Raw genomic sequence first — 55,720 nt, forward strand, 5'->3', positions numbered from 1 at the left:
AGTTTGGCCGCTTCCTTCTCCGTCGTCCCCGGCACGACGCCGTCCTCGATGTCGGCCTTCCTCGCCAGGTATGCAGGACCGCCTCGGAGATGCCGAGGTCCTTGGCGATCTGCGCCGGCGGGGCCCCGTGCTTCCGGGCGACCGCGACGACGTCGCGCCGGAACTCGGCAGGGTAGGGCTTGGGCACAGGAACATCCTTCCTGCAAGGAATGAATCCTCACCAGTCAGGAGTCAACCGAACCGGGGGCAGTCCCGTAAGGATGAGGATTACATGTTCGGGTATTCCTGGGAGGAACTCGAAGCCGCGCCTTAATGTGGCAGGTGGCTGCTGGACGCAGCTGCCGTAGTGTCGGAGCAGAGGCCAAACACTGCCACAGTCAGCCCGCGCTCATCGGCGCCCTGTTTGCGATCGCGCCAATGCTGCGCGAAGCCGTCTGTGCCGACCAGCGGAATGGTGCCGGTAGATGAACCCGCTACGTTCGGGAACATCAGATCTTCGACCGCAGCGTCCACGAGTTGCGCTGTCAGCACGCGATACGTCGTGTACTTCCCCGGACGATAGGGACATACCGGGCGTCGGCGAGGCGATGGCATGCTCACGGCTGAGCTTTACGGTAGCTGCATCTGGAGCCGCCATGAGAGGGCGCAGCCCGGCGAAGACGCCGAGGATCCGGTCCGCATTGACCGGGGTTCTTAGCTAACTGTTGTGCCGCTCCAGAAGTGCAGTGACATCAGCGCGATTGGCCATGACATGATCAAGTTCCGCGCCCCACTCAATGTCTGTATCGCCCACCAGCCAGTAGCCCTCCACGGAACGACGAACAGCAGGCCTGTCCTGGTGCGGGCCAGCAGCCCCGTTTCGATGTCAATGACATATTTCGGGAACAGGATATGAACGCCCTTCGACGGACGTACTTTTATCGGTGTGTTGGGCGTCCCGGGGCCAAGGTGGCCTGTCCATGGTCCGATGGCGGTAGCGACGTCGCGCGCTCGGATGGAGCACTGCTGGCTGGTTTCGGTGTCGGTCGCCCGGACTCCCGCCACCTGCCCGCCTGAGAGGATGACCTTGCCAAATCTTACCCTGTCGCGTGCATCGACCGGCGCAGAGCTCTTGCGGTCGGGTCGGGTCGACGGGTTTCTCAGCGCGGCGACGTCTTCGTGGATTTGGGAGAGCTGGACTGCGAATGCGTCGAGATAGCGCAGATCGTCACCAAGAAGGTCATCGCGCGTTCTGATCCGTATGCCGCCGCCTGCGCGCCCCGCCGTCGGGCGTATGCGGAGCCGTTCCGGCACGGAAGCAGGCACGGTCGGGCCGATCGCGGGAAGCGCGCGGTCACTGACCATCCAATTCAGCCGCAGCAGCGCACTGTCCCGTACGCCGCCCGCTGGAAAGGTTGCGCTGGTATGCCCGGCGCTGATTGTCCCTATCGGTGTCCACGCCTCATTGAGTGGGTTATTGGTGTAGTGGACCTCCACGGAGAACGGGACCGGATAGGCCAGCTCGACCCCTAACTCATTTCCGGACAGCGCCGCGCTTAGGAGCTGGGGCAGAGTGGATTCTGCGCTCTCTGACTCCCGTGACCCGATTCGTACCGCTGGAACATCTGTGATGTTCTCCAGACGTACGCATTGACCGGGGTCGAGCTGAGGATCGGGCCACAACGGTTCGTCAATGGTTGTGAGGATCCCGAGTTCGACGTTGCCGCCGCGCCCTACCGTGTTGAGCATGGCGGCGGCCGACAGATTTGCGCTCCCGGTCAGGGCCTGGCGGTGTGGTCCGCGACGCCATTCGACCAATTTCGCGTGGCGGTATCGCCGCGAGTTGTCGGCCACTATGGTCAGGCCCTTCTGGCCGCTGAGAACCGTTGCCAGCGCGTGGGGTTCGACCACGGTTAGTCCGGGCTGGACCACGAGGGTGAACTTTGGGGTTGGGAAGTGTTCCACCAACGCACGAACCGCGCTTGCGTGGTCGTCGATGAACGGTGCGCACAGGGTTAGCTCGTCGACTGGCCCCGCGGGCAGCTGCGATAGGACAGATTGGTCTAGGTTGGTGATCAGCTGTACTCCGTCGTCAACCGGGAAGAAGTGTCCGAGCGTGGCGCGGAGCCGGGCTGCGACCCGGTTCAGCGCGTCAGCATGGTCAGAGGCGAGACGCACGGTACGGGGCAATAGTTCGAGCCATCCGGCTAGTGCGAACAGGGCCTGTGGCGCGTGCCCGTCTTCGGCGCGGAGGACACTCCACAATTCGGAGTTGTGCTGCCACCCTCCCATCGTGAGATTGCCCGACCCGACCAGGGCCAAAACCCGGTCCTTTCCAACCAGGAGGGCTAGTTTCGGGTGGAAGGCGCCACGATGCGCCGCGAGGCCAACGAGGTATTCGGTGCCGGCACCCTTCATGGTGAGCGGGTCGGGGTGCCATATTCCGGCATCCGCGATGACCGTCACCCGTGCCCCCATGGACCGGCACAGGCCCAGGATGCCGCGCTCGAGGAACGCCACGTCAGCGTTGAATGTCAGAAACAGCGCTTCTTCGACATCCCAGTCCCCGCTTGCCTCCAATGTACGGAATAGCGTCTGCACGTTCAGGGGGGTAGCCGCCGTGCTCAAAGGTCGTGGCCGTTCTGCGCGAGCGTCCATCGGTCGGTTGCGTTCGCTGAGTCAGCACGCACACGCTTCACCATGCCGAGGCCGCACATGACCTGGGTGAGTTGATCCCAGCGCAGTGACACCGGTCCCCCTCCTTCATTGGTTTCCCGGAAGGCGTAGCCGTCCCGCACGCTCAGTCTCGTCGGAACCCGCCATCGTCCGTTCGTGAAGGTTGATTTACTCAGGGCGACGCGTTGAGACCGGGCCAGGAGCACGTCCGTGAGCTCGACGGCGACATCACGTACCGAATGATCGTTCCGCCGGTCGATGAAGTCCTTCATCCATGTGGGGGTCAGTTCGAAGTTTCGCCGTTCACGTTCGTTGCTTTCGAAGTACGGGCCCACGTGCTCGGAGAGCCGGCCGACACGGTCGGCTCCGATGATGATCCAGGCGAGGTTTTTCGCTCCAGTTCCCAACGAGTCCAGTGCCGGATCGTACTCGGCGTCGACCAGCCCGTCTCCAACCGTCCCTGGCGGAAGGTCTTGTCGAAAGCTTGAGAGCTTCTGGTCCGGCAGTTGGTCCGACAGTGCATTCTGCAACCGAACGAGTGGCACGGCTCCAGTCATTTGGTCATTGACGAGCCAGCGCCAGAGGTCCCGCCATGCCCAGGTGTACCAGCGTCTCAGGACCACTCCCCGCCATGCAGGGACAATCTCCAACCTGCGCAATTGATCGTCGGTGTCGGTTTGTTGGTCCGCGATGAGCTTTCGACTCAGCTCAATGGATAAGTTGCCCGGCTCATACATCTCTATGAGACGGCACAGCATGAGGGCCGTCTGTGACCGCCGGCTACGGGGGGGCAGCCTCACCCATAAGCTGGTTGGGAAACATGAGCGACCGCAACCAGCCGCGTTCCCGTGCATCCCGGCCGCACAGGCAAAGGCTCGAGTAGTCCTCGAGCACGTCGCAAGGGATGGAGTCCTTGAGGGCGAGGTCGAGAAGACCCTCGAACGCGGATTCCAAGCGTCGTGCGTCAGCGTTTGGCCCCGGATGCAACAGTTCGCCGCCTGGCGTGACCAGCCCGAGCAGCCGTTCGCTTGCCAGGTAGGGTCCGAGGAATCCCCGCTTCGCCTGAGCATAAGAGCGGGCGGCGGCAAGCTTGGCGACATTCAGTTCGCCATCGCTCATCGAGGCCGAAATAATGTCCTGGCCGTGGGCCTGTGCCATGCCGCGGTGCTCGTCGGGGAAACGGCGGGCGTGGAGGATTGAAACCGCGGCAAATACGACTTCGCAGCGTCGCAAGGTGTCCACCGGAGCCAGGTCGTCGCGTGCGGACAGCACGGTTGCCACGTATGCGTGCAACGAGTAGTAACGCGCATGCGGGGTCACCGTCGTCACCCCGGGCAGCAGTTCCTCCACACGGCGCATCGGATAGCCCTCGACAGCAAGAGGGAACCTTCCGGTATCCCGACTGTTGTCACGTGCCGACCACTGTGGAGCGTCACTACTCATTTCGCCTCCCCGGTTTGAAGCTGGTTCTGCCCGAGACCTAATACCCACACGGCATTACCCTCGGGATGTACCGCGGTCCTGATTGCGGCCCGCAAATCGGTGATGTTAGCTCAGGTGTGTCGACAAAATCCCAGATAGCCCCCCACCGAAAATGAGTCCGGCAGCCAATCCCCCACAGACCGAGACCCAAGTCATGCCAACCCTAGAGAAGGTCAAGGGTTGAGCCCAGGGCGACATATTGCACCCAAGGGAGGTCGCCCGGCCTTGATGAGATCGGCAGGTTTCCTGCACGAGCTCTCTACGCGCCGTACATGGCGAGGGTCGCTGCCATGTCAGCGACGTATCGAGCCGCGTCGGGAACTTCCTTGAAAGTCCAGGAATAGTGAGCCGACCAAGCCGAATTAGTGTGGTTGAAGCAGAAGGCGAAGCCGTTTTTCGGTGGAAAGTAGAAGCTGACGTACGGGTCGCCGTCGGTCTTCTTCTGCCCCGGCCGCATGACATACAGCTTGGGACCCTTGAACAGGCGCCCGCTTATAGTGGCGACATGCCGTCAAGTTTCCGAGGCAGCACCCATCCTGTCTCTTTCTGTTGAAAGGACGCGGATCGGCGGTGCGCGAGTAGCCCCGTGGCTCCAAGGTCTTCGTAGTAGCCAATCGGGATGGGAGCAATTCCCAGTCGGCCCATGCGGTCCTTGAAGTCGGCCATAAGGGCGGCTGATCGGTAGGCCGCTTCCATAGTGGCCTGCTCCGCTTCGTGATGGCGCTGCAGCGCCTGATCGAGTTCATTCACGCCAGTCATCTCCGAACAGTACTCGTCGCTATACAGTTAGTCCGCCCCATCAATGAACGAGGTGACTCTGGCTGGTGCCTGTCGTTCATTTCAGACTGTTGCAGGCTTTTTGCCGGGGTACTTCCATACCCAAGAGGCACCGTTGGATTCGTACGCCACTTCTCCCTTGGGCGTTGTTACGTCCAAGATGATGATTCCGGAAGCCTTTTCACCTTTGCCGATGTAGTCCGGCAATTCCTTGGCCTCGTGAGCGAAGCAATTGATGGTCACCTCGGTGTTGATCTTGTTCATCCGGGTCCCGTTGGACGCGTAGCCCTTCCAGTTGTCAGGGGTGAAGCTGATGAATCCTGGCTGTCCGTCGACAGTGAGCGGGCCAACGAAATCAGCGGACGTCTTGACTTCCAATGCGACGGCGATCGTCATCCCGTTGGGCTTGGGCGCCTGGTCTCCGCAGTCGATTGGCTTAATGGAGGTGACCTTAAAAATCAGGTCATCGGTCTTGCCGTCCTCTGAGGACCAGCCGCCTGTCTCCCCAATCTTCTTGATGATCTGGCCGCGCTCGTTCAGCGCCGGCCCTGGCGGTGTCGGGGTTTCGGCAGGTGCCGCCGGTTCCACGTCCAACGTGGGTGCGGCTGACGGCTGCGGTGAGCATCCCGTGACCAAGAGTGCGGTTGCGGCCAGGGCGGCTAGGGCTGTTCTCTTCAATTTTTCCTCAAAGGACTGAGCTGGTGTGAATGGCTCCACTCATCATATGGCCCGGTGCCAGCGTGGCTGGGCAGTGTTCGGTCGTGTCTGAAACAGACGAGAAAACGGGCTTCTTTCCAACGCGCCTTCGGCATACTTCACCGCCTCGCCTCCTATAATCCTGATGGCGCAGGGAACGTCCTGCCGGATCTAGTTGGGGGAAACATGAATGACACTGCCAACGGTTGGCTGCTCATTATCGTTTTTGGAGGAATCTTCGTAGCCTGGCTCTTTTCACAGAGTGCCAAGGCCAAAAAGAACAGGGAAAAGTTCGCTGCGCAGACGTCCAAACTCAAGGACTTCACGGCCAGCGTGAAGCGCCAGGCGGGCACGCACTGGGTGGCCATCGATGAGAAACGCGGCAAGCTGCTCATTTCCCCGGTCGGCTCGGACTCTCACCGCATGTTCGATGCGGCCAAAATTATCTCCGTCGAGGTACATGAGAACGGCCAGTCGGTGTTGAAATCAGGCCGCGGCAAACAGGCGGCCAAGGCGGCTGTAAGCTTCATGACCGCGTCTCCGTTGCCGCTGATTACGGGCGGGCCGAAGGCCAAGCCCTACACGGTTGAAGAGGTCAAGCGCGTGGAGCTTCGGATTGTGGTCGACGGGTCCGTTCCGACGCATGATATTCGTCTGCTGGAGGTTCCTGCCGCGCGCGACAGCAGCCTCTACAAGGCCGCGGACGAAAACGCACGATTCCTGCATGCCAAGATCACGGCGCTGATCAAGCGGGCGGAGGAAGACAAACGCCAGGAACTCCATGGCGTGATCAGTGATGCGGGCCGACCAGGAGCCGACGAGAACGCCATGCCTGAAACACGCCCAACCAGTGTTGCGGACGAACTGGCGAAACTCGCGTCACTCAGGGACTCGGGAATTCTCACCGAGGATGAATTTGCCGCCCAGAAAGCGCGTCTGCTTCACAGCTAGGCGCACGGTGCCGGCACCACCGCAAGCTAGGCCGGCGTGCCCCTGTCGGGGCGGGCTATTCCCTGCGGCGATGTGGGCGTCGCTGCTACACAACCCATGTTGCTCGGGCACCGAAGAGGTTAGTCAGGGCATAAGAATAGGAGAAACACGTGTCACGGACAGCTGCAACGAGTGAAAATGCCGCTGCGCGGATCCGGGCAGCATTGCAGTTGCTCCGGGAGCACCGGGACGGCATCGGCAATGTCGACGGCCGCAGCGGGATCTTTGCCCGGGTCCGTGAACTCGTGCCCTTCAACGATCATGAGTCGGTCGTGCTGGCCGGAAATACGCCGCGCGGCGACAAGAATTTTTCCTTCGACAGCAGCGGCCTCGTAACGGCAGGCTGGATTACTAAGAACAACGGGACCTGGCGGATCACCGATGCCGGTGTCGCCGCCCTCGAAGAGTTTTCCGATCCCGGGGAACTTAGAAGAGCCCTCCGCCGCGTACTGGACGCCGAACGCAGGAATCGGAAGGCAAACCGTGCCGAGGCGCTCCGCAGCACCCTGGTATCGCGCAGCCCGGATGAAGACCTGATCCGCGAGGCGGCGCAACTGTTCACCGAACGCGGCCTGCGTGACGGAGAATCCGTCTTCTCCCCCGGACGTACGGTCTGGACCAGGGAATGCTTCGAGGAACTGAAGACGGCTTTCATCGATGCACCCGACGAATCGGACAGGCAGTTCCGGGACAAGCTGCCGGTCCAGATGCAGCAGGTCTCCGACGACGCCCGACTGCTCATGGCCGAAATGATCGCCTGGCAATTCCTGCCCATCCACAAGACCTCGATCGGAAAGCGCGCCAAGGAAGCCCGGGTTGAGATCGCACTGAACGCCATGGACCACCCGGTTCAGGTGCCCGAACCCATCGCCCAGGCCTTCGCCACCGGAGTGGCCAAACCCGGCAGGACGATGGTCAACGACCAGTACTGGGCGGTGGTCTTCCTGCTGAACCTTCTTGGATCGTGGCTCGAGCGGACGCCGGAGGATCAGGAGGAACTGCTGGATGATCCGTGGGCCTGGAAGGAATTCGTGCTGTCCGTGCCCGGAAATTCCATCCCGACCCAGCGCAACGCGGCCATGTATCTGGTTCATCCGGACTCGTTCATCAACTTTTTCTCCGTCCAGAAAAAACAGCAGATCCGTGACGCCTTCATCGGGGAGATCCCCCAATCCCATGGAGATGTGGACCGGGACCTTTTTGACATCTCCCTGGCACTGCAGCAGAAAGCCGGCACCCACGTAGACTTCTACGAAGACCCCTACAAGTCACAGTGGGACATATCAGGTGGTCCATTGGCCGCTACTTCCCCCGGCCCTGTCCCCGGCCCGGAGGAAGATGAAGAACCTGCTGATCCACAACGCGTCCGGGCGCCCTTCCCCGGAGTCTCCCACAGCCTGGCACAGAAAGTCTTTATGGACACTGTCTGGCTGCAGAAGCAGCTGGACCTGCTGGAGAGGCGCAGGCAGGTCATCTTCTACGGTCCTCCCGGCACCGGGAAGACCTTTTTGGCGATGGCCATGGCAGACCATGTCACAGGCGGTGAAAAGTACACCCAGCTCGTCCAGTTCCATCCCAGCTACAGCTACGAGGACTTTTTCGAAGGCTACCGGCCGATCACGGACCAGAACGGGCACCTGAGCTACCACCTGAAGGACGGCCCGCTGCGCCGCATGGTCAACGAGGCACTGGCCAACCCGGAATACAACTACGTCCTGGTCATCGATGAAATCAACCGCGGCAACCTGGCCAAAATCTTCGGCGAGCTCTACTTCCTGCTGGAATACCGCCACCGCAAGATCAGCCTCCAATACAGCGAGGAGCCGTTCGAGCTGCCGGAGAACCTGTTCATCATTGGCACCATGAACACCTCCGACCGATCCATTGCCCTCATGGATGCGGCCATGCGCCGCCGCTTCGCATTTGTGGAACTTCACCCCGACTCCGAGCCCGTCTCCCGGGTCCTGCCTGGCTGGCTGGCCGCGAACGACAGCGGTCCTGAACCGGCGGCACTGCTCCAGCAGCTCAACAAACTCATCGATGATCCGGACTTCCGGATCGGTCCTTCATACCTCATGCCCAAAGACGGCAGGCTGGATGAGCAGACCCTGCAGCAGGTCTGGGAGCATGAGATCCTGCCGCTGCTGGAAGAACACCACTACGGCCAAGGGGTCCAGGTGGCCACGCGCTACGGTCTGCCCGCCCTGCGCTCCGTCCTCGCCCGTCAGGCGATACCGGATCTGCCCCGGCGAGAAACCGGGGAGCCGGACCTGCAGAACGCCTAACCGTGCAGCACATCGTTCTGCAGGAGAGCCAACCGGCTGAACTCCTCACCCTGCCCTACGACGTCGCCGTGACCCTGGCGGATCTGGATGTCGCCACCTTCAAACCGCAACCGGGCGGACTGTGGCGGATCGAAGCCGTGCGCAAGGTCGGCGTCGTACGAGTGGCAGACACCCAGGTGGAGATCCAGCCGAAGGTGCCCGTGGGTCGGCTGTTCTTCATGATGGGCTACGCCCTCCGTCGGGGTTTCTGGCTGGATCACGATATTCAGGTTGACGAAGACCGCTCCCTACTGCCGGCCGTCGCCCATGCGTTCCTCACCCAGAGCGCACGGGCAATCAGCCGCGGACTGCTCCGGGGCTACCGTACAATCGACGAGTCCGCTCCTGTTGTCCGGGGACGCCCGGACATCACCGCGCAGATCACCCGGCGGGGCGGCCTCCCCCTGCCCGCGGAAATCATCGTCGACGAATACACCGCCAACATTCCCGAGAACAGGATTCTGCTCTCTGCCGCCCGGACACTCCTGTCCATGCCGTCCCTAGACAACGGTGACAGAAGCAGCCTCCGGCAGATGCTCACCCGGTTCGACGACGTAGACGCCGTGCCGGCGGGCGCGCCCCTGCCACATGTCAGCTTCACCAGACTCAACGCCCATTACCTCAATGCCCTCGAGCTGGCCTCTCTGATCCTCCGCTACGCCTCCGTCGAACACCTCTCCGGCACGGTGACCGCCACCGCTTACCTGTTCGACATGTGGCAGATTTTCGAGGACTTCCTCTCCACCGCCCTCAAGACCTCCTTGGAACGCATCGGCGGAACCGGCGAACTGCAACGGAGCGGAGAATTCCTGGACCACGGCAACCGCATCGCCCTCCGTCCGGACATCGTCTGGACCGAGAACAACAGCGTGCGCGCGGTAATGGATGCCAAATACAAGTCCGTGAAGTACAGCCGTGTCCCCAACTCTGACGTGTACCAGATGCTGGCCTACTGCACCCGGTATGGCCTATCCGACGGACACCTGATCTACGCCAGCGGCGAAGAAGAACCATGCGTCCATCAGATCCGCACTACGGACATACGTATCCACTGCCACGCCATTGACCTCTCACTGCGCCCGAAAGAACTCATGGCAGCGATCGATGCGCTGTCCGCCCGGATCAAAAATATTTCATGCGCCTTTGACAGCGAGACCATGCACATTCGCCGGATCTGAGGGGAAGTCATCCGGTCGTCGTATCCGTTCACGTTTGCGAACCCTTCACACAAGGACTCCCATGCCCATCGACACGCCAAAACTCAAAATCACCGATGAGCTGAAAATCGCAGCTCGCCAGGCCGGTGTTGAAATAGCCCGCAGTCACCATGCCAGTCCCGTCGCCCCGGTGGGATCGCCCACTAGGAAACAACTGCTGCACACCGAATGTGCGCGCTGGGCGCAATCACACAAAGACCAGATACCTGTTCCCCAGGCATCACCAGGCTGTCTCGTTCTAATTGTCGGGTGCGTGCTTCTTGGAGTGGCTGGACAGCTGGGCGGGAGCGGTGCCTGGGTCGGCGTCATAGGCTTCGCCATTGGTCTTGTGGGCGCCAACATGACCTACAACCAGATAGTCGGCGTCAAAAGCCCCAACTACGTTGCCGAACAGGTTCGGATCACAGTGGCCGAGGTGGCCGGGATTGCGTTAGACAGTGCGCTTTCCCATGACCGCCAATGGCAGGCAGCAAGGCAGATTAGCCGCAGCGCCTCTCCTCTAATCGGGGCCAGCGAATCTACACCAGACAGTCGAACGCCAATCTCCCCTTCCAAACATGAAGTACCGGATAGCAGGGACGCACGAAGCCGCCTGGATGGATGGCTGGAAGCCGCTGGAATTGACCCCACGAATGCCGAAGCAACAACCCTGGATTCTTCCATGCCTCGTCCTGCACCGCTGAACGGTGCCAAACACTATCTTGTCTACATCAATGACCAAGCACGGCGCATGGATCTGAACAGATACTTCAAACTGGCAGCGCTGTGCACCTTGTCCGCCCGTCAAGGCGTCATCTTTTCGTCCTCAGGATTCACTGACAATGTTAAAGACCAGGCCGATCGGGACAGCATGATGCTTTTTGGCGTCACCGGATTTGATCCGAGCCTGGAACCGCTTTCCATGGCCGCGACAGAAGTCATGAAATAACGTCCGGACCGCCAGGCACATGGGCCTGCATTTCTCATCTGCCGTCGTACAGCCGCAGTATCCGGCATAGCACGCGGCACGTTCTTGCGGATCTCAAGTCCGCGAAGGCCACGAGGACATATCTCTGCCGTTAGAGTGAACCGGTGCCCATCTACAACCAGCAGCCCCGCCCCCGTGTCCTCTTCGAAGCCGTACCCGAGGAGATTTTCGAAGAGCTAGCAGCGCTTGTTCCTACTGCCCACTCCGTCAAGGAGGGCGAGGAGGTACATGACACCGAATACGATCTCGTTGTCACCCGGTCGACGTCGGCATATACGCGCGACGCCAGTGTTCATGTGTTGTCCTTTGGCGCAGACGTCCTCGACCCGGTCCTCCTCGAGGACTTCCGACCAGTCCTTCCCCCACAGTACGTCTTTCGGAACCAGCGGACTCTGGCCATGGAGGCGTCGATACCCTCGGACGTCGACGGCGAGCTGAGGAAGTTGCTTGAGCGCACGGTCGTGGCAACCATCCCGGTCGGAGAAAAGTACGCGTGGACGATTCCCGATGACGGCGCATCCCGGGCGTTTCCCCTGGTCGAACTGGGTGCGGAGAAATCACCTTATGCACTCATGTGGGAGAGAGAAGAAGCAGAAGGATCGGCTTTGGTTCTGGCGCTCCCCGCAGAAGCCACAGAGTATCGGGCGTGGCTTGCTTGGTTTCTGCAACATCTCCATGAAGTCGACCCGAAGACCTTCCCCGGCGACGTTGACTGGGCGTCATCCCGCGCCTGGGCCACGGCGCGGACGGCACCCATACACGGCGAGTTGGGGCGGGTGCAGGAGAGAAAAGCGGAACTGCTCGCCCAGATCGAGCAGCAGGAACGCGACGCACAGGATGCCTTGGACAGGGCATTGAAGGAAGACGCCGTTGGTCTCCAGCGGCTCCTCACCGCCGACGGGGACGAACTGGAAGAGGCCGTCCACGATGCCCTGGCCGTGCTGGGGTTCTCGGTCCAGCAAATGGACGATCATCACGACGCCACCACGAAGGCCAAGCTCGAAGACCTCCGGGTGAAGGACCCGGACGAAGAGGGCTGGATCTGTCTCGTGGAGATCAAGGGGTACTCGAAGGGTGCGAAGACCAATGATGTAAACCAGATCGTCGGCAGGCCGATGCGCGCCTATATCGCGGAAACGCGGAGCGAGCCCTCCACTGTCTGGCACGTCGTCAACACCGAACGGGGAACTGATCCCACAGCTCGTCGCAAGGCCATCCCGAATGACGTTGATCTGGAGCTTCTCACGGACGCCAACGGTGCGCTGATCGATACCCGGCAGCTGTTCCTGGCCGTCCGCGACGTGCAGCTCGGCCGCCAGGAGGCGTCCGCTATTCGCAAGGACTTGCGGATTGCACGCACACGGTGGGACTACAGGGTGGTTTAAGGCGCCGCCGCTGGGCTGGACCCCCAGCTGGCAAAGCAGTAATGCGCTTTCAGGCCGCGATGCGGTGCGGCGCCAGTTTTTCGAGGACCGTTAGGTTTGCCTCCCACCCGTCGATGTTGTGCCGCTCGCCAAGCCACAACTTGTCGGGCTGCGGGTACGTGCTCAGCTGCTCGCGCAGGCCTCCTCGGGTGACGACAACGCATGCCTGTCGGTGCCGGGAGAGGAGCACGCATAGGCGGCCGGCGTCGATGTGGAAAGTTCCGGCGGCGCGCCGGCCTGAGAGCGGGTGCCAGGCGATAACCAGGTCGTACTCGCGTCCCTGCAGCCGATTGGCCGTGTCGACCACGACCGTGCCGGCTGGCACCCCGAGTGGGGCGAGGGCGCGGGTCAGCAGGGTCTGAACCTCATTGCGTTGCGCCCGGTGGACCACGCCGACGGCAATCCGGTGCGGCTCGAGCGGGTGGATACCGCGTTGCTCGTCGGTGCAGCGGCCATGCGCGTTCAGCGCGCGGGTGACGAGCGAGGTGATGGCCGCAACCGCTCCGGGGTCGTGGTGGGGCATGTGCGCCTCGGGCAGCTCGAGCAGCGCCCATCCGGAGGTGCTGGCCTGCCCAAGCGCCGCGTCGATGCTGTCGTTGGCGCCGAGCCGGCTAAACCTCAGCCGGCGGGCACCGGGCAGGGTGCCGGCGCTGAACTGCTGGCGGTAAAAAGCGGGACTGACGACATCCACAGCTGCGGGAGTGAGTCGCCAGGACACCGGCAGGGTAACCAAGCGTGTGGCGTCTCCGACGGTCGTGTACAGGGTGTTCGCGGCGCAGTCCAGCGGGCTCGCGTCTATGCCGCGCACTAGCGTCTCATCGCCGCTGCTCCACGGGGATAACTGTCCGGGGTCGCCGACGGCCACGAATGCGTCAAACTTCGCTCCGACGCTCATCAGCTCGTGACTGGACACTTGGTACGCCTCGTCGATGATCGCGTACGACCAGTGCGCGTGCGCAGTGACGAACGCCCACTTCTTGATGGGCGCGACCAGTACGGCGCAGTCGGCGAGAGCGCCCACGTCGCTGCTGCAGCGGATTCCGGGGTCCGCTTGCAGGTCGTCGGGCGGGCGGTAGCCGCTTCTGCTAGCGTGCAGCCGGCCGACCGTTCGGCCTGTGCCGGCCAGGCGGGCTGCGAGGCTGCGCACCAGGTCGTCGGCTTGGTCGTTGGTTTGGGTAATAATCGGCACCTGATCGCCGTGCTCGCGGGTGCGTACGTCAGCGACGGTGACAACGAGCGTCGACTTACCGGCGCCCGGGGGGCTGTCGACCAGGATGAGCCGCCAGCCGCTACTGCGCATGTGCGTAAGTACCTCGTCGACTGCGGCGGCGGAAGAGGCAGCGGCCTCCGGATCGATCATCGGCGGCATGGCTGGGGCAGCTGTCTGGGGTGAGCGGTGGGGACGGGAGCGGGTCATCAGGTCACCTTCTAGGTCTGGGCGGTATCCGTCGCGGCCAGTGGGGCGTTAGTCCGGTCAGCCGTGCCTGACAGGCCAGCGGTGACGCGGGTAGGGATGGTCGGGCCGCCGGTCTCGGCGTTGGGGTCAGCCGGCGGGGTCGGGACCTGGTGGGTCCAGGGGATCTCATCGGGCAGGGTCGACGGGAAATACGGTGCCCGGCCGTACGGAGTGAAGACGGCCACCGTGCCGACGGCGGGCAGCTGGGCCGGGGCCGGCTGCCCGCGGCCCATGCCTCCGGCCAGCTGCAGGGTGACTTCGCCGGTGTGCTCGTCGACCTCGATGACCTCGGCGGCGGTGTCCGGCTGGTCGTACCGGAACAGTGCCGCTCCGGCGGCGCGCGGGTACGGCGGGTCCGGGCGCAGACGCAGCAGAGGTCGGTAGGCGCGCCCGACCCGGTTGGTCGGGTCAACGAAGGTGACGCGCCCGGACAGCGCCTCGCCGTCAGCGAGCAGCTCGTCCATGACGGCAGGGTCGTCGAGGGCCTGCTGGCGGGCGTACTCGGCGGTGTCGGTTTCGCTGCGCTGCAGCAGCCGGGAGGCGCCGAGGGGGTCGAGCAGTCGCCGGAAGTGGCGGGTACCGCTGGTGACCGAGTCCAGGTGCCAGGCCCAGGTCTTACAGTCATCTGCGTGGCGGGACGCGGTGTGTCCTGCGGGCGGCAGGCTGCGTGCGACTTCGACTGCGGCGAAGCACTTCTGGTAGGCGGGCAACAGCACATTGTGCATCGCAAGGCGCATCTGCTCGCTGGCGTCGTGCGGATCGGCGCCAGCGTCGACGGCGGCCCTCCAGGCATCGATCGCCGGGTACAGCTGGTCGTCGAATGCGGCATCAGGCTCCGGGCCCGCTGGCGGGAGGCTCTCGGCCGCCCGGGCGGCCTCGCGGCCCGTTAAGCCCTCCGGCGGGCTGATCCAGGCCAGCATGGTGTGTAGGTTTTCCGTTTCGCCGGGCAGCTGAGCCGTAGTCCAATGCTGGCTCAGCAGTTCGCTGGCCGGGACGAGCAGGTGCGATAGCGGGGTGCGCGCGGAGTGTGCGAAGGCCGTCAGGTGTGCACCAAGGATGGGCAGCAGCGGGTCTACGCCCTGCTCGTCGGGCCGCAGGTAGCGCAGGCTGCGGCCGAGGACGTCTCCAAGCCAGGTGGTGGTCGCCCGGTTAGGCGTGATGATCTGGGGGCAGTCGTCGACGGTTTCAACCCGCCGTTCGGTGCCGCGCTGCGGCCCGCCGCGCCGGACGGATGTTTCGGTGCGGATCGCACTGAATTGCTCGAGGTAGCCCATGATGTCGGTGGCAGCCCGGGCCAGTTCGGCGAAGCGCAAGTCGCGGTTGAGCGGATTGCCCATCGCGATGACACGGGGGGCGTCCGGCTCGGTGCCGTATAGCAGTCCGACGATCGCACCCGGCTCATTGGCCAGGTGCAGCGCACAGATGATCAGCGGCTGCTTGGACAGGTACGTGTGGCAGACGGTACGCGCAGGCAAGGCTAGGCCGGTCTGGGCGGCCCGGAGCGAGTCGTACAGGCGGAGGCTGTTCACTTAGCTCACCGCCCGGCTGCGCACCGCGACGGCCCGCTGCAGGTGCTCGGCCAGCGCTTCTTCGGCCTCGTCATCGGGAGCACGGTCGCCGTGCGCGAGGGCCAGCGCAGTGCCGATCGAGGTGACGTTGCCGCAGGCGGTGCTGACAGTGCTGCCGAGCTGTGCGACAGCACCGGTGCGGACGGTCTCCTCGCGGCAGAAGCGGAACGCCGGACACGCCAGGCATCCATCACTGAAGTGCGCGGGCAGGGCGCTGAAGGCGGTCGCGACGGCTGGTCGGATAGCTTTCAGTTCGGCGTCGGTCGCCTTCGTGGGGTGAGGAAGCCGAGGCAGGGCGAGCCCGGGGGGCAGCAAAGCGGCGAGCTGGACGTCGCTGGGGCGGTCTGCAAGTTGCTGGCGCAGGCGGTTGACCCGGGTGGTCAGGTCAATGACGTTCGCGACGGGGTTGAGTCCGAAGTTTTCGGGCAGCACCAGCAGGCCCCGCATCGACACCACGTCAGGGTCAAAGCCGTCGTCGACCACGGTGTCAATGAGGCTGAGAACGTATACGGCGGATTGCCGGGCGGCGGCGTCGGCCTTGCCCGGGTCGGCGCGGCCGTCGAGCTTCGGGAAGCTCTTTACCTCGATGATACTGATAGTGCCATCGGTGACGACCGCGAGGGCGTCCTGCTCGAGATAGGCCATCCGGCTGCCGACCTGCAAGGTGGTCATTGCGTGCCGCAGCAGCACCGCGGCACTGGGGTCACCAGACAGCATCCGGATCAAATGCTGGCGGGTCAAGGTGGCACGGAGGCTGTTGTTGGCGCGCCCATGGTCGGCGCGGACCTGTTGGGCGGACAGATCGACAACCCGGACCTGGGAGATGTCCAGGCCCAGATGAGCGCGCAGCAAGGCGAGCAGTTCCGCGCAGCCATTGGCCATGACGCGCTCTTCAAACGTATTGCCGCGGGAGAAGGCGTGCTGCGCCTGCTCGCCACGGGGGCATCCAAGCACTGGTGCGATGGTGTCGAGCCCGATGCCGGCGGCATCGAACACGGCCCGGCGGAGGCAACCAGGCATTTCCAAGGTTGCGGTGATGCCGCGCGCGGTGAGCGCGCCGGGTGGGTTCGGGCCGCGGAAGGCGTCCAGCGGGCTGGGCGGCGGCGCCGAAGCGCCTGTGCGGTTCCGGCTGCGTGTCGGCATCAGGCCTCCTTGTGGTTACGGTTGGTGATCACGGTCGGCTTGTGACCGAACAGCCGCTCGGCCGGATCCTGGAGCTGGGTCCGCGCCCGGTCCGCAGCAGCATTTCGCTCGTCCGCGTCGGCTGTTTCGATGACGGCGAGTTCGGCTGAGGCTGCCTGCACGATGCGGTCCAAGTCGAGCAGCACGTGCGACGGCTCGAGTGCGTCCGGGATCGTGCGGGCCAGCTTGCGCAACAGCAGGTCCATCCGCTGTCCCGTGCTGTCGGTCTTTGACTGCCTGGCGATCGCTGAGCGCGCGGCGCCGTCGCGGGTGAGTGCGATAACGGTATGCAGGAAGTCCACCCGCGATGAGGCGGGTGCGATCAGACGCAGGGGTAATGGCCAGGCGGATGAGGCCAGGACTCCGCGCACGGGGGTAAAGCGGTCGTAGGTCAGGGCCGGGACCACGTATGTCGGTCGGCTGGCCGTGGAGCGGAAACTGCGTTCTTCGTCTCTGCGGAGGCTGGCCAGCCGGGCGCCCGGCAGGCGGTAGTCGTCTCGGGCTCGGGCTAGGTCGGTAAGTAGCTGTACCGACGTGGGGCGACCGGTCAGGTGAAGATAGTCCAGCACCGCCTCGCGCAGGGGCCGTTCGCTGGCGTCGGGTTCGGCGGACGGCCGTTCAGCATTGCCTTTGGTTAAAGCTGGCGGTTGCGGCTGATCGAGGGTATGAGGCGCCGCAGGCCGGTCACCGGCTGTGGCGCGTTCCAATAAGTGCATCCGGCGCACGTCGAGTTCGGCGAGCTCGGCATGCAACGCACGAGCACTATCCAAATCACCGCGCCCGAGTGCCTGCCCGAGGCGGGCGTTGAGCACGTCAATCTGCCGCTGCACGGCTATCAGTTCCTCGTTTTCCATGATTCGCACAACCTACCACGAAGTTCCATGAAGTTCCATGGTTGCAATCATCAAATGGGAGTCGAATTTTAGCTACGACCGAGGAGTAAGTCACCGTTGGCGTCATCCCAGCCTTCACCACCCATCCCCCAACCCCATGGATTCACCCAGGACGCAGGCACGGCTTCATGCAACGCCATGACCAGGCCTGCCCGCACGCTCTCGAGTTCAAGGTGACCGAAACCTTGCATTCCCCCGTGAACAACGCCGCTTCATCCAGCACCGCCAGAACCTGAGCATCCGTGAAGATTCCCAAGAAAGCGGCGATTGGGAAAATTCTCCGGACGGAGGTGACCGCCGTGTTCGCGCTGGCTATTGGCCTCTTAGTCGAAGAGACCTTGGATGTAGGCCTGGAGGTGCCCCACAGCGGCTCCGCCGGCACAGGTCAGCGGAGTCACGGGACGCCACCTCCCGGCGGTGCCGGTTCAACAGCCCTGCCCCTGCCGAGCGTGGTGGAACGAGGTCTGCAGTGTCAACAGTGTCGGCGGCCAGAACGATGCGGCCGACCAGCCAGGCACGGTTGGCTGGCGGCACCTGGTCCAGCCACGGCAGTGGCGCATGCCGCTGTCGGGCCCGCGTGTCACTCGAGGCTGAACCTGCGCAGGTGGGCCAGGAGTTGATTGATTGTGACGAGCCCGTCTCGTAGGTCGCGATAACCCTGCTCAACCAGGTCCGGGTCGACTCCGGCGGCGCGCGCCTGCTCGCGCCGCGTGGCTAGGTCGGTCTCGGTTCGCAGGAGCCGGGCGAGCGACTCGGCGTCCCGGCGCCGTAGGTGGGCAGCGCCCTCCTGCTGGCCGAGTCGGAAGAGTAGTACTGCGGCAGCGGGGCCGCCGACGCCGATGGCTCCGGCAGCAAGGTAATAGAGGATTGCGATGGGCATGACGGACCTCTCAGGCGGCGGCCGGGACGGGGATGCCGTGCCCGGTTGTGTAGGCGTGGACAGCGGGGTTGACACGGTTGGCTGCACTTTGCGCCGCCGTCAGCGCAGTGCCCGCCGCGATCAGAGATCGGTTGGCTTCGTCGGGACCGGAGGGGCACTCCCACCACCGCAGGTCCCGAGCAGCCAGCTCGGCGGCGTGGCGAAAGAGCGTGCGGCGCTGTGCAACTATCAGCAGGTGGTGCACAGAAGCGGCCAGCGCAAGGGCTCCTTGACCGCACGCCGAAGCTTGGGGCGCTGGCCATCTCTCCCTAAGCAGTGCGGGGAGGTTGTCCAAACCGGCGAGGAGGGCGGAGCGGGAGGATGTGGGTACAGGTTCGATAGAGGAATAGAAGATCATGTTTCATAGGCTGACACAGCCTCGATGCGCCGCGCAAGAGGATCTTGTATTCTTTTCTTGTGAGCGATGATGAGGACACCAAGTACGAGGGCCCATGGCAGGTGGCAGCGGGGACGCAGGGCAACCACCGCTTCGGCGCCTTGCTCAAGGACATGCGCAAACGGAGCGGCCTCAGCCCACAGCAACTTGCCGATCAGGCGGACGTGCATGTGTCGTTTGTCCGCGGAATCGAGCGCGGTGCGCAGGCGCCGTCGGTGGCGACGGCCCGGCCGCTGCTTGCGTGCATGAAGGAGCAAGAGCGGATCCAGTGGATGGACACTGGTCCGTACGACCTGCTGATCCGCGACCTGCAGAGCGAACGCGAGGTTGCCTTCGAGTTCAAGGCGAAGGTGAAGGGCCAGAACCGACGCACCGAAGTTGATCCGTTGATGGCGCTAGCCAAGGCGCTAGCCGAGGCCGGCCAGAACCTGCGCACCGACATCGATCCGGCCCTCAGGGCCGGGGTCGCGTTGATTACGCTAGTCGGGCAGAAGGTGCGCACCGATGTTGATCCGGCCATCGGGGTCGGGGCCATTTTGAAGCTAGCCGAGGGGATGCAGCAGACGCTGCCGCCGGTAGCCATGACCGGCGAGCCGCGTGCCGATGTCGTCCGGCATGCCGGCGACGAGCAACTCTGGTCGTCCGCACCTGCTGACGACGACCGGTTTGGCAGAGTGGTCCGTCTTCTCGCGGCAGCTGATGAGGAGCTTCTGGGTCGAGTCGAGAGCCTGCTGCGCGATGATCTGGGACCCAGGCAGCCCGGGACCTAGGAGGACGCGCTGGGAACGTGCCTGTCAGCGCCGCCCAGTGCTGAACGGCGCGCTTTCAATGCCAGAGGTTCAGCTGGCGTACCGCCGCCCGACCAGGGACTCGTGGTAGACGTAGGCCGACGCCGGAGCGAAACTAACGATCCATTCCAAGGACGAGTAGATTCTCTTCACGTCCCGGCGCGTCGGGCCGCGCCCGGAGGACCGCCTGGACGCGGAGATCCACGAGGGTGCCGGCGAGCAGGGGCACTTCAGCCCCTGGTGGCCGATTACGCTGTCGGGGCCGCCGCGACCGGCTTCCCGGGCCCGGCCGCGGGCTGGTGGATCGTCTACATCGGCGCCGGCTTCGCTACGGTCTCCATCATCGGCTGGGTGTACGAGTACAGCCGCGGACTGCATGCCCACTATGCAGGTAGCCCGCAGGTGATTCAGTGTCCATGCAACTGTTGTCATACTCACGGTTATTGGCGTTCATAGCATGCGAGTAGAAGCAGCTGCGAGAACTCCCGGGCCAAGACTGTATCCGCACTTCCGAAGGTCAACCCTCTCTTAGTACGTCATGTCACGAATACCTCAGCCTGCCCATCGGATCAGTGTCCAAACAAGCCCTGAACGACCTTGATGCAGCACTCACGCCATTCAGCCGTCTAACAACGAGTCCTCGTTTTCACTATGGGTTCAGGGACCCCGGCCCAAGTGATGAAGCAGGGAATGGCCCATGTCCCTACCAAACCGTCCGGAAGAGCTCAGCGGATTTCAATGTTGCCCGATGTTCTGAGGGAAGAAATTAGTCGAGGAAATAGGCGAGAACCTTCTCCTCGGAATCCAAAATCTCGTCTGTAGGCACACCGAATCCTCGTGCCAGCTCGGATGATCCAATGAGCGCGACATGCACGTCAGGCGAGAAGGCTCGTTCGAGCAATCCGAGATAGTCGGATATGCCCTGGTCCAACTTCTCTATGAGCTCCTGGTACTCGGCGGCGAGCTGCTCGTCGAGCACGCGCTGCTCGCCGAGGTAACGCTCGATCAGCTCGGCCTCTCGCTTCGAGAGGGACGATGCGACCGCCTTGTACATTATGGTTCCGACCGTGTTGCCAATAACTGCGCCGAGGACTGGAACCGGGATGAGCGCCTGGCCGACAAAAGAAGACAGAGCGCTCACGGCGGCCTCCAAGGCGACGAGCTCCGAGTTCTCGATGAACTCCAGCTCGTCGATTTCGCCACGGCGGAGCTTGTTCGCCTGCCCTGCAATACCGAAGGCGGCGGTGACAATCGAGCTGGCGACGGCTGCGGACGTGGCGGTGAAATTCGTCAGCGCGTAGATGCTAAAGCCTCGGACTCCGCCTTTGACGAAGCTGAAGCCGGTCTCGCCTGCGATGTCGAGCCAGTCCTGCTGGCTGAACTCTCTAAGCCGCTTTCCTTCCCGACTCTTGGCGACCACGGCCAGCACGAAAGCGGTCCCGCCCTCTATCACGGCGGCTGCAAGCGTGGCCTTCGCTCCTTCTTGCAGGCTTGGCAGGCTCTCTTCAAAGGCGTTGTCGCGCAGGGACTGGTCGGTGGAAAGGAGGGAGGTTTCCTCGGCCGCCATGGTCGACTCGTAGACGCCCCTCTGTACCTCGTGGTATTTGAGCGTCGATGGTTCGAGCGATTCAATACTGATCGATCCCTCTTTGAAGAACGCCTCGATCCATTGCCAGTCCCTGAAGGACGGTCCGCCGCCGCTGCGCGACAGAAGCTTTCCTGCTTCCTCGGGCGGCATAGAGTACAGCCTCTTGATCACCTCGAAGTGATCACTGGGGATCTGGTACTTCCCGCCGTTCTGCACGTAGTCGGGATACTTCTGGAGGTGCTCAGTGATTGCTCCTAGTGAGAAGCGGCCGCCTGCTGCGACGAACTTCTGCTGAATCTCCACGCCGCTGCGAATCAGGTCCACGGGCCCGTTGTCGTTCACCCACCGGTAGACGGGCTCTTGGCCGAGGATCTGTCTCCGGGCATTGCTGATACCCACCTCGGCGATTTCCGCGATGAAGCCGTGCATGCCGTGCTGCCCGCCGCGATTGGCGGTGACCACCTCGAGGTCGATCTTCTTGATAGCTTCATCAACACTGGTTAGTGCGTTCAAGAGGTTCTCGTCCTGCTGCCTGAACGAGCTCAGTAGGTGGTCAATGCGGAGTTGATTGAGATAGTTCACCCAGGAAGCGACCGCCTGCTCTTGGTTGCTCCTGACGAACTTCGTTATTTCATTCATCCGATGCGCCGCGCTCGATGCGCATGGCCAGCAGGGCTGCGCATGACTTCGTGTTGTTCACGAGGACTCCCAGCTTCTTCTGTTGGGAATCGGAGAGCGAAAGGAAGTCGGCACCAAAGTACACCAGTGCTTCGCCATAGCAGTTCATCAGCTCTATGCGAAGCGCGGTTGTCTTCCGAAGGAGCTCGTCGATTTGAGCATCTTCACCTTTGACCAAAGCGGTGTTTCGCTTCACCGCAGTGAGGGCCTCCTGCTTTGCCTCCCGATTCTCGAATTTTTTCTTGGCGAACAGCGCGATCGACGTGAGGAGGGAGGCTCCTGCGATAGTCCACCCGATGGGTCCGGCAAGCGCCAGCAGAGAGCCGCCTACAGCGGTACCCCCACCTCCGGCAGCCAGGGCGCCGCCTCCAAGCCACGCAAGAGCCGCGTTACTCGCAGCGGCTCCGGAGAGAGTTGAGATTGCAGTACCAGTCGACGCAGTGCCGAATGTGGTGGCGACCCACATCGCAGCCGTCGGCGCCACGCTCGCGACTGCAGCCCCCGCGGCCAACCCGGCGCCGGCGCCGGCAGCAGACTGCTGGGCAGCTTCGAGATCCTTCCGGGCGAACTCCTCCGCATCCAGGAACTCGGCTTTGTGGACTCCAATCTCACCGAAGGAGGTCTCGAACGACTTCGGGGTGTTGGAGATACTATTCACCAGCAGCTCGACGAGCTCGATCAGGTCCGCCGATCGTTCGCGCTGACGCAGGAGCGAAAGACCCTTGTCGTTCATCGCGGTGAAGGCGGCGTTGTACTCCGCAATAACCTCTTCGTAGGAGTCAGCCGCCTTCACGGCCAGTTTCCCGGCGGTGTCTCTGGCGGCTTCCTTAACGCTTCCAACCTGCTCGACGATCTGCGTCGAGGCATTTCGTAAAGTCTTGCCGATGCCCACTTTGATAGTGCTCACGTCGAGCTGTTCAACCATCGTTATCCCCCAACTCTATTGCGGTTCGCTCCCGAGACAAGATTATCGACTGCGGGTGACAACGTTCACGTGCTGGCCCTCGTGATCGCCGCGCGGGTCGCGCTTTCCGCATCGGCAAACCCGAACGACTACTTCTAAAAGAAGCACCGAATCAGGCCTTCCGGTGATCGAGCGGCCCGGCTCCTGATCAATGGATCTGTTGACTCCCGCCACACTGCCCCAGTCACATCAAAGGTTGATTTTCGTGCCTCTGAGATTAACGGAAGTGAGACATGTTGATGAGACAAGGCTCTCCTTCAAGAACCGCCCATCCTGCCCACGCTGCCTTTGCTGAGACACAACCGCCGGAGAATTCGGCAATGTATGTGCTTCTTAGCCGCCCTCTGCCTGCCCAAAACACGCCGATGGCCGTACCGTTCTGCCATGGCTGATGAAGCATGGATTGTTCCGCCCCCGGCATCTGCCATCGATGGCTCTGACCGTTTCATCGGCCTGGATGCAACCGTCGCTGACTTCTGGCGATTCGCGATGAGCGACCTGCGCATGAACAACGCTCGCGGCTACCTAGCCGAGTTCCTCGTAGCGAAGGCACTTGGCCTGCACGAGGTCAGCCGCGTGGAGTGGGACGCCTACGACCTGTTGCTCGATGGAATTCGGGTAGAGGTCAAGTCCTCGGCATACCTTCAGGCCTGGGAGCAGCGTCGGCCCAGCCGGATCGTATTCAGCGGACTGCAGGGGACCCGGTACCACCCCCGGCATGGTTATGACCCGGCCGGGAAAAGTCTGAACGCCCACGTATATGTCTTCTGTGTGCAGACAGCAATGACACACGCAGACTACCGGCCGCTCGATCTGGGCCAATGGACTTTCCACGTCCTGCCGAGGAGCATTCTGGAACGGCAGGGCTTCGCAAGCATCGGACTCGATGCAGTCATCCGACTCGCCAACGGCGCCACGCCATGGTCGGACCTACGAGCGGCTGTCCTGCAGGCCGCCGACGGCGAAGAAATCAACGAGTCGGACTGGTGGTCATAGCAGTAACCGAAGCGGGCCCACCGCATCAGCATTGTCTGCTCCTCATCCCGCAGTTGCAGCTATTTATAAGAAACGGGGCCGCACGGTCGAACTGATCGCCGGCCTCTTCTCACTCCCGTCACACTGAGGCCCGGCACCCATCGCGCCGCCGGCCTCGCCGGGATCCACCGATCAGTGTTGAACAGCAGAGCGCCGTTGCGTAAGCCGGTCCTCCAACGTTCCACTCCCCTATCGGGTCGGTCTGCCGGTAGGAAGTGCCCGGCCGACATAGTCACGGTTATCGTCACAGATACTAGGACTGCAGCGGTGATCCCGCCATACAGGCGCGAAAGCAGCAGGGCGGGGCGGTTAGGCAAAGGGCCTGTGCACCTTTCCGGCGGCGGGAGGGCACCGTGGCGCGAAGGGTCTTCGCCGTCTCGTCCAGGATGGCGTCATGGACCGCCAACGATTCGATCAGGTCCGGCACCGGGTCATCCGCCACCGGTCACCCCTCGGCGAGGGCAGCCAGCCGGTTGATCGAGGCCATCAGGGTGTCGCGCGTCGTGGCCCGGGCGCGCGCGAAGCGGGTCTCATCTGTGAGCCGGGTCCAGTCGTAGGTGTGCCGGACCAGCGTGGTGCCGTCGCGCGCCGGCTCGAGTTCCCACAGCCATCGGTGCCCACGCGGCTGCTCCCCGGCCGGCGCGGGGAGCCAGGCGATGCGCCGGCCCTCCTCGAACTCAACGACGTGGTTCTCCCGGTCCTGCCCGTTGGTCAGTCTCATGTGGAAGACGTCCCCCACGGCGGTGACCCGCTGGCCCGGTGCGGCCTGCGCCAGATTCTCGTTGCCGTCCCATTCGGGCTGGCGGGCGGGGTCGGCGATCAGGGTGAAGACGGCGTCGGCCGGCGCGGCGATCGTACGCTCCGCGGTGACGATGCGGTCGGAGGCGGCAGGCAGGGAGTCAACCATGGTCCCAGTCTGGCACAAACGGCTCAGCCCTCAGTATTCCCCGCCCCAGTTCCAGAGGTGGAGCACCGGCCCCGGGAAACGAGGTGCGCCCCTCGGGCGGAGGGGCACCGCTCGGATGTTGCCGGTTTCGGGCTAGGCGGCCGTATATCCAGCCGGTGATCCTGCCCCATCTGCTCGAGGCGGCCCCCGGGACGGCATCCAGGCCGAGGCAACTCCCTGACCGGCGTCAGGCTCAAGTTAATCGGGATTGCGCCGCGTCGAGGGCGAGCTGGCTACTTCCATCACCCAAGTTCCGTGAACCCGTACCGCTCGTACAGCATCTTGCTCACTGCACTGGTGGCGTCAAGGTGCGCGGGCGTTCCATCCGCATCGCAGCGCTGGAACGCACGGCGAAGCAGCACTGACCCGCAGCCGTGGCCATGCTTAACAGCCTCCGACCTGAGCCTCCCACAAGCCGGTCCTTTAGCGCGACACTCCCCGCAGCTAGCCCGTCAGTTAATCCGTCGTGGATTTCCGGGCTCTCTGGATTTGCGTATACCCCGCGCGTAAAAAAGCCCGGCCGGGTGCCCCAACTGCTACAGTTGCTGCCTTGCTCAAGGCTTAGTCCTTGCTCAGAACGCATGACGGGACCGTGGCCCCTTCCGACGTGTCGCATAACTTATGGCTGTGGGTCGTTTTGCTTCTTCTTGCGCTTGTCCCAACCATTTCGTCCCTGGGTAAGCTTCAATTGCCCTTTGGATACACGGTCTTCTGGTGCGCATTCGGTACAGCCGCCGGATCGACGGCGCTGCGCCACTGTAGCCCGCTGGGTGTGGCCGAAACAGCATGTCCACCACCATGGGCGACGACCTCGGACTGTTTGAAACGGCTCCATTCCGTTCCGACTGCTGTTCCAATCCTTCACTAGGTCAGACTCCTTAGTGGCCACGTCGTTTACTCCCGGCAGAAGCAACCAGCCTGTGTCAACGGGGCAGGTCAACTTGCCTTGCCGGCATCGGTTACCAATGACTGCCTGAAATTCGTGTCCCTCCGGGCATTGCCACCACACGAGTAGATCGCTCCCGGGCCTGACCATGTCCGGAGTCAGCCCGGTGTTTTTCGTTGGATGCCACCAAGAGGCTATATCCGGCCGGCGCGTCGCCAAATTCTTGGCGCCAACTGTCAAAGTCCTGCCGTGGCAGGAGGTGCAGCGGCCTCTGGACTGCAGCATGTAGGCAGGCGACCGGATAAAGGAGTGCCCCTTTTTGCAACGCCAATGAACCTTTGTAACGGTGTCTCCCGATGTCACGTCCGTAGGCTTGAGATTCCCATTGGCCTCGCCATCCCAAAGTTCGGCGAGTTCCGAGTGGGTGGCTGCGAAACTGCGGAAGCGTACTGCTGCGCAATCCGGACACCCGGTGTGCTGAATTGTTCGGTTAGCAATGTATGCCTTGTAGTGGTGCCCCATGGCGCAGATCCAGCCGACCTTGCGGTTGGACCCCGGCGAGACTTTGAACGGGGTAAGCCCGTCGTTGGCGCTGTAGTCCCATTCGGTGACGAATCGGGGCATGACGTCACCCAGCGAACTTAGCCCGGCTACGACACGGGATCCGGTGCAGATAGTGCAATGGAAGTCTTCGTCCTCAAATCTACGTGCGTGTGCCCTCAGGCTCCGCTGGACGTGCCCGTTACTGCAGATCAAGAGACGTCGTCGGTCCCGGTCCCATGATGTCTGGAGAACGAAGCGGTCCTTCCACCACCGGCTATCATCCTGCCCTGCGGTCCGGAGGCAGTCCATGGACCTCCTGAACGGTTCCAGCGGATACCGAACCATCGACAGGTCCAGACCCGGATCCGGGATGATTACCGGATCAAATTTTTCGACCGCAGCCTCGCTAAGCAGGATAGTCCGGACCCAGACAGCTGTGGGTCTCAGAAGCAGCCATATTTGGTCACACAGCTCCGGGCCGGATCCGGGCACGCTGCGGTCCAGGACAGCAACAAGCCGGGAGTACCTCTCCGCAAACGTCACTGCCTCGTCCAGCACCGCGGCCTGCACTTCTGGTTCGGTAAGCAGTGTCAGGACGGCGGTGACGGTCGGAAGATTGCCGGGTCGCGGATAGCCGCAGTGTTCCTGACCGAGCGCAGAATCGACCCGGCGCACGACCTCATCGACCAGCGTGTCGGTGATTCGGCCGCAGGCAGCGAGTGCCTGATACAGCAGGTCCGCCTCGACCACATCCGGGCTGAGGTATTCCGACGAGTAGGGACCGTAAGGATGAGGGGCATACGTGGACGGGCGTTTTGGGGACGGGCCGACTGCTATCCACCGGCGGTGGATGCTGCAGGTGTAATTTCCACCCGTCCAGACGTATTCGACACAGGGTGCACCGGTGCAGTCCCTGCACATGTGCGAGGACATCGGCTGATTGCCCATTGGGGTGGTCAGGGTTCCCGTCGGCAAGCCGCACATTGCTTCGCAGATCTTGACCATCTGGTTGGTGGTCTGGCTAGATATGGCCCGCTTCCCGAGACGGCGTGCGGCCTCGGCGTAAGCCAGATGGCTGATGACGCCTTTGGTGGCTTTCAGCCGCTGTTCCAAGCGATTGGCGAAGCTGTAGACGGTCTCCCCCGGCCAGGCCTGGATCCGTAGCGGCGCCGGCAGAAGGCGGTGCGGGTCAGCCGGCATCGCGGACAAGTTTCTTTCGAGTCCTTGCACCCTTGAGCGGTGCCGGTGGATGGACGCCCGTGTCGTCCGTTTCCGCGGCATAATCGCGCACGGATTGTTCCAGCAGTTGCCGCGTAAGGGTTTCCCGGTCGGGCGCATCCTGGAGTATCAGGGTGGCGGCGGCATCGAACAGGACGGCCTTCAGTGTGCCAATGTTCCCGCCGGTGAATTCCCGCAGCCAATCAGCTTCGGACTGTATAGCGTCCGGGTCGGTGGTGTACAGCGGCAGGCTCTTGGCGAAGGCCTTCACGAGCTTTGCCCACGCGTTAGCCTGTTGTTCGGTAACTTGTTTGCCGGTGAAGTTGGCGACCCTGACGTTGAATACCCGCCGTCTCAGTTGAAGGCCTGGTTCTCCGAACAACAGGGCGGAACCCGTCAGATTTAGCCCGGAGTATACGATCGTGCCCTGGAAGTAGTTGGTTAGATCTTTCAGGTTGTTCACTGCAGGACGGGATGTGGATTCGGCGCCGCTGAGCATCTGGACTTCGTCCAATACGATCAGTCTGGTGCCAACGGCAGGCAGGACCTCTTGCAGCATGGAAGCCAGATCCGTCTCAGTGTCCGATTTCCTGAACGGCAGTGCGAGAAACCGGGCGATGCGCTGGAGGGTTCCCTTGACGGTACGGGTAGCCGGGATGGAGGCGTAAATGGCCGGTACCGCCCCGCCTTCGATGGCACCGGGGTTCTCCTTCTCGTACCTGCTTAGGTAGTACTGGATCAGTGCCAGGCAGGCGGTGGACTTGCCGGAAGACGCGGGGGCGGAAAGCATCACGCCGCGGCGTCCGATCAGCGATCCGCTGTTCATCATGTCGGCCTTTGTGAACTGCCGGACGAGGTCGTTGATGGTTTCGGTCGTGACGATCATTCCTCCGGCCATGTATTTGATGCGGGCTTCGTTGAATTCTCTCCGCTCGTTGGCTTTCATTGCCTCGTATACGTTCCGGTCCACCATCGTGAAGCGTTCGCGGCGACGTCCGAGTACCCGGTTTAGGGATTCCCACCTCGTCAGGGCCGTGTCGTCCTCGATGGGCTGGCGGGGTTGCTGGAGTATGCCCTCGGTCATCGCGTCCTGCTTTCGTCAGTCATCGGCATGATTGTCCGGATCGGGGCTGACCACAGCAGTCATCTCTGAGCCACTCACCTCGGACTCGGAACTGGTACCGGCGCTGTCTGTGTCCGGAGTGTCGTACTGTCTGGCATCCATGGCGTCGACCATGGCATCGGGATCGAACAGGTCGTACCCGTTGGTATCCTCCACACCAGGCGAGACTGATGAAGGGACCTCGGGTTCCACCACTTGTTTGGGATTTGGGCGGGCCATGCCCTGTTCGGCGGCGAGCTTCTCCGCGGCTTCCCGCTTCTCCGCGTCGCGATCCTCCTTTTCTGCCGCCGCGTAGGCCCCCTTCACAATTCGCCGCGAAAGGGCATGGCGTTCCCTGCTTGTAATCTGGTAACCGAGCTGTGCAAGGTTTTCGGCTGCTTCACGGATTGCCCTTGAGAACGGGGCGTCGAACGCCTCAGCGTTCACCCAGGGACACTCGATGTAGGCTCCGGCGTCCGGGAAGCATTCCAAGTCGGGGATGCGGACCCAAACCATTGCCGGGTTGTTGGGGTCGTAGTGGACTTCCCACAGGTCCCCGAGCAGTGCGTTCCCCGACGGCTTGCCGCGGTAAGGGTTCAGGGCCGGGGTGTCGTACCGCCGGTGACTCATCTGGAAGCCCATGCGGCCGATCTTGTGGTCTTCAACCGGCAACAGGCTGATGTACGTATCTGGGGAGATGGGGGCGTACAGGCACCCGGTACGGTAGGTCAGGGCCTCATACATGGTATTCGGGCTGTACCGGCGGCCCGGGTGTTCCGGGTTGCGCAACGCGCTGGTCTCCAGGTTTTGCCACACGTGGCGCACCCACAGGTCCAGGACATAGGCCAGCGTGTGAATGCTGATGTGATCGATGTTCTTACCGCGGTTGTCCGGGTTACCGCCGGTGAAGCCCGGCAGATAGCGACAGAACAAGTCCTTGATTGTACGGTGGGACCGTTCCACGATGGCCTTGTCGGTGCCCGTTCCGGGGGCCGCGTTGGTGACATCGATGCAGAACTGGTGGCATGCGGCCAGGAAGGCATTCGATTGGTAATCCGGCCCGAGGTCAGTGACGATGCGCCGGATCATGATTATGGGTCGGCCGGTATCCTTGCCCTCGAGGTCGGCTTCGATATGTGCCTCGGCCCACGGCAACCTGCGGAGCTCGTTTAGGTTGTATGGCAGGTCCGGTCCGGGGCGCAGATCGGGAATCGACAGTGCCTTGGCCAGCAGATACGCCAGATCGACGCCTTTGACGCTCTTCGTGACCATAATCGCGAGGATGCTGTGGGTTCCCTTGCAGATAAACGTGGTCAGAATGGGGCGGAAAGGTTCGCCGTCGTCGCCAAGTACTTCGACGTCCAGTGTTGTCGAATCGACCTGCACTTCCTCTCCGGGAGCGAAGGCGGGCCGTCCTTCCATATAACGTTTGGGGGCTCCCTCGTTCGTGCGGCGGTTGTTCGCACTTTCCTTGGTATATCGGCCGTCCGTCAGGAGGTCGAACTTGCGGCGGAGCGTGGAGGGAGATGGCAGCCGGTCAGCCTCGTCCGGGTACTGGCCGATCCAGTCGCCGCTGACGTCTGCGATGAGCTGCTCGGTTGTGGCCGTTGAGTCATCCTTCGCCGCAGCTACCCGCTGGGCCATCATCCTGTACAGCCGGGCGTCGATTTTGGCGAACGGATCGCGGATACGGATAGAGCGGCCGTCCACCAGACCCGTGGACTTCTGCTTCTTCAGCTTGCCGACCAGCTTCTTCAGGTTCGACCGGGAGGTGCCGCGCATTTGAAGCGGGGTTAGTTCTGCTGCTTTCCGGTCGAGTCGCTGATCCTGGGTCGTGGACGCCGGGTCGTATTCGGGCCGGTACGTCAGTTCGTCGTGCGGCTTACCGTACGCCACCTCCTCGACCTGGCGGGTGAGAAAGTTCTTCCACCACTTCTGCAGCGGCCCCAACCTGGCATCAGCGGTCCGGATGTCGACGACATGGTCCAGCGGAATATCGGACAGTCCAATACGGCGCATGACCGCGGAGTACGTCATGGTCAGGGTCTGACCGGTCAGCGTGTTGAAGAGGGCCAGGTTAGAGCCCTGGCGGCCTTCAATCATGTAGTCCACGCCGTCCAGGGTGACAGGCCGCGCCGGGTCCAGTTCAAGCGGGTTGTCCTGCATCGCCGTCAGGCTTTCCAAACCAAGGTGCCGTCGTCCAAGGGCAGTGCACTGTCATAGCCAAGGACGCCGGTGAACATGAGGTGGTAAACAGCTGGCAGATGCCGCCATTCAAGATCCGGGTCCAGTTTGCGCGCCAAAGCCACCAGCCCAATGGGAGCCGAGGCCGCGTCCAGGATCCGCACCTCCAGTTCCGGGTCCGGTACGGCGTACCAATGCCGGTAGCCGGCGAGCCAGACCAGGTTGCGTTCCTCGTGCAAGCGCAGGGGCTCGATAACGGTGTAACCCCAGCCGAGCTGCTCACAGACATGCGCGGTCCGGTTGAACTTGACGACGTCGCGCAGGCCGGTCGATTGCATGTCGTGAACGTCAATGATGATGGTGTCCCCAACCGTGGTCTTCACCGCATAATCCGGGTAATGAGCCATTTCGCCGCGGAACAGGAAACAGCACGGCTGCGAGGCGACTGAGGCTACCGACATTGTGTGTTCGATCTGCATCAGCGCCACGTATTCGGCCATGGATTCATACCAGACCTGCTGTCTGGTCTGCCCCACCACGTAAAGACCCTCGTGGTACGTGCGGTGCAGATACTTGCTGCCGATACGGATGGGTACGGCACGGGTGATGTCACCAGTAAACGGGGTGCCATCCACAACGTGCACCTCTCCGTCACCTTCCGATTTGGGATAGCGCCACCGGACCTCCTCCAGACCGTCCTTGATACTGGCGCCTGCATAGGGGTGCGTCGATTTCGCCCGGTTCCTGCCCGAATATGGGAAAAGTCGGGCAGCTACGGGTACCTGTTCTTGATCGATATGGCTCATGGGGTCCTACTTGTTGTTGACAGTGGCACGACGTCTACCACCAGGCATGACGACATGCTCCCGTTCGACTTCCGCGGTGATCCAGTACGCGAAGGCAAGGGATCTACCAGCTTTATGCGGGTCCCAGTCACCCGCAGACATCGGGACCTGAGCCCCTGCATCCAGTTCCTGTTTGAGTCCGTGAGGACATGGGCGGATTCGCAAACGGCCGGTGGCCGACCGGCCAGAACCGCAGGCCTCTGACCGACCACACATTCAGTGCTCTTCACGTCTCCCACCGATCCTCTTCGGCCAGGTCGATGACCCACTGGGGTGTTCTCCGGCCAAGGCGGGAGTCGGTGGTGCATCTCAAACGGGCAGCAGCGATCCTGATCCGTCGCCGCTGTGCAGCCTCCGCGGACCGTTTTCCTTCGAGTCTGCGGAGGCTCTCCTTCAGGCGCTTCGCATTCGCCGGGCCGGACACAAGGTATTCCGAAGCATCCCCCGCGTCCTGTTTCCTGCCGTGTCCGGCGCGGGCCAGCAGGGCCTCGATCACGGCGTCGTCCTCAACCATGAAGGGTTCCTCCCCCACCCCGAGATCATCGGCTCGGTTGGCGACGTACTGGAAGAAGCGCTGGTCAGGTCCCGTGCGCTTCCAGTCCTGAGCAATCAGCGCCAGGAGCAGGTCGATGCGCTTCCTGTCACGCTCCGGAAGCCCCTCGAACGGATTATCTGTCATCCCTGCTCCTTTCCGTGCGCCGGCCTGGCCGCCGCTACTCGTCCTGCCTGCCCCCGGGCAGGACGAGTGTCTTCTAGTCGAATGCGCCCTGGATGTAGGCCCGGATGGCGTCCCGGACCGGTTCCGTGCCGGCAACGGCCAGCACATCAATCGGCCTGCCTCCGAGACGCGGATTGTGGCCCTGCAGCCACAGCCAGGCCGCATCCGGTGTGAACGCCTCCAGAAGCCCCCGGCAGAAGGCGTCCAGGTCGTCCTGGCCCGGCCCCCGGCCGCCCAGCTCGGACCTGATGCGCGCGGACAGGCCCGTGGCCGTCAGGCGCGGGAGGCCGCCAGCCTCCTCCGGCCCGGGCGGCTGATCCTGTTCTCCGGGGCGATCTCCATTCAGCGGCGCCGGTTCGGCCGGTGCGTCCTGCCAGGAGGTGATGGCTTCGACGAGGGCGGCGGTGTCGCCGGCATCGGCGGCTAGGACGATCCGGCCGATCAGCCAGGCCTGGTCGGCCGGTGGCAGCCGGTCGATCCACGGCAGCCTCACGCGGATTGCCTCGGCAGCCCCGGCCAGGTGAGCGGTCAGCTCCTGTGCAAGCTGCTCGGCCGGAACCCGCCCTGACCGGGCCGTCCGTTCCCTCCGGGCCGCTGCCAGCCGGTCGAAGAGCTGCCGGCGCTCGGCGGCCTCGGCCTCAGCAGCGGCCTGCTCCGATTCACGCCAGTACCCGTAGACCTCCCCGATCCGGTTCAGCTGCGCCGGGGTCGGCCGGCGTCCGCCCTTCCACCACCCGGCCATCTCGTCGACACCGGCACCGATCAGCCGGGCGTGTCCTCCACGCCAAGATTGTCTCGGAGCACCTTGAGCATGAACCCCGTCGCGTCGTAGCTCACCGTTAGTCCTCCAACGGCCTCATCGAGAGCCAGATGTCCATGTCCTCGGGAATCGCCAAAGGGTTCAGGTCGTGGATGTCTCCAACGGCTACGCGGATCCCAGGAGCGATTCCGTGGATAGCGTCCTGCAGCCAGTCTCTGGTCTTGGCACTGACAGTGCGACCCTCACCGACCCGGACGATCAGGTAAAGGTCGGGTTTCTCTTCAACGTCCGCCAGTGCGGGGTCTACCCGCCAGACCGCGTCACAGGCGACACTCCGCGCGGCCTGCAGAATCCTCGAAAGCTGTTCCTCAGTGACCATCGCCGGCTTTCAGCTCCTCTATGGAAACGATGGGTGTGGTGGTGCGGCGGGTCAGCGTCCGGCCGTCCTGAATCAGGTCCAGCAGGTAGTCGCCCCTGCAACCGACGACCAGGTGGATGACTTGGATCAGGGGTATCGGTTCCCCGTCCCGGCGCAGGGCGCTGACCGGGAAGTCTCCCTCTTCGTCGGGCACACCCGGGAATTCCTGCTTGAGCCGGGTAACCGTGCGGTCAGGAGACGTCAGGTCGACCAGGTACGCAGTGCCCGACGCCGTACGGATCAGGTAACTGCCAGTCATGGAATCGATCAGTTCCTGCACTACGGCCACCACCCAGCTGTCGGGGCCCGCCGGGAGGCCTGCAGCAAGGCCCCGGGTCTGCCGAGGAGCTCGAAGCTGCTGCAGCCCGGACAGGTGCGCAGGCTGGCCAGCCACTCGGGTGAGGCGTAACCGGTGCACAGTGGAAGCTCCTCGAAAGCACGCTGACTAAGTCCGCTCCAATGTGGGCGTCTGGGCTTGGCGCAAATTGCCGAAGGTGCTACGCTAAGGAGCAGGCACGGCGCCACTCTGTTGTTGTGCCCGCGAAACGGCATGAGGGAACCCATGAGCCGACGCTAGCAGCAACACCTTGGCACGACAAGGGCACAGCTCCTACACGGAATCAGTTGTCACGGCTCAGAACCGGTGGACTCAACCCGGCATGCCCTGCTCATCAAGAGTTTTGGTAGTCACCCACTGGACTCGCATACGTCTTGCCCTGCCTGAAACGTCTCTAATGGGTGCGTGGCCACCACCAGTTGCGGGTAACGGTTTTAGCCGCTATCTCTCAGGCCATTCCTCGGCACGCAGGGGCGCTGAATTCAGTTCGTCGCGTCGTGCGCGCCAGTCAGGCAGGAACCCATCCATCAGGCTAATGAATCGGTCGTTGTGATGCCGTTCAAGCAGGTGGGTCATTTCGTGGACCACGATGTACTCGAGGCACTTCGGGTCCTTCTTGGCCAGCTCGGGGTTGAACCAGATGTGGGCGGATTCGCGGTTGCAGCTGCCCCATTTGGTTTTCATCCGCCGGATCGTCCACTTGGACACCTCCCGGCCGATGACAGGCCCCCACCTGTCTATGAGGCGGGGTATCTCGCCCCTCAGCGCTGCGCGATACCACCTGTCCAAGGCCTCCTGACGGTCCTCGACGGTGCTCTCGGCAGGCGAATGCATGGTCATCCGGGTGCCGCAGATCCCGATACGGATGTGCCCAGACTCGTTGATTACGCGAAGTCGGTAGCGTCGGCCCCAGAAGTAGTGGGACTCGCCTGTGACCATCTTCCTCTCGGTCTGACGAGTAGACTTGCGCAACTGGTCCCGCTGTTTCCTGATCCAGGGCAGACGTTGTACGACCGCAAGGCGGACCGCGTCGTCATCAAGGCGTACCGGGGCGGCAACGCGCACGCGGCCCAAAGGCGGATAAACGCCGATGTGGAGGTTCTTGATGTTCTTGTAGACGACGTCCACATCGATGTCGGCCACGCGCATGTACGCATTAACGGTATTCATCCCGTGCCTTGATCAGATTGAAGAGTTGGTCGAAGCGCTCAAACCCTACCGGTAGGACGGCGCGCAGGGCGTTAGCGACCATCCTCTCCTTCACCTTGTTGCCAACCCAGTTATGCGGTTTGCTGGTCCGGATCACGGCATCAACTCGTTGTGGGGTTTCCGGCTCATCCCATTCGAAGTCAATGAGAGCCTGCTGCGCCCCGTTTTGAGCCCAGTCAGGGTACTTGGTGTCGGATTCCTTGGTGCCGACTTTCTGAGCATGGGCAATCAGCTGTTCCAGATATTCCCTGTAGTCGAGGGCGCCCTGACGGCGTTGCTCGATAATGGCTTCCAGGAGCGCCGACATGGCCTCGTAGTACTTCGGGTTCATCGCCTGTTCGTCAACGATGACTTTACGGATGTTGTTCACGATCGTTTCGGCCATGGCCTCCGGATCTTTCCTGATACCTGTTGGCAGTTTGTCGAGGGCGCCGGCACCTTCCCTGACGATGAGTTGCACGAGGCCGACGTTCTGGAAGTCGGCGACCGTTTCCGAGGCGCCGGCCTGGATGTAGGTGTCGAGGAGGAACCGCATCCCGGCCTCGTACTGCTTGAAGTCAACGTTTTCCCCGGCCCCAAGCTTCACCTCGTCACGCACGGCCGTGTAATGGGCGACTTCCTTGGCGATCGAGCCGGCTTCGCCGTCGTTGTATCCGGCCTGGGCCATGTCATTGGCCACCGCCGCATAGGCACGGGTCAGGGCGGCGACCGACTTGTAGAGTTCGACGCGCCTAGTCTCGTTGGCCTTAATCTGCGCGGCGTTGCCTGCCTCCGTGGCGCAGAAGTAATGCTGGTACTGCAGCGTGCCTTTGGGCGGCTCGACCGGTTCGCAGAGGAGCCGGATGTGCTCCAGGGCTTCGTCCAGGTCTTCGCGGGCCTGTGCGACGCGGTCCTTGAGCAGGCCGGCGACGTCGTCCTTCTCATACCCGTCCAAGGCACCGGAGGTGTAGTCCGTGATAGCGTCCTCGAGCGAGTTGAACAGGTCCTGGTAATCGACGATATAGCCGTAGGCCTTGTCATCCCCGTCGAGACGGTTGACGCGGCAGATGGCCTGAAATAGCCCGTGGTCGCGCATCTTCTTGTCGATGTACAGGTAGGTCGCCGAGGGTGCGTCGAAGCCCGTCAGGAGCTTGTCCACCACGATGAGCAGGCGCATCTGGCCCGGCTCCTTGATGAACTTTTCCTTGACGTCCTTTTCGAACTGCTCGACCTTGCCCATGGCCTGGTCGGCCGGTTCATCGAAATGGTCGGCGAGCATCTGCCGGTAGATTTCGTACTGGCGCAGCTTTTCCGTGGCGCCGTGTCCGGAGTCTTCCTTGGCGATGTCACCGGCCTGCGGCTGGTAGCTGGTGACGATGGCGCACTTGCCCTTGAATCCGGCCTGGACGAACATCTCATAGAACTTGCAGGCCTGATAGATGCTCGAGCCGACGAGCATGGCGTTGCCGCGTGCGTCCATCAGCCGCGGCTTGGTCTCCATGTCCAGCAGGATGTCATTGACGATCTGTCGCGCCCGGGGCTCGGAGCTGACGACTTTCTGCATTGTGCCCCAGCGCCTCTTCAGTTCGGCCTTGGACAGGTCGGTCATGCCCTTGGTCTTGGCTTCAAACCACTGGTCCACCTTCCCCGGCGAGGTCAGGTCCTGGTCGATGTTGCGCGCTTCGTACCGTAGGTCCAGCACCACGCCGTCCTCGACCGCCTCATCGAACTTGTAGGTGTGGATGAAGCTGCCGAAGGTCTCCATGCTGGTGGCCTTGTCCGCCTTCAGCAGCGGCGTGCCGGTGAAGCCGATGAACATCGCGCCGGGCAGCAGCTGCTTCATGGCCCGGTGCATCTTGCCCGACTGCGTACGGTGGGCCTCGTCGACGAAGACAAAGAGATTGCCTTTCGGAGTGAAGCCGGCGGGGATCTTGGCGTTCAGCTCCTTGATGAAGTCCTCTGCCGCCTCGTCCCGGGTCCGGTCGTCGTCGCCGCCGCGGAACTTGTGCACCAAGGAACAGACCAGCCAGGGCTCCTCGTCGTTCAGGACGCCGATCAGATCGACTCCGGACGTGGTGCGGTAGATCTGCTCGCTGACGCCGTTGAAGACACCTTCAATCTGCTCGTCCAATTCGGTGCGGTCGGTGATGATCAGCACCCGGGCCTGGTTGGCGCCCTGTGTCTGGTGTTCGCGGATCCACTTGGCCAGCCAGACCATGGTCAGGGACTTGCCCGAGCCCTGGGTGTGCCAGATGATGCCGCCCTCTCGCCGGGCGATGCGCTTCTGGGCGGCCTTGACCCCGAAGTACTGGTTGTGCCGGCAGGTCTTCTTCACTCCCGCGTCGAAGACCATGAAGTCGTGAATCAGTTCGAGGAAGCGATCCTTGGCGCACATCTGGGTTAGGGCCCGGTCCAGCGGCTCCTCGATGTCTGAGGGCTCTTTCCACGCCAGCCAGTATTTCTCCGGGGTATCGATGACGCCGTAACGCAGGCCCTCCACGTCGTTGCCAGCGAAAAGGAGCTGGACGGTTGAGAAGAACGGACGGATGAAGTCCTGCTTCTGGTTGCCGATGTGCTGGCGGATGCCTTCAGAAACATTGACCTTGGAGCGCTTGAGCTCGATGACGCCAAGGGCCAGGCCGTTGACATAGAGGACAATGTCCGGCCGCTTGGTGTGCTCGCCCTTAATGGTCACTTCCTCGGCCACGACAAAGTGGTTGGCCTCGGGGTTCTGCCAATCAATCAGCCAAACCGTCCGAGTGTTCTCGCCGACACCGGGCTTGACCTTCACCCCGTAGCGCAGCAGGTTGTAGACATCCCGGTTAGCTTCATACAGCTTGCGGCCGCCGCCGAGCGAAGCGTCCTTCCGGAGCTGATCAATGGCCTTGCTGATCAGGTTGTCGTCATAGCCCCGGGCCCGGAGATTCTGCTCCAGCAGCGCCGTCTCGATATGAGAGTTGCCTTCGCGATACTCCCAGTTGCCGGCGTACCCGTAGCCAAGCTGCTCCCGGAACAGTTCGACGACCCGGTCCTGCGTTTTCCGTTCAACCTGCCCAACAACGTTCATGATTCATATCCCCCAAAACAGTATTTTGCGTGCTCGGCTTCAGGCCGCGCTCTCCGCTGACTGCAAACGTGTATGGCCTGTGAGTAACTCTTGCATCATTCCGTGCTTCAGATCTCGAGCCTTCGAGAGCCGCTGGTGGAGCGCATCGATTTCCCGGTCACAGGTAACAAGCACGTTGGAAATGGCTTCCTGCTCAGCCAGTTCTGACGGCAAGTCGATTTCAATTCTGACAAGCTCTCCGCGGGTCAGCTTCGAGCGGGTTCCACTCGAAATAAACGGTGTAATATCCTTCCGCTCCAAAGCGTAGAACAAGTAAGCTGTGTCTCCCCCAGGCGCTGCTTTCAATACATGGGCATGATTATTGACCCAAATTTTACCTTGCATGCGGTAGGCAATGGGCTTGGAATTGAACTGTTCGAAGTTGCCGCCATCTTCGGCGAGCAAGACTACGTCGTCGTCAATCATGTAATCGTCTATATAATCCAGGACGCCGTTGGCTCCGCAGTATGGGTATGGCCCGCTCCTGCTGATGCGTTGCTCCGCACTTAAAGGGACCCTTAGGTTATCGAGAATCGACGCAGCTTCACCCAATGTAGCCGTTCGCCACGGCGCCCCGAAACCCGGCAACCGTGTCTTGCCTGTCAGCAGCTGCTGCATCATGCCCTGCTTGACAGCCTGCTTCTTGTTGATCGAGCGTCTCAACACCGTAATTAACCGATCCACGTCAGCCAATGCCGCAGCTATGGCCTGCTGTTCCTCGAGTCTGTGTGGGATTGCCACAGACAGCTCGTGAAGATCATTCCGGTTAACTCCAGGGACGCCGCTCTTGCCACTATGCGAGGCAAAATCTACCCTCTGAAGCATGTAGTAAATAAAGCGAGGGTCGTTCCCGTGGAAGTTGGAAACGTACAACGTCGTGTTTAGTGGCCAAAAGTCCACTTCGGAATAGAACACTTTACCGATGGTCCCGTATCGACCAGTTACGACTCCAGGCCCAGCAACCATGGCGACGTTATGCCAGTCAGTCGTGCCGGACGATGAGATGATCGGAACTTGTCCAGCGACTCTAAGCCGTCCTGGAAGGTCAAATCCGCGTTGAAGCGTCGCAATGTTGCCCAACCTTGAAACAGTCCAGCCTGTCGTTGCTTCCACTATGACGTAATCCCCATTGCTGCCAGATGCTTCACAACCATCGAGTTGAGTATGTCAAGCTCAACTTCAAGGCCTCCGACCGTCTCGTCATACCGTTCGCCTAGTTCCTTGATACGCCTCACTAGGCCGTGGGTAAGCTTCTGAACCTCCGCTGAGATGGCCGAAAGGATTGCAGTCTGCCACTTGTCGTCGAGCACCAGAGCTTTGACATCGTCCTCGCTGAGCTTGCCGTACTGAGCTCGTGTCAGAGTGTCGAGGTTCGCTTGCTTGTCCTTGACCAACTTCTTCGCGAGCGTTTCGGCGTTGTAAAGACTGATGAGGTGCTCGAGTGCTTTGATTTCCTCTTGTTCAGCTCCTTCACGCTTGGCATCACGCAGGCGGGTGGAGGCAAGAGTCTTGGAAATCTTGTCGTCATCCATGGCAGCAGCCAGCAGCCCGTCCTCGACGGCGTGCTCCTCGATGTATTCCTCGAGCTGTCGTGTGAATTCTTCGGTGGAAGTGGTTAGTTGTTCAAGGTGCTCCCGCTCAGCGGCGAAGTATCGGGCAACGATTAGGGCCGGCGGGATGAGATCCATCTTGTACTTGGCGGCACCGCGGCCCGAACCGACTACAAGGTCCGGAGTTTCGCTGATCTTGCGGTCTTTGTCCTCGATGGTCCTGCGGGGCTTGGCGGCGTCCAGCCAGCCCTCGTTCATAATCAGGAAGACATCGTCGTGCATTGTGGAATGCCAGTAGGTCATGAGCTGTTCGTAGACGTCGTATTCGTCCAACAGCGGCGTGTCCCTGAATCGGGCCAGCAGGTCATCAGCCAAGGCGGCGATCAGTTCATTCGGCCTCGTGTCCGGGCCTATGGATTCGAACTTGAGGCGGTGTGCGGAGTACCAATCCGCGACCTGAGCCTGGGCCTTCGTTGCAAAGGTGGTGAAATCGGCAGAATCAAGGATGGCCTGCTGGACATCAGTAATGTCGACCGTGAGCTCGCTGTAGCCGTCCCGGCCGGTTCCGCGGAACAGTTCCTTGCGCAGGATGGGGAAGGCATCCCAGCTGGCATTCAGGGCATCAATGTCGCGGTCCGGAATGCCGCCGTGCAGGTGGGCGTAGAGATCCTGGATGTCCTCGGGCTCAGAGGAGTCAATGTATCGCGGGATGTTTAAGTTGAAATCGTTAGAGCTGCTGCTGATCTCGCTGAGTGGCACCATCCGCGAGTACCGGTCAACCTCGATCTGCTTGGTGAAGACGTCCACGATCTTGTGCATGTCCTGGGAGCGCAGGCGGTTCTTGTTGCCGTCCTTGATGAAGCCCTTTGAGGCGTCGATCATGAAGACTCCGGCGCGGCTCTGGGCATTCTCCTTGTCGAGCACAATGATGCAGGCCGGGATGCCGGTGCCGTAGAAGAGGTTGGCCGGAAGCCCGATGATGCCCTTGATGAAGCCACGCTTGAGTAACCGTTTGCGGATGTCGGCTTCCTTGTTGCCGCGGAACAGCACTCCGTGCGGCAGGATCACGGCGCCCTTGCCGGTGCTCTTCAGAGACTTGAGGATGTGTAGCAGGAAGGCGTAGTCACCGTTCTTTTCCGGTGGCATGCCGTACTCGAATCGGCCGTATTCCTGCTCAAGTCCGTTGCTCCAGGACTTGGTGGAAAAAGGCGGATTGGCCACCACGAAGTCGAAGGTGTCGAGCTGGTCTCTTGTGGTGAACTGGGGGCTGGTGATCGTGTCACCTTTGCGAATGTCTCGGTCCGCATAGCTGTGGAGGATCATATTCATTTGTGCCAAGGCCCAGGTGGCGTTGTCTTTTTCCTGGCCGTAGATCGTGAGTCCCTGGGCAGCTTCATCTGCCACTTTAAGGAGCAGGGACCCGGAGCCACAGGTAGGGTCGTACACGGTAGTCGACCGGGGTGCGTTCGGGGGGATCCCGATCAGCTTGGCCATGACCCGGGAGACCTCGGCCGGTGTATAGAACTGGCCCTTGGACTTGCCGGATTCGGTGGCAAAGTGGCGCATCAGGTACTCGTAGGCATCACCAAGGAGGTCGTCGCCCTCGGCCCGGGATCCGCGGAAATCCAGGTTCTGAAAGATGGAGACAAGCCTGCCAAGCCGGTCGACCATCTCCTTGCCCTTGCCGAGCTTTTCCTCGTCGTTGAAGCTGGCCTGATCGATAACGTTGACCAGGCCATTGGCCTCTGCCAGCTTGCCGATGATCTTGTCGATCTCGTCGCCGATATTCGGTTTGCCCCGCAACGCGAGCATGTCGTCGAAGGACCCACCGTCCGGGACGTCGATCAGGGAGTCCGGGTCAGTCTTCGCCTTGTCCGAGACGTACTTCACGAACAGCAATGTGAGGATGTAGTCCTTGTACTGGCTGGCGTCCATGCCGCCGCGCAGCTCGTCACAGCTCTTCCAAAGAGAGCTGTACAGGTCCGATTTCTTCAAGGCCACTACGAAGTCACCACCTTTGCGGTCTCTGCGCCTGCTGCCGGGCTGCAGGTGTCGAGGGGCGACGGATGTGACCTGACCATGAAGTACTCCTCTGCCCGGTTAAGGGCGCCTTTGTGCTTGCTTCCAACAGTACTTCTAGGAGCGGACTGGACGGGGTAGGCTGGGCTGCCCGGCTCAGTTTGGTTTTGGAACAGTCGCGAGATGCGCCGTAACAGGCGCCAAACTGCCTACACACACAATTCTTCGTTTTGGCAGATGCAATCAGGTGCACGTTGCGTTCCTGAAAGAAGCCGCGGGTGACTTCCTCGACAGCAAGCGCCTCTTTGCTCGGTACGTTCCGCCCCCGAAGAAGGCTCTCCTCCGCCAGTCGGAAACTGGTCCAACGCATACCCCAGTGCTCGCTCGTCAACCCCCCTACGGCCGATACCTTGTAACCTGATCCTCCGGACGCACGTACCGGTTCTGCCGGCCCCGAACCGGGTTGGACTCGCTGTGTCCTTCAGGTACGTGGAGCGGAGGCATGCACTGCGCAGGAAGTCGGGAGGGCCGGCGGAGTTCGCGGGCTAAACAGCGGTCGTCAAGAGTCGAGCTCGCGTGGCCGCGACGTAGAGTTTGCGGTGATCTGCATCGTCCGAGCGCAAACCCTGGGCAAATTGGCTTAGCTCGGAGTCTGTAAGACGTACTCCTACGACGTCCCACTCGCGGCCCTTCGCCTGATGAATAGTCATGCCCGGAATCAGGCGGCAGGTCGCAAGTAGGCGGTTACCAAGGCTTCTCAACCGTTTTCCATAGCTCCAGTGATAGCGGGGAAATTCCCGTAAACTCTCTCGCTCAACTGCCTCGATGAGAGCATTATAGGACTGCTCCAGCAGTGGTGGAGTGGTGGCGTCAGCTAGCAAACGAAGAACCCTAGCAAGTTCTTCCTCCATACGTCTAGGATCGGCCATGCGCGTGATACCCAGAGTCGCTAACGCATCCGCTATGAAAACTGCAGGTGTATCAAACCGCGCAACGGTTAGAGCGTTGAGCAATAGTGTCGAAGCAGCTTCAACCGTATTTCCCTTAGGGGATTGGAAAGCCAGAGGGAGTATTTGCGGACTGCATTCCCACAAGTCCTTCCATTGACTAGCCAAGACGACATCGAGCCTTGAGTGGGACAATGCCCCTCGGGCCAATTCCACCCCTTCCCCTGCTCTGAGGGCTGTCGCAATTTCCAGCTGCTCCGAGGTTTGCCAGCGGAATGAAGTAGACAAAGAATAGGAGTGAACATCGCCTGTGCGAATAAATTCTTCGACCAAGTCCGGGCGGGCACCCCGAAAGCCGTAAAGTGCCTGCCACGGATCACCGACCATTGTGATGTCAACGCCTGCATCTGCAGCGAGTTTGATGACTTGCAGATCCAGCGCATTCGCATCAAATACTTCGTCCACGATCAATGCTCTGATGGTCGCGCCAAACCTGTGCCTTACGGCTTCAGCGATACTGGGCTGGACCAGCGCTCCCGCGAGCACTGTTCTGATGTCGTCATGTGTACAGATACCTCGGTTGATTAGCGAGCGGAACGCCTCAGGCGGGGCGCTGTTCTTTTTTTGCGAAGCAAACGAGTGTCGTATGACTACCGTGCTGTCCAGCACGTCAAGACTATTGACTCCCCTTGTGAATACGTTCGGAGTGATAACTTGCCACGAATCATGCACTTCCAACTGAGTGTGGCCGCTTGGCCATTGTATGAGATTGGTCTCCAGGAGATGCGCGACGGCAGCATATATGAGCGTATCTAGGGTGACCACACGATGGGGCCAGGCAGTGGCCCGTGGCCCCCAGTGCCGTCGGATCCTACTCTGCAGTTCCCATGTAGCAGCGCGTGTGAAGCTTGCGGCTACTACAGCCCTGCCATCGGTTCGCGCGTCTCTTTCAGAAAGCGACCCATAGCGCAAAAACCCGAACCGCTGAGAAGCTACAGTGGTCTTGCCAGAACCAGGGAAAGCTTCGATGAAACGCCGTGCTCTCTGACTAACTGCCGCCAGGCATTGCTCGTTCGTCAAGGAAGCCCAGTGAGAATCGTTGCTAACGCCCATGCTGACTCCAGCACACGTCTCGAGAACCCCATCTCCGGCTTCTGTTAGTCATGTACAAGGGCAGAGGACTCAGCAGGGTAGAGAAAGGCGAAAAGCTGTTCAATATGTGCCGGAACCGATACGGGCCGGCCAGACAGCCGTGCATCTAACACTTGTTCAGCAAAGGCCAGTGCAAACTCGCCTTTCCTCCTGGCCCCTGCACCTGCGGTCAACGCCGGCCTGTCTTTAGATTCCTTTCGTGCCCCTCGAAATATGGCATGAACACTTTCTGGATCAACCTTCTGGGGAACATCCAACCCAACGTCTTGTAGGGCTGCCTCGACCAAAGATTCATTTCCAAGGGTCAAAGCAGGCTCAAGCGTTGGATGGCTATGGAAAACAGCCACCGTCTCCGCGTCGTGGTCCCCTAACCAGCTCGGATCTTGAGGGATCGATGCGAAGTCCTTGTCGCTGTCAGAGAGAATCCCCACCCGGGTGCAGATTTCGTAGCCCTTTGTCGCCAACAGCTGCACTGGCCATTGACCGACCCGCGTCCCCATGGAGACGATGCTCACGGCATCGACAAACGATTTTTTGCTTGGATCCTCGCCCGCCCACACCCAGCCAAGTTCCCTAAGAACAGCCGACTCAGTAACGCCTTCAACGAGGATCAGCCGGTCCGCGAATAGCGAAGAAGAACGGTTCGCATCCAGATGCAGCCTAGCTTTCCGAAGTACCTTGTCACGATCTGGAATCGGAATCTTTGAGAGCGACCGAGCGACACGTTTACCACTTGGCAGTTTCCGCAGTACGACCAATTCTTCGGGCCTAGCGGAAGTGATCACGTCTGTAGCGTGACTTGTGAGAATAACTTGAAGTTCGGGGCGGTTATAGACCTGTCGTCTCAGGTGGCGTACGAGCGAATGTTGGAGCTGCGGGTGAAGATGGGCCTCAGGCTCCTCGAGGACTACTGTCGTGTGAAAAGGGCCCCCGGAAAAGAACGAGTCTTGTTCTGACTCAGATTCTGCATGTGCTTGTGCCAGTGCAACTTTCGCTGCAGCAATCTCCTCATCCGCATTTCCTTCGTCACGGGATGGCACAGAGCCAATGGGATAGTTCCCCTCCTCTTCACCGACGTCACCGCTGTCGTTGGGCAACTTGGCTAGAGATGGATCCGGAATGGCAGCCAAGGTAACGGCGATATGCAAAAGATTGACATATCCCAATCCGGATACTTCGAGCGGAAGAGCGTGGGGTCGGCCTTCAAGCACCGCGAGCATCAGTTCAAGCACACGTGCGAGGTAAGCATCATCAACGACTTGGCTGCGAACATACGGCCACTGACGAGCGACACCTGCTGAAAGCTGGCCCAAATGATCACTGATTCGATCTTCGACCGCCTGGATCAAGCCATCCTTCGTCAGACTGTCCAAGAACGACCAAGCTCGCTTTCTGAGTCCGCTGAGGTTACGACTCCCGTCAATGCGTTCCTGCTGCGCTCTTAGGAGCTCAACAAGTATGCGCGCTTCACGTCGAGCCAATTCGTCAAGCGGATTCCGCCACGCCGGAAGATAAACCAAACGGAATGCCTCGTCACCGAGGGGCCCGCTGCTCTCTCGGCTGGAACGGATCCTCCCCAGATTTCTGGTGAGACTACGCGTCCAACTTACGGCTGATTGTCCAGGACCCCGGCCGCCGGAATCAAACTGCATTTGGTGCCCCAAAGGACTCTCCGATGCACTTTGCTCCTCGTACTGGTACTCGACATAAATCGATCTGTCACCCATACCAAGTCCCGCGGCACTAAAGGCCTGCAGTTGCGGGAAGCGCTCTTGATGACCCAGATAAAGCGCATCAGCAACCGTTGTCTTGCCCGTCCCATTGGCGCCCACGAGAATACTGAAACGCCCCGGAAGCTGAACGGAAATCTCATGCTCTGCGCTGGACCGCAATCCGTTCACGGCGACCCTACTCAAATACACCTTGTTCCCTCCGAGAATGTCTTCGTTTCGTAGGCGCCAAAAGTGGTTCGGGCCGCAGCCCACCCAGTTCTCTGCGTATCTAGCAGAAGCTGGTAGGCGGCCAGACGACAGTAACTTCCGCTCACCGCCGACTCCACCGGCCAACGCCTTCTATCCGGCGAACTACCGGCTAGCCAGCGGCTTCACACGGGCCACCGAGTTGGAACACTCTCAACTACCCTTGCCATGTCTTCCAAGTAGGGTTCGTTTCTCCCAACCAAGCCGGCATCTCACAACAAGCCGCCAACTAGACCAGTCTTCGCCCAATACTTAGTCTCATTCCGCCAACTAGTCCGCGAACCGCCAAGTAGCCTCAGTCCTCACAGGCAACTTAAGGACCAAAGGACCAAGCAAGTCGGCTCAGGACCAAATTACTTGCCAAAAGGACCAAGTAGGTTGCCGATCTACAAGAGGCTAGAAATCCCAGTCCTCATCCTCCGTGTTCACGGCCTTGCCAATCACGTACGAGGAACCGGACCCGGAGAAGAAGTCGTGGTTCTCGTCCGCGTTCGGGCTCAGGGCGGACAGGATCGCCGGGTTTACATCCGTCACCGAGGACGGGAACATCGCCTCGTAGCCCAGGTTCATCAGGGCCTTGTTGGCGTTGTAGTGCAGGAACTTCTTCACGTCCTCGGCCAGGCCCACGGCGTCGTAGAGGTCATGGGTATACTGCACCTCGTTCTCGTACAGCTCGTAGAGCAGCTCGAAGGTGTAGTCCTTGAGTTCCTGGCGCTTCTCCTCGGAGACCTGCTCCAGGCCCTTCTGGAACTTGTAGCCGATGTAGTAGCCGTGCACGGCCTCATCCCGGATGATCAGCCGGATCAGGTCCGCGGTGTTGGTCAGCTTGGCCCGGGAGGACCAGTACATCGGCAGGTAGAAGCCGGAGTAGAAGAGGAAGGACTCCAGCAGCGTGGAGGCCACCTTCTTCTTCAGCGCGTCATCGCCGTAGTAGTAGTCCATGATGATCTGCGCCTTCTTCTGCAGGTTCACGTTCTCGGTGGACCATCGGAAGGCCTCGTCGATCTCCTTCGTGGAGCAGAGCGTGGAGAAAATCGAGGAATAGCTCTTGGCGTGCACGGACTCCATGAACGCGATGTTCGTGTACACCGCCTCCTCGTGCGGGGTGAGCGCATCCGGGATCAGGCTGACGGCGCCGACGGTGCCCTGGACGGTGTCCAGCAGGGTCAGGCCGGTGAACACCCGCATGGTCAGCTGCTGCTCGGCCGGGGTCAGGGTGTGCCAGGACTGCACGTCATTGGACAGCGGCACCTTCTCCGGCAGCCAGAAGTTATTGACCAGCCGGTTCCAGACCTCCACGTCCTTCTCGTCCTGGATCCGGTTCCAGTTGATGGCCTCGACGTGGTGGAGGAGCTTGACCTTCTCCGTCATTTCAAATCCTCGGGTTTCTCTATCGCTTCGGTAAGTCTGTCAGGGGTACGACGGCGGCACGCGGCGGGCGCCGTCGCACTTTTTAGTTGCCTGCGGCTACAACATGCAGCTGACGCAACCCTCCACCTCGGTCCCCTCCAGCGCAAGCTGGCGCAGGCGGATGTAGTAGATGGTCTTGATGCCCTTCTTCCACGCGTAGATCTGCGCCTTGTTGATGTCGCGGGTGGTGGCAGTGTCCTTGAAGAACAGAGTCAGGGACAGGCCCTGGTCCACGTGCTGGGTGGCCGCGGCGTAGGTGTCGATGACCTTCTCGTAGCCGAGCTCGTATGCGTCCTGGTAGTACTCCAGGTTGTCATTGGTCAGGTACGGCGCCGGGTAGTAGACGCGGCCGATCTTACCTTCCTTGCGGATCTCGATCTTCGAGGCCACCGGGTGGATGGACGAGGTCGAGTTGTTGATGTAGGAGATCGAGCCGGTCGGCGGCACCGCCTGCAGGTTCTGGTTGTAGATGCCGAACTCCATCACGGAGTCCTTCAGGGCTTCCCAGTCCGCCCGGGTGGGCACGTGGATGTCCTTGAAGAGCTCCTTGACCTTCTCGGTCTGCGGCAGCCAGTCCCGGGTCGTGTACTTGTCGAAGAACTCGCCGCTGGCGTACTTGGACTCCTCGAAGCCGCCGAACCTCTCCCCCGTCTCCTTCGCGATCGCGTTGGAGGCGCGCAGGCAGTGGTAGAGCACCGTGGCGAAGTAGATGTTGGTGAAGTCCAGGCCCTCTTCGGAGCCGTAGTGGACCCGCTCGCGGGCCAGGTAGCCGTGCAGGTTCATCTGGCCCAGGCCGATGGCGTGGGACTGCGAGTTGCCCAGGGCCACGGACGGCACCGAGTTGATCTGGGACATGTCCGAGACCGCGCTCAGCGCGCGGATGGCCGTCTCGATGGAGGCGCCGAAGTCCGGGGAGTCCATGGTCTTGGCGATGTTCATCGAGCCGAGGTTGCAGGAAATGTCCTTGCCGACCTCGGCGTAGGTCAGGTCCTCGTTGTACTCGGACGGAGTGGACACCTGCAGGATCTCCGAGCACAGGTTGCTCATGGTGATCTTGCCCTTGATCGGGTTGGCCCGGTTCACCGTGTCCTCGAACATGATGTACGGGTAGCCGGACTCGAACTGGATCTCGGCCAGGGTCTGGAAGAACTCGCGGGCGTTGATCTTGGTCTTCTTGATCCGTGCGTCGTCCACCATCTCGTAGTACTTCTCGGTGACCGAGACATCGGAGAAGGGCATGCCGTAGACGCGCTCGACGTCGTACGGGGAGAACAGGTACATGTCCTCGTTGCGCTTGGCCAGCTCGAAGGTGATGTCCGGGATCACCACGCCCAGGGACAGGGTCTTGATCCGGATTTTTTCGTCCGCGTTCTCGCGCTTGGTGTCCAGGAAACGGTAGATGTCCGGGTGGTGGGCGTGGAGGTAGACCGCGCCGGCGCCCTGCCGGGCACCGAGCTGGTTGGCGTAGGAGAAGGAGTCCTCAAGCAGCTTCATCACGGGGATGACGCCGGAGGACTGGTTCTCGATCTGCTTGATTGGGGCGCCGTGCTCGCGGATGTTGGTCAGCGACAGGGCGACGCCGCCGCCGCGCTTGGACAGCTGCAGGGCGGAGTTGATGCCGCGGGCGATGGACTCCATGTTGTCCTCGATGCGCAGCAGGAAGCAGGAGACCAGCTCGCCGCGCTGCTTCTTGCCGGCGTTCAGGAACGTGGGGGTGGCCGGCTGGAAGCGGCCCTCGATGATCTCGTCCACCAGGCGGGTGGCCAGTTCCTCGTCGCCGCGGGCCAGGTGCAGGGCCACCATGCAGACGCGGTCCTCGTAGCGCTCCAGGTAGCGCTTGCCGTCGAAGGTCTTCAGCGTGTAGGAGGTGTAGAACTTGAACGCGCCGAGGAAGGTCTCGAAGCGGAACTTCTTCTTGTAGGCGCGGTTGAACAGGTCGCGGATGAAGTTCATCGTGTACTGGTCAAGCGTCTCGCGCTCGTAGTAGTCGTTCTTGACCAGGTAGTCCAGCTTCTCGTCCAGGTCATGGAAGAAGACAGTGTTGGTGTTGACGTGCTCCAGGAAGTACTGGCGCGCCGCCCACCGGTCCGCCTCGAACTGGATCTTGCCGTCCGGTCCGTAGAGGTTCAGCATCGCGTTGAGCTCGTGGTAGCCGAGCCCCTTGTAGGCGGCCGGCAGCTCCTTGGATTTACCTACTGCGGCGTCTGCGACTGTCGTGTCCAAAAGTCTTCCAAGCCCTTCTTTACGCGGGCGACATCCTCCGACGTGCCCATCAATTCAAAACGGTACAGGCGGGGTACCTTGCATTTGGCCGCGATCTTGTCCGCGGCCAGGCAGTACGTCGTACCGAAGTTCGTATTGCCTGCCCCGATGACTCCGCGCAGCAGGCAGCGGTTCTGCTCCTGGTTGAGGAACTTGATCACCTGCGGCGGAATGGCATTCCGGCCCGACTCCCCGCCGTAGGTGGGGAGCATCAGCACAAAGGGCCTGCGGGCATAAATCGTTTCATCATTGCTGTAGAGCGGGATGCGTGCAGCTTCCAGCCCCAGCTTTTCGATGAAACGGTGGGTATTCTCCGAGGCCGAGGAGAAATAGATCAGCGCGGCCTCGGTGCTGGAGCCGGGCGGCAGTCCCGGGCCATGCTGGATGGCGCCTTCGGCCACCTGAACAGCAGCCATGAGAATGCCTCCGTTACTTCCGTGGGGGTTCAGGCCACCTCGGCGGCATGCTGGGCGAGTTCCTCGATCTTGTCGGGACGGAACCCGGACCAGTGGTCCCGTTCGGTGACGACGACGGGGGCCTGCAGGTAGCCAAGGGCGCGGACACGCTCGAGGGCGGCAGGATCCTGGGACAGGTCAACGCTTTGGTATTCGATGCCCTTCTTGTCAAGAGCCCGGTAGGTGGCGTTGCACTGAACACAGGACGGCTTGGTGTAAACCGTGACAGTCATGATCCCTCTTCCCCTTGGGAAACTATGCGAATGTCTGAATTATTCCGAGGGACTCCGCGGTGTTCCCGCGGAACCGGCGGACCGTGCCCCTCCAGCTGTGTCAATACTACATCTAGTGCAGGCGACCGTCCGGGACCCCTAGATGATGTATTACAAGTATGTCATTTATCACCCCCGGAGTCCACAGGCGCTGGGGATATCCGGGCCCCGGAAAACCCCGGATTTCCGCAGCTTTCCGAGCGTCGTCCACACGCTGTGGACGGGTTCCCCACAATTTGAAAAACCTCCGTGTCGCTGCTTCTTCGGCGTGTCGCTTCCCGCCCTCCCGGACCGCCCTCTTCTGGTTCAATTGGCACATGGTCAATCCGGTCCATCTGCGCACCCTGTTGGAAGTCACCCGCAGGGGATCCTTCGCCGCCGCCGCCATGCAGCTGGGCTACACGGCCTCGGCGGTTTCGCAGCAAATGTCCGCCCTCGAGCGCGAAGCCGGCGTCAAGCTGTTCGAGCGCACGGCGCGCAGCGTGCAGCCCACCGAAGCCGCCGTCGTCATGGCCCGCCATGCGGCCAAGGTGCTCACCGACATCGACGCGCTGCTGGCGGCCACGGCCAGCACGCACGAAAACACCAACCAGGAGATCCGGCTCGGAATCTTTCCCAGCCTCGCCACCCATGCCCTCCCCCGGCTGCTGCGTTCCCCGGCGTGGCGGGACCTGGGCCTGAACCTGAAGGTGTTCGTGGCCGAGCCGGCGCAGACCATCCAGGGCCTGCGCGCCGGCGGAGAACTGGACATTGCGCTGGTGTACCAGGTGGGCCAGGGCGGCCTGGCCTGGCCGCACACCGTGAGCCGGCAGTGGATCGGCGACGACAACTTCCGCGTGGTGCTGCCCGAATCCTGGGGCATCCGGGCCGGTTCGGAGGTCGCGGCCTCCCAGCTGGCGGAAATGCCCTGGATCATGCACCATCCCGGAACCTCCGACGCCACCGTGATCGAGCGGCTGTTTGCCAGCTGCAACCTGCATCCGCGGGTGGCCGCCTACTGCGACGACTTCAACGCCAGCCTGGAACTGGCGGCGGCCGGCGTTGGCGCGGCACTGGTACCGGAACTGGCCATGCAGCGCGGCACTGCCGGCGTGGTGGTGCTGGACGTGCCCGAGATCCGGCTGGCGCGCAACATCTTCGCCCTGCTTATCAACGAAAAGCAGAGCGCCCGGATGGACCTGTTCATGGACCAGCTCTCCGGCATCCTGCGCGGGCTGAGCATTGCGCCGCGCCGTACCTGAGCCCCGGTGCCCCAACCGCGGGCCGAGCCTGTACGCACCCCGGCCGCACCCGCATAATGGGTTCCAGCGCCGCCCACGCCGTTCCCGGCACGGCGGGTGGGGGAAGGAAGAGCATGGGGTGGAAACCGACTCCGTCCGCACGCGGTCTGGGTGCCCTGGCCGTGGCGGCAAGCCTGCTCGCCGGCTGTGTCGCGCCGCCGCGCGCCCCCGCGGTTCCGGACGGCTCCCTTGCGGAACCGTCCGCAACCGCCTCGCCCGCTCCGGCGCCGTCCGCTCCGGCATCGTCCGGACCGCCGTCGTCCCAGGCGCCGGCCGAGTCCTCGGTGCATTTCACCGCGGCCGGCGACTTCGCCGCCACTGCGCAAACCAAAGCGGTCCTGGCCGAGACCGCGCGGCTGCGTCCGGACCTGAGCCTGGCCCTGGGTGATCTCTCCTACGGCGAGACAGCCAGCGAGCGCGACTGGTGCGGTCTGGTCACGGCCGCGCTCGGGCCGGACTTTCCGTTCGAACTCATCTCCGGCAACCACGAGAGCGACGGCGGGGACGGAGACATCAGGGAGTTCGTCCGCTGCCTGCCCAACCGGCTGCCCGGGCTGGTCGGCACCTACGGGCGCCAGTGGTACGTGGACGTGCCCCGGGACAACCCGGTGCTCCGGCTGGTCATGATCTCCCCGGGGCTGGACTACCCGGATTCGAGCGATGAAGACTACACGGCCGGCAGCCCGCAGTACCGCTGGACGGCGGACGCGATCGACTCCGCCCGGACCGCCGGCATTCCCTGGGTGGTGGTAGGTGCACACAAACCGTGCCACAGCATTGGCAGGTACGACTGCGACCTGGGTGAGGACATGGCCAACCTGCTGGTGCAGAAAAAGGTGGACCTTGTCCTGCACGGGCACGAGCACCTCTACCAGCGCACCTACCAGCTCGGCCCGGGGCCGGGCTGTCCGGCGCTGGCCCCGGACACTGCGACCGCCGCATGCCTCCGGGACAAGTCCGGCCCGTTCGACGCCGGCGCCGGCACCGTGTTCGCCACAGTCGGCACCGGCGGGAAGGAACTGCGCGACGTCGACCTGCAGGATCCGGACGCACCCTATTTCGCCGCCTACTCCGCGACGAATGCCAATCCGGCCCATGGGCTGCTGGACGTGCATGTAACGCGGACCGAGCTGACTGCCGCGTTTGTTCCCGCCGGCGGCGGCGCCTTCCGGGACGCGTTCACGATCTCCCGGCGGTGACCGTCCCGGTGCCGGCCAATTAACCCTCCACGGGGACATTGGCCGACTGATTTTTGGAAGGGAGGGGGTCAGGCGGAGGGGCCGGCCGTGAGGTAGTTGTGCACCTCGACGAGGGTGACTTCCCCGAACTGCAGACCCACCTCGGAGGCGACCGGGGTGACGTGGTCCCGGTAGTAGGCCTCGAACTGTTCCCGGCTCTGCCAGACGTCCGTGATGCGGATGCCATTGCCGGTTCGGGCCACCCAGTGGAACAGCCCGCCGGCGGCGCCGGGACCTCCCGGGGTGAAATTCAGCTTCCGGATTGCCTCGTCGTACTGCGCCAGGGTTCCTTCCGGAAATTCCATGATGGCTGCGACCGCCATTGCGTCCTCCTCATGTCGTTCTTGTCGCGGGGCCGGCTACTGTTCCGGTTGCGGCACCGGCTGGGCGGGGACGAGCGCCTGCGCCAGCTCGGCGAGGATGGCGCCGTCGGCCTCGACGTAGTTGCCCTGCGCATCGAAGGCTCCCGGCGCATACGTGGTCGCCACCGCGATGGCCAGTTTCTCGGACGGCAGGTAGCCGACCGCCGCCCCGGCGCCGGCAAAGAGCTTGTTCTGGGTGACCCACGGCCCGCGCAGGATGACGCCGAGCCCGTAGGAGGCATCCTCGGTGTTGGCGCGGCAGGCCCGGCAGTCCTGCGCCTCCTTGCCGAAGCCCGCCAGTTCCGGGGACACCTGGGCACTGTGCGAGGTGCTCGAGAGCAGGGTGCCCTCCCCCACCGCCGCGATGGACGTGGTCAGGTCCGTGATGTCGGAAACCTGGACGGCGCCGCCGACGGTGGTCCACGAGGGGTTCCAGAAGGTGGCTTCCTCATAGAAGGGCGTCGCGGCCGGAATGTCCAGGGCCTCGCGCCGCTCGGAGGTGAAGCTGTGCAGCACCGGCTCCGGTATCACCGGCGTGGACAGGCTCTGGGTCTGGCGCAGCTTCAGGGGATCAATGATGCGGGTCTTCATCAGCTGCTCCATCGAGCTGCCCGAGGCCTTCTCGAGCACCCGGGCCAGGATGGCGTAGTCCGTGTGCGAGTAGCCCCAGTTGGTGCCCGGCTCGAACATCATCGGCTTCGAGGTGCCGATCCTGATCAGTTCGTCAGTGCTCCACTGCCGGAACGGGTCCCGGGAGATCCCGTCGAGCACCTCGGGCTGGTAGACATAGTCCGCATAACCGGCGGTCATGTTCGCGAGCATCTTCAAGGTGACGCCGTCGGCATGCGGCAGGTCGGGGAAGAACTGCGAGAGCTTGTCATGCAGGTGCAGCTTCTCCTCGTCGACCAGCCGAAGCAGGATGGTGCCCATGTAGGTGAAGGCCACCGCCCCGTTGCGGAAGTGCATCTGCGGCGTGGCCGGCACCCCGGTCATGGATTCGCCGGCGGCTCCCTCGTAGAGGACCTTCCCCTCCTTGGTGACGCGCACGATGAGGGCGGCGAGGTTGTGCCGGGTCATCGAGGCATGCAGGATCCGGTCCAGGTCCTTGTTCCGGGCACCGGAGCCCCCGGAGTCCCCCGAGTCGCCGGAATCCCCGGCGTCTCCCGCGGCCGGCTCCCGGTCCGCTTGCGCCGTCGGCTGCATAACGGCGGTGGAGGACCCCCGGTCCGGCGGCGCGGGGCCCGGCCCGGTGGAGCTGGTCACCGTAAAGAGTGCGGCGGCCACGCCCAGGCCCAATATCGTCCGCCACGGATGGGACCAGAGGAATGTTCCCACGGCTGCAGCTCCTTGCTCGTACGGACCGGGGCGGGCCCCGCTCATTGAACTGGTTCCATCCCCGCCCGGCCGACGTACACCTGCCGGGCGACGGCGCGGGCGATGGCGGTGGCAGGGCTCCTGCCGTCCGGGGCCGGGGCCAGGTTGGCCCAGACCACCAGCGTCACGTGGTTGGCCGGGTCATGGGCCGCGAAGGTGCTGAATCCCGGCAGTTCGCCGGCGTGGCCGTAGAGACCGCCGAATTTGGCGAGGGCCAGGCCGTACCGGGCGATGTCCAGGGTGCCTGCATCCGGGGACTCGGTGCTGGCCAGCCGGGCGTGCTGCAGCCGCGCGTTAAGCAGGTTCCCGGCGACGAGGGCCTGGGCCCAGGTGGCCAGGTCCCCGGCGGTGGAAATGCCGGCACCGGCGGCCCAGACCCAGGACGGGTTCAGCTCGGTGACATCGTGGGGTTTCAGCGAGCCGTCCCTGGCCTCCTGCTGCAGGAAGACCGGCAGTCCCTGGCTGTACAGGGTCTCGGTGTTGGTGCCGTACATGTAGCCCTGCGGATGCGGCGCGGGGAGGCCACCCGACTCCGGGGCGGCGAACACCGTGTCGGTCAGCCCCAATGGGGTGAACAGGCGGTCCTGGAAAATCCTGGCCAGCGGCTTGCCGTCCAGTTTCTCGGCGATCAGGCCCAGCAGGATGGCGTTGGTGTTGGAGTAGTAGAACCCGTTGTTCGGGGCGAAGTAGGGCTTCTGGGTCCAGGCCAGGGCCAGCAGTTCCGCCGGCGTCCACGCCTTGTGCGGCCGGCCGTCGAGGGTCTGGTTCAGCTCCGGCGTCTCGCTGTAGCTGTACAGGCCGCTGCGCATGTCCAGCAGCTGGGCAATGGTGATGTTCCTGCCATTAGGCACGCCGCGGCGGTACTTCGCGACCGGATCGTCCAGCTTCAGCCTGCCTTCCTGGACCAGCTGGAGGATCACCGTGCCGGTCCAGGTCTTGGTGAGGGAGCCGATCCGGACATGGTCCGCCAGGCTGACCGGGGCGGATCCGTGGTAAGTCCGCGTCCCGTAGGCGAAGCTGAAATCCCCCTCGGGGGTCTTCAGGACGACGACGGCCCCCGGCACCATCAGTTCGGCGGCCAGGGACTTGACGGTCTTCTGCAGCGCACGCCTGTCCAGCGGGCGCAGCGCCGGGCTGCGGGCCGGGGCGCGGGAGGCCGGCGCGGTGGC

44 protein-coding genes and 1 pseudogene are annotated in these 55,720 nt (G+C 62.4%); 10 read left to right on the plus strand and 35 right to left on the minus strand.

What is annotated here, in order from left to right; all coding sequences use genetic code 11:
* The 6 genes from ACFQ36_RS03410 to ACFQ36_RS03435 form a co-directional block, all read right to left on the minus strand.
* Positions 1-187 (minus strand): transposase (locus tag ACFQ36_RS03410; RefSeq protein ID WP_377010639.1); only part of this gene is annotated, 187 nt, incomplete at its 3' end.
* Positions 188-693: 506 nt separating this feature from the next.
* Positions 694-2,607, minus strand: coding sequence for a hypothetical protein (locus ACFQ36_RS03415; protein WP_377010641.1), 1,914 nt, complete (start codon positions 2,605-2,607; stop codon positions 694-696).
* Entirely contained in the window at positions 2,604-3,413 is an 810-nt protein-coding gene (locus tag ACFQ36_RS03420; protein ID WP_377010643.1) for a hypothetical protein, read from the minus strand. The genes ACFQ36_RS03415 and ACFQ36_RS03420 overlap by 4 nt, the downstream gene beginning before the upstream one ends.
* Positions 3,414-3,435: 22 nt before the next feature.
* Positions 3,436-4,014: a hypothetical protein gene (locus ACFQ36_RS03425; protein WP_377010646.1), complete on the minus strand. Its 579-nt coding sequence runs from the start codon at positions 4,012-4,014 to the stop codon at positions 3,436-3,438.
* Positions 4,015-4,629: 615 nt separating this feature from the next.
* Complete coding sequence (locus ACFQ36_RS03430; protein ID WP_377010648.1) at positions 4,630-4,887, minus strand: hypothetical protein; 258 nt, start codon at positions 4,885-4,887, stop codon at positions 4,630-4,632.
* Between the two features lie 90 nt (positions 4,888-4,977).
* Positions 4,978-5,592 carry a hypothetical protein gene (locus ACFQ36_RS03435; RefSeq protein WP_377010650.1) on the minus strand — a complete coding sequence of 205 codons (615 nt, stop codon included), beginning with the start codon at positions 5,590-5,592 and terminating at the stop codon, positions 4,978-4,980.
* Positions 5,593-5,796: 204 nt separating this feature from the next.
* Between ACFQ36_RS03435 and ACFQ36_RS03440 the strand changes: the two genes are divergently transcribed.
* From ACFQ36_RS03440 to ACFQ36_RS03460, 5 genes are all read left to right on the plus strand, one after another.
* Entirely contained in the window at positions 5,797-6,561 is a 765-nt protein-coding gene (locus ACFQ36_RS03440; RefSeq protein ID WP_377010652.1) for an SHOCT domain-containing protein, read from the plus strand.
* Positions 6,562-6,710: 149 nt separating this feature from the next.
* Entirely contained in the window at positions 6,711-8,885 is a 2,175-nt protein-coding gene (locus ACFQ36_RS03445; protein ID WP_377010654.1) for an AAA family ATPase, read from the plus strand.
* Between the two features lie 2 nt (positions 8,886-8,887).
* On the plus strand, positions 8,888-10,102 hold the full coding sequence (locus tag ACFQ36_RS03450; protein WP_377010656.1) for an McrC family protein: 1,215 nt from the start codon (positions 8,888-8,890) through the stop codon (positions 10,100-10,102).
* Between the two features lie 61 nt (positions 10,103-10,163).
* Positions 10,164-11,069, plus strand: a complete 906-nt coding sequence (locus tag ACFQ36_RS03455; RefSeq protein ID WP_377010658.1) for a hypothetical protein — start codon at positions 10,164-10,166, stop codon at positions 11,067-11,069.
* A 143-nt stretch (positions 11,070-11,212) separates the two neighbouring features.
* The gene (locus ACFQ36_RS03460; RefSeq protein WP_377010660.1) at positions 11,213-12,493 is read left to right on the plus strand and encodes a hypothetical protein; all 1,281 of its coding nucleotides are present in this window, start codon (positions 11,213-11,215) and stop codon (positions 12,491-12,493) included.
* A 49-nt stretch (positions 12,494-12,542) separates the two neighbouring features.
* Here ACFQ36_RS03460 and ACFQ36_RS03465 read toward each other — a convergent pair whose 3' ends face one another.
* The 5 genes from ACFQ36_RS03465 to ACFQ36_RS03485 form a co-directional block, all read right to left on the minus strand.
* On the minus strand, positions 12,543-13,901 hold the full coding sequence (locus ACFQ36_RS03465; RefSeq protein WP_377010662.1) for an AAA family ATPase: 1,359 nt from the start codon (positions 13,899-13,901) through the stop codon (positions 12,543-12,545).
* Between the two features lie 59 nt (positions 13,902-13,960).
* Positions 13,961-15,517 carry a hypothetical protein gene (locus tag ACFQ36_RS03470; protein WP_377010664.1) on the minus strand — a complete coding sequence of 519 codons (1,557 nt, stop codon included), beginning with the start codon at positions 15,515-15,517 and terminating at the stop codon, positions 13,961-13,963.
* Positions 15,518-16,699 (minus strand): hypothetical protein, encoded by a 1,182-nt coding sequence (locus tag ACFQ36_RS03475; RefSeq protein WP_377010666.1) that lies wholly within the window; start codon positions 16,697-16,699, stop codon positions 15,518-15,520.
* A complete protein-coding gene (locus ACFQ36_RS03480) occupies positions 16,699-17,592 on the minus strand; it encodes a hypothetical protein (protein WP_377010668.1) in 894 nt (297 codons plus the stop codon). Before ACFQ36_RS03480 ends, ACFQ36_RS03475 begins: the two co-directional genes overlap by 1 nt.
* A gap of 619 nt (positions 17,593-18,211) precedes the next feature.
* Positions 18,212-18,511 (minus strand): hypothetical protein, encoded by a 300-nt coding sequence (locus ACFQ36_RS03485; RefSeq protein WP_377010670.1) that lies wholly within the window; start codon positions 18,509-18,511, stop codon positions 18,212-18,214.
* A 456-nt stretch (positions 18,512-18,967) separates the two neighbouring features.
* On the opposite strand from ACFQ36_RS03485, the gene ACFQ36_RS03490 reads away from it, so the two are divergent.
* Together ACFQ36_RS03490 and ACFQ36_RS03495 are read left to right on the plus strand one after the other, a co-directional pair.
* A complete protein-coding gene (locus tag ACFQ36_RS03490) occupies positions 18,968-19,717 on the plus strand; it encodes a helix-turn-helix domain-containing protein (RefSeq protein ID WP_377010672.1) in 750 nt (249 codons plus the stop codon).
* 166 nt (positions 19,718-19,883) lie between these two features.
* Positions 19,884-20,119 (plus strand): annotated as a pseudogene (locus ACFQ36_RS03495) (cytochrome c oxidase subunit 4); the annotation flags it as partial.
* A 382-nt stretch (positions 20,120-20,501) separates the two neighbouring features.
* Here the strand turns inward: ACFQ36_RS03495 and ACFQ36_RS03500 are convergent.
* Together ACFQ36_RS03500 and ACFQ36_RS03505 are read right to left on the minus strand one after the other, a co-directional pair.
* Entirely contained in the window at positions 20,502-21,962 is a 1,461-nt protein-coding gene (locus tag ACFQ36_RS03500; RefSeq protein WP_377010674.1) for a hypothetical protein, read from the minus strand.
* Positions 21,955-22,926, minus strand: a complete 972-nt coding sequence (locus tag ACFQ36_RS03505) for a hypothetical protein (RefSeq protein WP_377010676.1) — start codon at positions 22,924-22,926, stop codon at positions 21,955-21,957. The genes ACFQ36_RS03500 and ACFQ36_RS03505 overlap by 8 nt, the downstream gene beginning before the upstream one ends.
* Before the next feature lie 423 nt (positions 22,927-23,349).
* On the opposite strand from ACFQ36_RS03505, the gene ACFQ36_RS03510 reads away from it, so the two are divergent.
* On the plus strand, positions 23,350-23,961 hold the full coding sequence (locus tag ACFQ36_RS03510) for a hypothetical protein (protein WP_377010678.1): 612 nt from the start codon (positions 23,350-23,352) through the stop codon (positions 23,959-23,961).
* A gap of 484 nt (positions 23,962-24,445) precedes the next feature.
* Here ACFQ36_RS03510 and ACFQ36_RS03515 read toward each other — a convergent pair whose 3' ends face one another.
* The 19 genes from ACFQ36_RS03515 to nrdH form a co-directional block, all read right to left on the minus strand.
* Positions 24,446-24,907: an SRPBCC family protein gene (locus ACFQ36_RS03515; RefSeq protein ID WP_377010680.1), complete on the minus strand. Its 462-nt coding sequence runs from the start codon at positions 24,905-24,907 to the stop codon at positions 24,446-24,448.
* Between the two features lie 658 nt (positions 24,908-25,565).
* Entirely contained in the window at positions 25,566-27,575 is a 2,010-nt protein-coding gene (locus ACFQ36_RS03520; protein WP_377010682.1) for a zinc-ribbon domain-containing protein, read from the minus strand.
* Positions 27,565-28,677: a TniB family NTP-binding protein gene (locus ACFQ36_RS03525; RefSeq protein WP_377010684.1), complete on the minus strand. Its 1,113-nt coding sequence runs from the start codon at positions 28,675-28,677 to the stop codon at positions 27,565-27,567. The genes ACFQ36_RS03520 and ACFQ36_RS03525 overlap by 11 nt, the downstream gene beginning before the upstream one ends.
* A 15-nt stretch (positions 28,678-28,692) precedes the next feature.
* A complete protein-coding gene (locus ACFQ36_RS03530) occupies positions 28,693-30,879 on the minus strand; it encodes a Mu transposase C-terminal domain-containing protein (protein ID WP_377010686.1) in 2,187 nt (728 codons plus the stop codon).
* Complete coding sequence (locus ACFQ36_RS03535) at positions 30,867-31,685, minus strand: TnsA-like heteromeric transposase endonuclease subunit (RefSeq protein ID WP_377010687.1); 819 nt, start codon at positions 31,683-31,685, stop codon at positions 30,867-30,869. The genes ACFQ36_RS03530 and ACFQ36_RS03535 overlap by 13 nt, the downstream gene beginning before the upstream one ends.
* 265 nt (positions 31,686-31,950) lie before the next feature.
* The gene (locus tag ACFQ36_RS03540) at positions 31,951-32,403 is read right to left on the minus strand and encodes a hypothetical protein (RefSeq protein WP_377010689.1); all 453 of its coding nucleotides are present in this window, start codon (positions 32,401-32,403) and stop codon (positions 31,951-31,953) included.
* A gap of 73 nt (positions 32,404-32,476) precedes the next feature.
* Positions 32,477-33,184 carry a hypothetical protein gene (locus tag ACFQ36_RS03545; RefSeq protein WP_377010691.1) on the minus strand — a complete coding sequence of 236 codons (708 nt, stop codon included), beginning with the start codon at positions 33,182-33,184 and terminating at the stop codon, positions 32,477-32,479.
* 97 nt (positions 33,185-33,281) lie between these two features.
* Positions 33,282-33,581 (minus strand): hypothetical protein, encoded by a 300-nt coding sequence (locus ACFQ36_RS03550; RefSeq protein WP_377010693.1) that lies wholly within the window; start codon positions 33,579-33,581, stop codon positions 33,282-33,284.
* Entirely contained in the window at positions 33,571-33,879 is a 309-nt protein-coding gene (locus ACFQ36_RS03555) for a hypothetical protein (RefSeq protein ID WP_377010695.1), read from the minus strand. The genes ACFQ36_RS03550 and ACFQ36_RS03555 overlap by 11 nt, the downstream gene beginning before the upstream one ends.
* 519 nt (positions 33,880-34,398) lie before the next feature.
* Positions 34,399-35,127 (minus strand): M48 family metallopeptidase, encoded by a 729-nt coding sequence (locus ACFQ36_RS03560; RefSeq protein WP_377010697.1) that lies wholly within the window; start codon positions 35,125-35,127, stop codon positions 34,399-34,401.
* Complete coding sequence (locus ACFQ36_RS03565; protein WP_377010699.1) at positions 35,114-38,212, minus strand: type I restriction endonuclease subunit R; 3,099 nt, start codon at positions 38,210-38,212, stop codon at positions 35,114-35,116. The genes ACFQ36_RS03560 and ACFQ36_RS03565 overlap by 14 nt, the downstream gene beginning before the upstream one ends.
* 39 nt (positions 38,213-38,251) lie before the next feature.
* Positions 38,252-39,364 carry a restriction endonuclease subunit S gene (locus ACFQ36_RS03570; RefSeq protein WP_377010701.1) on the minus strand — a complete coding sequence of 371 codons (1,113 nt, stop codon included), beginning with the start codon at positions 39,362-39,364 and terminating at the stop codon, positions 38,252-38,254.
* Entirely contained in the window at positions 39,364-41,802 is a 2,439-nt protein-coding gene (locus ACFQ36_RS03575; RefSeq protein WP_377010703.1) for an N-6 DNA methylase, read from the minus strand. Before ACFQ36_RS03575 ends, ACFQ36_RS03570 begins: the two co-directional genes overlap by 1 nt.
* A gap of 563 nt (positions 41,803-42,365) precedes the next feature.
* Positions 42,366-43,880, minus strand: a complete 1,515-nt coding sequence (locus ACFQ36_RS03580) for a UvrD-helicase domain-containing protein (RefSeq protein ID WP_377010705.1) — start codon at positions 43,878-43,880, stop codon at positions 42,366-42,368.
* 44 nt (positions 43,881-43,924) lie between these two features.
* Complete coding sequence (locus ACFQ36_RS03585) at positions 43,925-45,820, minus strand: ATP-dependent endonuclease (RefSeq protein ID WP_377010707.1); 1,896 nt, start codon at positions 45,818-45,820, stop codon at positions 43,925-43,927.
* Positions 45,821-46,294: 474 nt separating this feature from the next.
* Positions 46,295-47,269, minus strand: a complete 975-nt coding sequence (gene nrdF, locus ACFQ36_RS03590; RefSeq protein ID WP_377010709.1) for a class 1b ribonucleoside-diphosphate reductase subunit beta — start codon at positions 47,267-47,269, stop codon at positions 46,295-46,297.
* Between the two features lie 96 nt (positions 47,270-47,365).
* Positions 47,366-49,486 carry a class 1b ribonucleoside-diphosphate reductase subunit alpha gene (nrdE, locus tag ACFQ36_RS03595; RefSeq protein WP_377010724.1) on the minus strand — a complete coding sequence of 707 codons (2,121 nt, stop codon included), beginning with the start codon at positions 49,484-49,486 and terminating at the stop codon, positions 47,366-47,368.
* Positions 49,487-49,500: 14 nt separating this feature from the next.
* On the minus strand, positions 49,501-49,986 hold the full coding sequence (gene nrdI / locus ACFQ36_RS03600) for a class Ib ribonucleoside-diphosphate reductase assembly flavoprotein NrdI (protein ID WP_377010711.1): 486 nt from the start codon (positions 49,984-49,986) through the stop codon (positions 49,501-49,503).
* 29 nt (positions 49,987-50,015) lie between these two features.
* The gene (gene nrdH, locus ACFQ36_RS03605; RefSeq protein ID WP_377010713.1) at positions 50,016-50,258 is read right to left on the minus strand and encodes a glutaredoxin-like protein NrdH; all 243 of its coding nucleotides are present in this window, start codon (positions 50,256-50,258) and stop codon (positions 50,016-50,018) included.
* Positions 50,259-50,614: 356 nt separating this feature from the next.
* Here nrdH and ACFQ36_RS03610 point away from each other — a divergent pair, with 356 nt between their 5' ends.
* Positions 50,615-51,538 (plus strand): LysR substrate-binding domain-containing protein, encoded by a 924-nt coding sequence (locus ACFQ36_RS03610; protein ID WP_377010715.1) that lies wholly within the window; start codon positions 50,615-50,617, stop codon positions 51,536-51,538.
* Between the two features lie 113 nt (positions 51,539-51,651).
* Complete coding sequence (locus ACFQ36_RS03615; RefSeq protein ID WP_377010717.1) at positions 51,652-52,776, plus strand: metallophosphoesterase; 1,125 nt, start codon at positions 51,652-51,654, stop codon at positions 52,774-52,776.
* Positions 52,777-52,844: 68 nt separating this feature from the next.
* Here the strand turns inward: ACFQ36_RS03615 and ACFQ36_RS03620 are convergent, their stop codons facing one another.
* The 3 genes from ACFQ36_RS03620 to ACFQ36_RS03630 all read right to left on the minus strand — a co-directional run.
* Positions 52,845-53,138, minus strand: coding sequence for a hypothetical protein (locus ACFQ36_RS03620; protein WP_377010719.1), 294 nt, complete (start codon positions 53,136-53,138; stop codon positions 52,845-52,847).
* A 36-nt stretch (positions 53,139-53,174) separates the two neighbouring features.
* A complete protein-coding gene (locus ACFQ36_RS03625) occupies positions 53,175-54,512 on the minus strand; it encodes a serine hydrolase domain-containing protein (RefSeq protein ID WP_377010721.1) in 1,338 nt (445 codons plus the stop codon).
* Positions 54,513-54,553: 41 nt separating this feature from the next.
* On the minus strand, positions 54,554-55,720 hold a 1,167-nt coding region (locus ACFQ36_RS03630; protein ID WP_377010723.1), incomplete at its 5' end, for a serine hydrolase domain-containing protein.

The sequence above is a fragment of the Arthrobacter sp. GCM10027362 genome, from assembly GCF_042679445.1.
Lineage (GTDB): Bacteria > Actinomycetota > Actinomycetes > Actinomycetales > Micrococcaceae > Crystallibacter.

What these genes read in the sequence shown, in the direction of transcription:
- ACFQ36_RS03615 (WP_377010717.1), top strand. Translation starts at nt 51,652, where the DNA reads ATGGGGTGGAAACCGACTCCGTCCGCACGCGGTCTGGGTGCCCTGGCC.
- ACFQ36_RS03475 (WP_377010666.1), bottom strand. Translation starts at nt 16,699, where the DNA reads ATGCCGACACGCAGCCGGAACCGCACAGGCGCTTCGGCGCCGCCGCCC.
- ACFQ36_RS03510 (WP_377010678.1), top strand. Translation starts at nt 23,350, where the DNA reads ATGGCTGATGAAGCATGGATTGTTCCGCCCCCGGCATCTGCCATCGAT.
- ACFQ36_RS03425 (WP_377010646.1), bottom strand. Translation starts at nt 4,014, where the DNA reads ATGCGCCGTGTGGAGGAACTGCTGCCCGGGGTGACGACGGTGACCCCG.
- ACFQ36_RS03540 (WP_377010689.1), bottom strand. Translation starts at nt 32,403, where the DNA reads ATGACAGATAATCCGTTCGAGGGGCTTCCGGAGCGTGACAGGAAGCGC.
- ACFQ36_RS03550 (WP_377010693.1), bottom strand. Translation starts at nt 33,581, where the DNA reads ATGGTCACTGAGGAACAGCTTTCGAGGATTCTGCAGGCCGCGCGGAGT.
- ACFQ36_RS03420 (WP_377010643.1), bottom strand. Translation starts at nt 3,413, where the DNA reads ATGCTGTGCCGTCTCATAGAGATGTATGAGCCGGGCAACTTATCCATT.
- ACFQ36_RS03555 (WP_377010695.1), bottom strand. Translation starts at nt 33,879, where the DNA reads ATGACTGGCAGTTACCTGATCCGTACGGCGTCGGGCACTGCGTACCTG.
- ACFQ36_RS03535 (WP_377010687.1), bottom strand. Translation starts at nt 31,685, where the DNA reads ATGAGCCATATCGATCAAGAACAGGTACCCGTAGCTGCCCGACTTTTC.
- ACFQ36_RS03580 (WP_377010705.1), bottom strand. Translation starts at nt 43,880, where the DNA reads ATGGGCGTTAGCAACGATTCTCACTGGGCTTCCTTGACGAACGAGCAA.
- ACFQ36_RS03480 (WP_377010668.1), bottom strand. Translation starts at nt 17,592, where the DNA reads ATGGAAAACGAGGAACTGATAGCCGTGCAGCGGCAGATTGACGTGCTC.
- ACFQ36_RS03610 (WP_377010715.1), top strand. Translation starts at nt 50,615, where the DNA reads ATGGTCAATCCGGTCCATCTGCGCACCCTGTTGGAAGTCACCCGCAGG.
- ACFQ36_RS03560 (WP_377010697.1), bottom strand. Translation starts at nt 35,127, where the DNA reads ATGAATACCGTTAATGCGTACATGCGCGTGGCCGACATCGATGTGGAC.
- ACFQ36_RS03500 (WP_377010674.1), bottom strand. Translation starts at nt 21,962, where the DNA reads ATGAATGAAATAACGAAGTTCGTCAGGAGCAACCAAGAGCAGGCGGTC.
- nrdI (WP_377010711.1), bottom strand. Translation starts at nt 49,986, where the DNA reads ATGGCTGCTGTTCAGGTGGCCGAAGGCGCCATCCAGCATGGCCCGGGA.
- ACFQ36_RS03520 (WP_377010682.1), bottom strand. Translation starts at nt 27,575, where the DNA reads ATGCCGGCTGACCCGCACCGCCTTCTGCCGGCGCCGCTACGGATCCAG.
- nrdF (WP_377010709.1), bottom strand. Translation starts at nt 47,269, where the DNA reads ATGACGGAGAAGGTCAAGCTCCTCCACCACGTCGAGGCCATCAACTGG.
- ACFQ36_RS03485 (WP_377010670.1), bottom strand. Translation starts at nt 18,511, where the DNA reads ATGCCCATCGCAATCCTCTATTACCTTGCTGCCGGAGCCATCGGCGTC.
- ACFQ36_RS03515 (WP_377010680.1), bottom strand. Translation starts at nt 24,907, where the DNA reads ATGGTTGACTCCCTGCCTGCCGCCTCCGACCGCATCGTCACCGCGGAG.
- ACFQ36_RS03525 (WP_377010684.1), bottom strand. Translation starts at nt 28,677, where the DNA reads ATGACCGAGGGCATACTCCAGCAACCCCGCCAGCCCATCGAGGACGAC.
- ACFQ36_RS03465 (WP_377010662.1), bottom strand. Translation starts at nt 13,901, where the DNA reads ATGCCGCCGATGATCGATCCGGAGGCCGCTGCCTCTTCCGCCGCCGCA.
- ACFQ36_RS03440 (WP_377010652.1), top strand. Translation starts at nt 5,797, where the DNA reads ATGAATGACACTGCCAACGGTTGGCTGCTCATTATCGTTTTTGGAGGA.
- ACFQ36_RS03455 (WP_377010658.1), top strand. Translation starts at nt 10,164, where the DNA reads ATGCCCATCGACACGCCAAAACTCAAAATCACCGATGAGCTGAAAATC.
- ACFQ36_RS03545 (WP_377010691.1), bottom strand. Translation starts at nt 33,184, where the DNA reads ATGGCCGGGTGGTGGAAGGGCGGACGCCGGCCGACCCCGGCGCAGCTG.
- ACFQ36_RS03505 (WP_377010676.1), bottom strand. Translation starts at nt 22,926, where the DNA reads ATGGTTGAACAGCTCGACGTGAGCACTATCAAAGTGGGCATCGGCAAG.
- ACFQ36_RS03565 (WP_377010699.1), bottom strand. Translation starts at nt 38,212, where the DNA reads ATGAACGTTGTTGGGCAGGTTGAACGGAAAACGCAGGACCGGGTCGTC.
- nrdH (WP_377010713.1), bottom strand. Translation starts at nt 50,258, where the DNA reads ATGACTGTCACGGTTTACACCAAGCCGTCCTGTGTTCAGTGCAACGCC.
- ACFQ36_RS03620 (WP_377010719.1), bottom strand. Translation starts at nt 53,138, where the DNA reads ATGGCGGTCGCAGCCATCATGGAATTTCCGGAAGGAACCCTGGCGCAG.